Origin of the sequence: Paenarthrobacter sp. NCHU4564, assembly GCF_052156435.1 — a bacterium.
Taxonomy (GTDB): Bacteria; Actinomycetota; Actinomycetes; order Actinomycetales; family Micrococcaceae; genus Arthrobacter.
On record NZ_JBQLIS010000001.1, the window covers coordinates 229,963 to 286,318 of the forward strand.

A 56,356-nucleotide genomic window follows, 5' to 3' on the forward strand; every position below is an offset into this window, starting at 1 on the left:
AGAACGGGCGCTCCGCCGCGGGCAGGCATTACCTCGCCCTTGGCGATCAACCGGGTGCCCAAAGGATCCCCTGCTATCGACCACCAACCCGACACGGGGCAATAATGCCCCGTGCGTGAGGTCTCCGCACGTACAACATGCGTCCCCGCCGCAGGCCTTTTCTTCATGACTTACCCTTCTTCTCCGGACTCAGGGAGCCCTGCTTACTGATGTCAGTTCAGCATAGCAATTGTCAACAATTGACGATAGACATGAAAGGAAAGAAGAAGCACGACGGCGGGTTCCCGGCACGTGCAGGCCGGGAACCCGCCGTCGTGCAAACGGCGCTAGTGCCCCTTGAACGCCTCAGCCAGCCACCAGGAACCGCCGTCCGAGGCAATCCGCGCATCGATGACCAGCGGCACATCCCGCGATCCGGCCAACCAGGCCTCCACCGCTCCAAGGTCTGCCACATTCTTCACCGTCACTGCGGCGGCTCCGTAGCCCCGTGCAATGGCGGCGATATCGGTGGCGGGAAAGCGGACGATCTCCAGTTCCTCGTCGCTGACGTCGAAGTGGTGCACCTCCGCGCCGTAGCTGGAATCGTTGTACACGATTGCGACGAGCGGGATCCGTTCACGCACCAGCGTTTCGAGCTCAGCAATTGACATAAGGAATCCACCGTCGCCGGCACCAAGGACCGGAAGCCGGTCCGGCCTGGCTTTGGCGGCACCGATGGCCGTGTACAAGCCCAGGCCAATCGACTGGAATGCCTGCGTGAAGCAAAAACCGAACTCATCCGGAACGGAAAGATAGGCGCTGGGGTACCCCATGAAGTTTCCCGAGTCGATGGAAACAATACGTTCCGCGGGCAAAATGCGGTCGAGTTCGCGGCTCAGCACTCTCGGATCGATGGCTTGGGCGGTGGAAAGATCCTCAGTTTGCTCACTGTTCCAGCGGGCATGCTTTGCGATCTCGGCTGCGAATTCTGGCGTGCGGAGTCCAGTGGCCCCGTGCCCCCATTCCTGCAGGAGCGCCTGAACGGCTTTGGCGGTTTCGGCACTGTCACCGAGGACCCCAAGGTCGATCGGCCGGTTGGCCCCCAGGGCTGCGTCCTCCACATCCACCTGGACCACCTTGGCGTCGGCGCCGATCAAAGATCCATGGCGCATGGTCCACATGTTCAGCGCGCAGCCCCAACCGACGATCAAATCTGCCTCGGAGATCGTTTTGGCCGTGAAGGGGGACGAAAAGCCTCCGGAGATTCCGAGGCTGAACGGATCACCTTGGAACAGCCCGTGCGCGACGGCGGAGGTCGCCACCAAGGCGCCCGCCGTCCCGGCCAAGGCGGCAATCTCCGCTCCGGCGCCCCTGCCGCCGCGGCCTGCAACAAAAACCGGCCGTTCGGCGTTGCGGATGAGATCGGCCAACGCTGCCACGGCCGCCGGCGCGGGAGCAAACCTCTGGGAAGCGGCAAGTGACGCGGGTGGAACTGCACTGCCGGCGACCGGCGCGGCCTGGATGTCGGTGGGCAATGAAAGCACCACGGTCCGGCGCTCGTTGACGGCCTTGCGGTACGCCCGCACGGTATCGGCGACGGCACTTGCGGACGAATGGATTCGTTCAGCCACCGCCCCTACGCTGCGGGCCAGCGCATCCTGGTCAATCTTGAAGTTTGACCCAACAGCGGCGGCGGCCGTATCCGCTGTCACCACGATCATGGGCGTCCGGCTTTTGGCGGCTTCGCCGATTCCCGTGATGGCATTGGTCAGCCCACAGCCCTGGTGTGTGGACACAACCCCTACCGTGCCCGACATCCGGCCAAAGGCGTCGGCCATGGTGGCAGCTCCTCCCTCATGGCGGGCGGCGGTATAGGGAACGCCCGCTTTGCGGAGCGCATTGGTCACGGCGAAGTTCCCACTGCCGACCACCCCGAAAACGTGTCCTACGCCAAGGCGCGCGAGGGTGAATCCCACAAGTTCACTGACGTTGCGGGGCTCCAGTGCGGAGAGGTCCCCCGCCGGCTGGCCGGAGGCCGTAAGCCTGTTGGTGGTCACGGTCATGGGTTTTCTCCTTCTAACAGGCTGGGAAAGGCAGGGACGCACGGGCGCCGTGCGTCTGTGCCGTCGCTGAATGATATTGACTTCTTTTTGCGATCGTCAATGGATCGAGATATTAAGACGGCGGGCGGCCTTGCCAGGAGTCGACAAGATCCTGTTTGATCTCAGCCCCTACTTCCTGCAGCTTTTGGGCCAGCAGTTGGGCACTGAGGGCGATGGGCCGGTCCGCATGGAACATCAGTCCTACCTGTTGTGCCAGCCCTGGCAGCCGGAGGTCCAGCATCCGCAGGCCCTCCTCGGCTGCGGCCATGGACTCCGGCATCAGGGCGAGGAAACCCGCTTCCGCCACCAGCGTCCGCAGGGTGGCCGGTGTGGATGATTCCACTCGCTGGTAGGGAGTATCGAGCCCGGCATTCCGGAAGTTCTCCTCCAACTCGTCCCTCAAGGGCGTATTGGCAAGTGGCAGGACCCAGGGGTAGCCCACCAGGTCCTGCAAGGCAGGGTCCTGCAGCGCATGCGCCGGATGGGAGGGTGCAGCCACCACCCGGAAGTCCTCCCGGTAGAGGGGCACAAGCCGCAGCCGCGAAGTACTGGGGTGGTCAGTCACACGACCCACCAACAGGTCCAGGTCCCCGTTGCCGATTTCCTGGATGAGGGTCTCGGGCGGTGCTTCCCGCAACCGGACCTCCACCTTCGGCCTTTCCACGGTGAACCGGGCTATGGCCCGGGGAATCAGGAGGTTCGCCCCGGTGACATGTGCCCCTATCCGCACCAGGCCGACATTGGGATCGGTGAGTTCATCCACCCTGCGGCGAAGCGTCTCAAGGTGGCCCACCACGGCTTGCGCATGGTCAAGGTAGGCCAGACCGGCGGGCGTCGGCACCATCCGCCGCCCGGTCCGCTCGAACAAGGCAGCCCCAATAGCCCGCTCAGCTTCCCCGAGTGCGCGGCTGAGTGCCGGCTGGGTGAGGAACAGCTCTTCGGCGGCCCGCACCAGGCTGCCGTGTTCGGCGATGGCAAGCACGATCACCAGATGACGCAACTTCACGTGTGTGGTCAACAGCCCCCGAAGGTCCATCCACTCATCCTAGGTGCGGGCTCCCGCTGCGGTCTTGTGGCGCGGAAGGGCGACATCGCGGTCCCAGTCGGCGGCTTCCCGACCTGCTGCTTTGAGGACGTGTTTACGTACCTTGCCATTCTCTGTTTGCGGAAGCTCCTGCATTACCCGCACGAAGCGGGGTATCGCAAAGGACGCCAGACGCGGACGGCAAAACTCGGTCAGCTCGGCAAAATCCAGCGGCGAGCGCAGGGTAAGGGCCGCCATCACTTCATCTTCACCCAACTCCGAATCCACGGCGTAGACGGCTGCTTCCTGAACGGCTGGATGTTGGCGCAGGACGTGCTCCACTTCCATGGAGGAGATATTCTCGCCGCGGCGGCGGATGACGTCCTTGATCCGGTCCACGAACCGCACCCATCCGTCATCGTCGATCACTACCCGGTCCCCGCTGTGGAACCAGAGGTCCTGCCAGGCGTTGGTGGTGGCGTCGGGCATCGCATGATAGCCCGTCGCTACAGCATGGGGCTGGTCGCTCCTGATGAGCAGTTCCCCCGCCACGCCAGGCGGAACCGGAACTCCGTCCGTGTCGACCACCCGGATTGTGAAACCCGGGCGGACCTTGCCCATGTACCCCGCACGCCACTGGTCTGGTGTCGATCCAATGACGGAGTTTGTCTCGGTCGACCCATAACCATCCAGGAGCTGGACACCAAACCTGGTGTTGAAGGGCTCCACGAGCCGGGCGGGGGTGGCCGGGGACAGCGCCAAGCGGATCCTGTGACCACGGTCCCCGGGCGAGGGCTCCTTGCCTGCAAGAATTCCCACCATGGCACCCAGGAGATAGGTGACCGTCGCCCCGGCGGAGGCTGCATCCATCCAGAACCGGGAGGCTGAAAAGCGCGGACCAAGGACGTACTCCCCGCCACATTCAACGGCTTGCATGAAGGCGTTCAGGGCGTTGGTGTGGAACAGCGGCAAGCACGTATAGAGGACGTCGTCCGGGCGCAAGCCAAGTTGGTCAGTCATGTTGGCCGCCCACCAATAGAACTGCCCCTGCGGGCACAGGACACCCTTGGAAACCCCCGTAGTTCCAGAGGTGTAGAGAATGGCGGCGGTAGCCGCTGGAGCGGCATCCACCGGCTCCACGGGCTTCCCCGGCGCGGGAAGGGGTTGCACCTTGAAGGAGGCCCCGCGATCGATGCCGGGGCCATCAATGACCCAGGCCGTTTCCAAGGCTCCCGGAGCAACGGCAGCCAGGTGCGGCAGATACCCGGACTCCGTCACTACCAACCGGGCTTGCGAATTCTCCAGCACGTGCCGCAACTGTTCCCCTCGGCTTGCTGTGTTGACCGGAACGGCGACGGCACCGATCCAGGCGCATCCGAGGATCAGGTCAAGGAGTTCCGGCCTGTTGGAGGACATCAGCGCCACCGCCTGCCCCCGCTCGATGCCCGCATCGACCAGCATGCCGGCGGCTTCGGCGACAGCCTGCACCATCGTCTGGCTGTCGCGGGCCACGTCGCCGCATCGGAAAAGGGGGGCGTCCGGGGCATTCCGGGCCCGTTCCAGGAGCATCTCCGGGATGGTCAGCGGACGTTGCCGCCGCGTGGACATGGTGAAGGTCATCGGTGTTCCTCGTTAGCGTCAATGGTTGGTGGAATATACGCGTGGACGCCCGGTGTGGCATCACTGCTGTTGGTGAGCGGCACGGTCTGTCCAGGTGATACGCCGGAACCGGTGAGTCGGGCAATCAGCCGCGGGCCGCCGTCGGGACTTACTGTGGCAATCACGACGCCGTTGGACAGTGTGGTGGTTGTCTCCACCGTTGCTTTGGCTACTGCAACGTCGGAGAAGCTGTCGCCCCCGCATTCGGGACAGAACAACCGGTTCGGGAAGAGGCGGGCGGCACAACTGAGGCATTCCTGGATCACGGCGCTCACAGGGCACGCTCCAGGACGGTCATGGTGGCGCAGGCGCCGTGGCGGTACAGAACCATGCCGTAACCGCTGACCACCGCGTGGCGTGCTTGGACCTGACGGCGGCCTGCGGTGCCTCTGAGTTGCCTTGCCGCCTCCACGAGCCCGTGCATCCCGCCTGAAGCTCCGGCCTGCCCGGCAGAGAGCTGGCCACCGGAGGTATTGAGCGGGAGTTCGCGGGTAGCGATGCGGCGCTTGATGAAAGTGGAGGGGTCTTCATCCGCAGGAAGCACTCCGAGATCGGCCAGTTGGGCAACTACCATCGCGGGGTAATCGTCGTAGGCACTGACAAGGTCCACGTCCTCCGGCCCGATCCCCGACTCTTCCCAGCCCAGGGCAGCAATGCCCCGAAGTCCGGTGGACAGCCCGTCACCGGCCTGTTGATCGGAGTTGTAGGAAGCGCGCGCAGAGATGACTTTTGCGCGGGGCGTGCCGCCACCTGGATCGGCAACGAGGACCACTGCGTCGGCTCCCGTCACGGGCGGCACACAGTCGTAGCGTCCCAGCGGCTCAGCGACGAGCGGTGCGTTGAGGTAGTCGTCCATGGAGAGGACGCCCCTGTAAACGGCGCCCGGGTTGAGTCCGGCCCACTCGCGCTGGGCCACGGCGATGCGGCCATAGTCTTCCCGGGTGAGCCCCAGGGCCTCCATCTGCCGTGTGGTGAGCATGGCGAACAGGGCATTCGGACCGCTCATGGGCAGCGGCGACAAATGGTCCCGCGTCGCGCTGTTGTAGTTGGCAACCAGTTTGGAGAACGCCGGCCCGTCCATGAGGTCGCCGGCAGCGAGGACAATGACCCTGGCATCCCCTGCTTGGATCGCACGCACTGCGTGCTGGAGCAGTCCACCGGCGCTCGCGCCGCCGTTCGTATCCTGCATCAGCCAGGTCAGCCTGAGGCCCATCCTCCATGCCAGATCGACGGCGTGATCAGGACCGAGCGTGAAGCTGGCAACGCCAAAACCGTCAACGTCCGCCGGGGTGAGGCCCGCTTCCGCCAGGGCTTCCCGGACTGCGTTTGCGATGACCCGGGACGTCGTCGTCCCTGGTTGCGGATGGCGGGTATAGGTGGATTGACCCGTTCCGATGATGGAGACCGTCATATCGGTCCTTTCAAAGTGGATGGAAAGCCGAAGCCGGCTGCCTCTAGGAGACGCGCTCGGGCGTCGTACGGTCACTGTGGTTCCGGCCGACGGTTCCCCGCCGCGGCCCGCAGGCCAGGACCGCAACAAGGGTTACCGCCACCAGCCCGATGACATACAGGGAAACCGGGACGGACGAGCCGAAGTTCAGCAACAGCGCCGTTGCGATCAGGGGCGCGAGTCCGCCGGCGAAGACGGCTGCGACTTCATGCGCGATCGCCATCCCCGAGTAGCGGACTTCGGCGGAGAACAGTTCATGGAAGAACGCCGGCTGGGTACCAATCATGGCGCCATGGCAGACACCGTTGGCAAGGAGGAAGGCAAGGATCACCACAGCAGGAGTGTTGGCGTCGATCATGGCGAAGAACGGGAATGCCATCAGCCCCATCCCCACGGCGCCCATGGCGTACACGACGCGGCGTCCAATGAGGTCGGAGAGGTAGCCGAAGAAAATGTACGTTCCGAAGGAAGCCAGCATTGACACCGCAACGGCCAGCAGCAGGAGTCCCTTGTCCACTCCCACATGAACGCCGTAGACGATGGAGAAGGACAGGAAAATGTAGGACCCGCCGTTCTCGGCGACGCGTAGGCCCATGGCAATGAGGATCTCGCGGGGATGGGCACGCAAGGCCTGGATGGCTGCCAGCTTGTGCTGCGGATGGCTTTGGCGGGCTTCATTGAACTCCTGGGACTCCGGCAGTTTGAAGCGGATGTACGCACCAACGCCAAGCAGCAGGACACTGACCAGGAACGGCAGGCGCCAGCCCCACGCCAGGAACTCCGGTTCCGGCATCAGTTGGACCAGGAAGAAGGCCAGGGAGGACAAGACGAACCCCAAAGAGATCCCGCCTTGGCTGAAGGCCGAGAGCATGCCGCGCCGTGAGTCGTTGGAATTCTCACTGATCAACAGGACACCACCGCCCCATTCACCGCCTGCTGCTATGCCCTGCATGATCCGCAGGAGGATCAGGAGCGCCGGAGCGAGCAGCCCTACCTGGGCGTACGTGGGAAGCAGACCCATGAGCGCGGTGCTGACGCCCATGATCGACAAGGTCAGGACAAGGGAACGCCTGCGTCCGAGCCGGTCACCTATATGGCCAAAGATGACGCCACCCAGTGGCCGGGCGGCAAACCCCACGGCGAAGCCGGCGAACGCTGCCATGGTGCCCACCAGCGGGTCGGTGTCCGCCGGGAAGAACAGCCGCCCGAACACCACGGCCGACGCCGTGGCATACAGGAAAAAGTCGTACCACTCGAGTGCGTTCCCCACCAGGGAGGCAACAACGTAGCGGTGGACCCTGGGGCGCAATCCCTGGGGAGGGACGTGAAGATCGGACATTGTCTGCTCCTTGATGGCTGAAAACTGAAAGGGGTCCCGGGAAGGACCTGTGGCCGCGGACCGGACTGCTGTAAAAAGCGACGGTGCATTTCACGGTTGGCCGCCCGCTGTGATGCGGATTACGTCTTGTTCCTTCAGTCTCCCCCGCCTGGTCCAACGCCGTCGAATGCCTATACCGGCAGGGCCTATGCAGGTTCCGGTAAGGCAGTCACTTCTTCGGCGGAGACCGTTCCAGAGCGTGCGGCGCAGTGCTAACGTCGCGTCCATTGGTTTCGGCGCAGTTTCTCCGGGCACCAACCGGGCCACCCACTGCACCACCTATTTGGAGGAACTTCCATGAAATCCAGCAATGCCAACACCACAGCTACGGGCGCCGCGGCCCGGTTCATCGCTGACCTCGGCGCGGGCCGCATCTCGGTCATCGACCTCACGACCCCTCTGTCCGCAGATACCCCGACCCTGGAACTGCCCTCCCCTTTTGCCAACCTCATTGACTTCTCCCTGGAGGAAGTGTCCGCCTACAACGAACCGGGCCCGTATTGGAAGCACCACAACATCCATACCGGTGAGCACATCGGTACGCACTTGGATGCACCCATCCACTGGACAACAGGACGGGAAGGCAAAGATGTGTCCAGGATCGAACCGGCCCGGCTGGTGGGTCCTGCCGCGGTATTGGACATCACTGCTGAAGCCGGGGACGACAGCGATTTCCTGGTGGACATCAATCACCTTCACGCCTGGGAAGCCGAACACGGCGCACTGCCCCATGGGGGCTGGCTCCTGATCCGCAGCGGCTGGGAACACCGCTCGGGCACGCGGCAGGAATTCCTGAACAACGACGCCCAAGGACTGCCCCACTCCCCCGGGCTGACCGGGGAATGTGCCCGATGGATTGCTGAAGAGAGCGGCCTTTCCGGAATCGGGGTGGAGACCGTGGGCATTGACGCCGGCATCGCTGCGGGACAGCAGCCCCCGTTTCCCGCCCACCATTTCCTGCTGGGCAACGACAAGTACGGCATCACGTCCCTGCGGAACCTGGGAAAGCTTCCGCCCGTGGGCGCCGCTTTGATCGTGGCACCGTTACCGATTGTCGGCGGCACGGGAAGTCCCGCCCGCGTATTCGCAGTGCTTGACGTTCCCGCCCAGTAGCATGGGTCCCACCAACGGAAGGGGCCCCATGCTGATCTGTGCAACCTGTGCCGTGGAGCGGGACGAACCTCTGCCGGATCTTTGTCCGATCTGCACGGATGAACGCCAGTACGTTCCAGAGGATGGACAGCGGTGGCTCACCCTGGACGGGTTATCCGGCGAAGGCCACAAAGTCACCACGACAGAGAACGAGCCCGGGCTGTTCGGCCTCAGTACCGGGCCCAAAGTGGGGATCGGGCAAACCGCCCAACTGGTGGTAACGCCGGCCGGGTCGCTGCTCTGGGATCCGGTGGGGTTCGTTGACGATGCCGCCGTGGAAGCTGTTCTTGCGCAGGGGCCCGTGCTGGCGATCGCTGCCAGCCATCCCCACATGTTCGGTGTGCAGGTGGAGTGGTCACACCGCCTGGGGAACGTCCCCGTCCTCGTCTCCGAGGCAGACCGGCAGTGGTTGGGACGGCACGATCCTGCCATCCAGACCTGGTCCGGCAGCAAGACCATCACCGAAGGGCTCACCCTGCACCAAACCGGTGGCCACTTTCCCGGCAGCGCCGTGGCGCACTGGGCAGCCGGCGCAGAAGGCGAAGGGGTGCTGCTGACCGGCGACAGCGTGTTTCCGAACCCGGACCGCACTTCTGTTGCGTTCATGCGCAGCTATCCCAACCGTTTGCCGCTGTCCGGTGCCGTGGCGCTGCGGATCGCAGCCCAGCTTGGTACGTTGCAGTTCAACCGCATCTACGGCAACTTCAACAATGTCATCGCTGACAGAGCCAGGGACGTGCTGCAGGCCTCTGCTGAACGGCACGCCGCATGGTGCCGTGGAGACTTTGACCACTTGACGTAAGTCCCTGTGGGGCTGGCCGAAACCGGAGGTCTTATCCTGCCCCAAGCTGACGGAAGGGTACGACGGCGGGCGGCCACCCGCCGTCGTACCCTTCCGTTATGCGGGCCCGTCAGTGGTGCAGTTGCATGCGTTGCAGGACTGTGGCGGAAATTTCCTCCACGGACATGGAGGCGGAGTTTACGTACGGGATGTTGTTGGCCCGGTACATGTCCTCGGCATTGCGAAGCTCGAAGGTGCACTGGGCCATGGAGGCGTAGGCGCTTCCGGGACGGCGCTCCTGGCGGATCTGGCTCAGCCGTACCGGCTGGGAGGTGAGGCCGAAGCACTTTTTCGCGAACGGCAGCAACGGCTTGGGAAGCGTCATGCTCTCGAAATCTTCCTCGACCAAGGGAAAGTTCGCAGCCAGGATGCCGTGCTGGAGGGCCAGGTACATGGTGGTCGGGGTCTTGCCGCAGCGTGAGGGTGCGATCAGGATCAACTCGGCGCGTTCCAGCGCCCGGAGGGACTGGCCGTCATCGTGTTCGATCGCGTATTCGACCGCTGCCATGCGCGACTGGTACCGCACCTGGTCCCCCACACCGTGCGCTTGGCCCGGCAGGCCGTTGGCCGGGGAGCCGAGCGCCTGCTCCAGCTGGCCGATGTGGGCACCGAACAGGTCGAAGAAGTGCCCGGAGCTCTGGGCAAGAACGGCACGCACGTCCGGGCTGACGGTGGTGGAGAAGACCAGCGGCCGGGGCCCCGTGGCAGCCACCCGGTTGATGGCAGCCACAACATCGCGTGCCTGGTCGACCGTGGTGATGAACGGAATACTCCGGCGCTCCAGCCGGTGGGACGGGAACTGCGTCAGCAGGGTGTTGCCGAGGGTCTCAGCGGTGATGCCCGTGCTGTCGGAAAGGAAGAACACCGTGGGGGCCGGCTGGGCGCCCGCCCCCACGGCATGCCGGTCTGCCATTTAGACAGCCGCGCGGCTGCCGGACCGGGCCAACCGCAGCCAGGTTTCGGTCACGGCATCGGGATTCAGCGATATAGAGCTGATTCCCTGTGCCAGGAGCCATTCGGCAAAGTCCGGGTGGTCGCTGGGTCCCTGGCCGCAGATCCCGACGTACCGGCCCTTGGCCCGGCATGCGGAGATGGCCATCTCGAGCAGCTTGGTCACAGCGGGGTTCCGCTCGTCGAAACCGTCTGCAACCAGTGCGGAGTCGCGGTCCAGTCCCAGGGTCAGCTGGGTCAGGTCGTTGGAACCGATCGAGAAACCGTCAAAGTACTCCAGGAACTCGTCAGCGAGCAACGCATTGGCCGGGAGCTCGCACATCATCACAATTTCCAACCCGTTGTCGCCGCGACGCAGCCCATTCTCCGCCAGCAGGTCGATGACACCGCGTGCCTCGTCCAGGGTCCGCACAAACGGAACCATGAGCTTGATATTGGTCAGGCCCATCTCGTTGCGCACGTATTTCAGGGCTTCACATTCGAGTTCGAAGGCCTTCCGGAAGGACCCGGACAGGTACCTGGACGCACCCCGGTAGCCGATCATCGGGTTCTCTTCTTCAGGTTCGAACGCCGGGCCGCCGATCAGGTTGGCGTACTCGTTGGACTTGAAGTCGGACAACCGGATGATGACCGGCTCCGGCGCGAACGCGGCAGCGATCGTTGAGATGCCCTCAGCCAGCCGGCGGATGTAGTAATCGCGGGGACCGTCGTAGGCGGCGGTCTTCTCCCTGATCTGGCGCACCGTGAAGTCGTCCAGGCCGGCCGGACGCTCCACTTCACCGTTGACGGCCAGCAGCGCATTCGGGTGGATACCGATCTGGCGGTTGATGATGAACTCAAGCCGCGCCAGGCCCACACCATGGTGCGGGAGGCGGGCGAAGCTGAAAGCCTGCTCCGGAGTGCCGACGTTCATCATGATCTTTACCGGCGCTTCCGGCATGGTCTCGAGGCTGGTCTCCTGCAGCGTGTACTCCAGTAGTCCCTCGTACACGAGTCCGGCTTCACCCTCCGCGCAGGAGACCGTCACCGGGGTGCCGTCCTTGAGGATCTGAGACGCGTAGCCAGTGCCAACGACCGCAGGGATCCCCAGTTCCCGGGCAATGATCGCGGCGTGGCAGGTCCGTCCGCCACGGTCAGTGACGATCGCAGCGGCCTTCTTCATGATCGGTTCCCAGTCCGGGTCCGTCATGTTCGCCACCAGGACATCGCCCTCCTGGAAGGACGCCATCTGGTCAATCGAGGACAACACCCTCACCTGGCCGGCGCCGATCCGCTGGCCGATGGCACGGCCCTCAACCAGCACCGTGGAGCGCTCGGCGAGCTTGTAGCGCGAAACTGAACCGGCGGCCTTCCGGGACTCGACCGTTTCCGGGCGGGCCTGCAGGATGTACAGTTCCCCGTCCACCCCGTCCTTGCCCCATTCAATGTCCATGGGACGGCCATAGTGCGCCTCAATGGCCAGCGCATGCCGGGCCAACTGCTCCACTTCGGCATCGGACAAGCTGAAACGCTGCCGCAGTTCGGGGGCCACGGGGACGAAATCCACGGTCCGGCCCACTTCCTGGGAGTCGGTGTAAACCATCTGGATAGCCTTCTCGCCAAGGCCCCTCTTCAAGACGGCGGGACGCCCGGCGGCCAGGCCCGGCTTGTGGACATAGAACTCATCCGGGTTGACTGCCCCCTGGACCACGGCCTCGCCCAGTCCATAGGAAGAGGTAATGAACACAGCGTCCTGGAACCCCGTTTCGGTGTCCATCGTAAACATCACGCCTGAGGCGCCGATGTCCGAACGCACCATCCGCTGCACGCCAGCGGACAGGGCCACCTCGGAATGCGTGAAGCCGTGGTGCACGCGGTAGGCAATGGCACGGTCGTTGTAAAGCGAAGCAAAAACATCCTTGATCGCCACCAGGATGTTCTCGATTCCACGGATATTCAGGAACGTCTCCTGCTGCCCGGCGAACGAAGCGTCCGGCAGATCCTCGGCCGTGGCGCTGGAACGCACGGCCCACGAAACCTCCCCGCCATGTTCCTGCGTCAAGCGGGTGTACGCGGCGCGGATTTCTTCTTCGAAGCCGGCCGGGAACGGAGTTTCACGGATCGCGTCACGGATCTGCTGGCCAACCCGGGCCAAAGCGGCCACGTCGCCGCTGTCCAGGCCTTCCAGCATGGATTCGATCCGGCCGTCCAGACCGGACTCGCTCAGGAACCGCCGATACGCATCGGCCGTCGTCGCAAAACCGTCCGGAACCTTCACGCCCGCCGAGGCGAGGCTGCGGACCATTTCGCCGAGGGAAGCATTCTTGCCGCCAACCTGGTCAAGGTCGGACAGGCCAAGATCAGAAAACCAGAGAACGTCAGTCATAAATGGTGTCCTTCGTTGGGCACGCGCTGACAAGCGCTGAAAAATAGGGTGATGCAAGACTGGTCGTATCGGCCGGAAAGAAGCAAACAGATGTGACCAGCGCAACTTAACGCAGCCGTCATGTTGCGCCATGACTTGTTGAATGCCCCTGCGCCCCGTACAAGCACCCGGGAACAATCGCGCAACCGGCAAACCCTCGACACAGCGCGGTGGGTGACGATAGAGATTAACGATGGTAACCGTCGGCTTTCACGCATCGCATGAACAGATCAGTCCCGGCCAATTGCTCAAGGACGTCCAGCACGCCGAACGTGCCGGTTTCGACGCCGCCATGTGCTCGGACCACATCGAGCCGTGGTCCTCACGCCAAGGACACTCCGGTTTTGCCTGGTCCTGGCTGGGGGCGGCACTGGCTTCCACGGGCCTGCGGTTCGGGGTGGTAACCGCGCCCGGGCAGAGGTACCACCCCGCCATCATCGCGCACGCTTCCGCAACTCTGGCCAGCATGTTCCCCGGCCGCTTCTGGTTCGCACCCGGCAGCGGTGAAAATATGAACGAACACATTACGGGTGACCCATGGCCACCCAAGGACATCCGGCAAGCCAGGCTGGAAGAGTGCGTGGAGGTCATCCGCCGGCTCCACCGCGGAGAGGAAGTCACCCACCGGGGGCTGGTGTCCGTGGAGCAGGCAAGGATCTGGGATGTTCCCGACTCCCCGCCGCCGTTGATCGCACCCGCCATCAGCGTGGACACGGCCCGTAGGGCCGCCGCATGGGCGGACGGCCTGATCACCGTGAACCAGCCCGCTTCCAAGCTGCGGGAGATGCTGGCGGCGTACCGGGACAGCGGCGGCCAGGGGAAAGCGGTACTGCAGGTGCACCTGTCCTGGGCTCCAAAAGAGACGGAAGCAGCCGCACTCGCCCTCGACCAGTGGCGAACCAACACGTTCGCGCCGCCCATTCCGTGGGACCTCCCCACAGCGGCGCACTTCGACGGCACGGCAGAGCACGTGGGTGAAGAGCAGGTCCGCAGCGCGGTCAACGTCTCCGCGAGCCCAGGGCAACACGCGGAGTGGCTGGCCCGATACGTGGAGTTGGGCTTCGACGAACTGTACCTGCATTTCGTAGGCCAGGAGCAGGCGCCCTTCATCGAGGCGTTCGGCTCCGATGTCCTGCCGCAGCTGCGCGGCCGCGGAAGCGATACCGGCGCAACCGCCTCTGAACCGCAGCAGGCCACGGCAGCTGCCCAACCGGCGTCGGGCATTGAGCCATGAAGACTGCCCAAACGTCCGATCTGTGGTGGAAGAACGCCGTCATCTACTGCCTGGACGTGGAGACCTTCCATGACCACGACGGCGACGGCACCGGAGACTTCGCCGGTCTGGCGCAGCGGGTGGACTACCTCGCCGCGCTCGGTGTGACCTGCATCTGGCTGATGCCGTTCTACCCGTCCCCGGACCGCGACGACGGCTACGACGTCACCGATTTTTTCGGCGTCGACCCCCGGCTGGGCACGCTCGGGGACCTCGTGGAGTTCATCCGCGCGGCCAAGGACCGGGGCATGCGGGTCATTGCGGACTTTGTAGTGAACCACACCTCGGACCAACACCCCTGGTTCGTCGAGGCACGGAAGTCGGTTGACAACCCATACCGCGACTTCTATGTGTGGCGGCAGGACACTCCCCCGGACACGTCCTCGGAGGTCGTGTTCCCAGGGGAAGAGAACTCGCTGTGGACGCAGGATGAGGGCACCGGTGAGTGGTACCTCCACATGTTTGCCAAGCACCAGCCGGACCTTAACGTCACCAATCCGCGGGTCCGGGAGCAGATCGCGAAGGCGATGGGGCTGTGGCTGGAACTGGGCCTGGACGGTTTCCGGCTCGATGCCGTGCCCTTCTTCCTGGAGACACGGGGACAGCCCAAGGACGAAGCAGCGACCATCGATCCACATGGTTACCTGTCGGCACTCCGAAGCTTCGTCAGCAGGCGCAACGGCAGCGCCGTGCTGTTGGGAGAAGTGAACCTGCCCTACAAGGAACAACTTGAATACTTCGGCGGACCGGAGGGCAACGAGCTGAACATGCAGTTCGACTTCATGTCCATGCAGCACCTCTACCTGTCATTGGCCCGGCAGGATGCCCGTCCGCTGGCGGAGAACCTCAAGAGCCGGCCGGCCATCCATCCGGACAACCAGTGGGCGATGTTCGTCCGCAATCATGACGAACTCACCCTCGACAAACTCAGTGAGGGTGAGCGGCAGGAAGTCTTCCAGGCATTCGGGCCTCGGAAAAACATGCAGATCTACGGCCGGGGACTGCGCCGCCGGCTTCCGCCAATGCTCGGCGGTGACCAGGATCGGCTGCGGATGGTGTATTCGCTGATGTTCTCATTGCCCGGGACGCCCGTGCTTTTCTACGGCGAAGAGATCGGCATGGGAGAAGACCTGCGGCAAAGAAGCCGCGCCGCGGTGCGCACGCCGATGCAATGGAACAGCGAAAAGAACGGCGGATTCTCCACTGCCAAAAGCTCGGAGCTGGTGGCTCCGCCGGTGCGCGGCGAGTACGGACCGGACCGGGTCAATGCGGCCGCCGGCAAACGTGACCCTGATTCTCTATTCACATTCATGGCCGCGCTGATTGCACGTTACCGGGAGTCACCCGAACTGGGTTGGGGCCAGTTCGCAGTGATCGAACAAGACGAACCTTCCGTGCTCGCCCACTCGCTGACCGCCGACGGCGGAATGCTGGTCCTGCTGCACAACTTCGGTGAGGCTCCGGTGAAGGTACGTGGACGGATTGGGCCGGAGGACGGTCCGCGGCAGGCCTACCGGGGAGCTGTGCTGCTTGACCTGCTCGACGGCGGCAACGCGCCGTTGGATCCGGACGGCAGCTTCTCGGTTGACGTGGGAAGATACGGCTATAGCTGGTTCCGGGTCCACCGCAGGGGCGACCGACTGGCGCCGTAGGACTGCCGCTGGTCTGAGGACGAGCTTGGCGATGATGCGATGACCGGAGGGCTCAGGTTCCCGGCAACAGCCGGCCCGCCGGGCAGGAAAGGAAACAGTGCAACCCGAACTTCCAGGCGACGCCGCGGCGCTGGCACAGCGGCTGCGCGAAGGAACCGCCTCCGGACATCGCCGGATCATTGGACTGGTGGGCCCTCCCGGCGCAGGAAAGTCCACCCTTGCCGGGCTTCTGAGCAAGGAGCTCGGTGACGCGAGTGCGGTGGTGCCCATGGATGGTTTCCACTTGGCGAATGCCATCATTGACGGCACACCGCTCCGGGAGAGGAAAGGGGCCATTGACACCTTTGATGCCGGAGGATACCTGTCGCTCCTGGATCGGCTCCGCCGCAACGACGAAGACGTCGTATACGCACCTGCGTACCGGCGGGGCCTCGAAGAGCCGGTAGCAGCCTCCATCCCGGTGTTTCGGAGCGTGACCCATGTCCTCACGGAAGGCAACTACCTCCTCGCTCGGGAAGGCCAGTGGAGCAGGATCCGGGGCTTGCTGGACGAAGTCTGGTTTGTTGAAACTCCCCCGGCCCTCCGCATCCCCCGCCTCATCCAGCGCCACATGGCCTCGGGGATGGAACAGGCCGCAGCCGAAGCCTGGGCACACGGTCCCGACGAAACCAACGCCCACTACGTCGAAGGCACCAAGGCCTTGGCGGACGTGGTCATCAAGTGGTCATGAACAGACCGGGGCACTGCCCCATCCCGTGACAAGACACGTCACGCCAGCCAGCGCCACCAGCGTGGCCGTTCCGGTTCCGGGGTTATGTCCGGCTCCGGCTCCTCACCCAGGGCAAGTGCGGCCTCGACGAGGTCAGTGGCCGTGAGGGTGGTGAGGGGCTCACGCTCGAGGGAATCGAGGCTTTGATCTTCATCCCGCGACAACCGCAACGCCTGGCGGTTGAGCGCCTGTTCGAACAGCGTCCGGGCGAATCGTGCGTTGCCGGAGTCTTCGCCTGCGTGGAGCCCTGCAAGGATGCGGCGCAGCATATGGTCAGCATCGGCATCCAGCGTGTACTCATGCTGGGCAAGCATCCGGTGGAAGATCGTTTGGAGTTCATCCACCGAGTAATCGGGGAAAGTGATCTCGCGGGAGAAACGCGAGCGCAGTCCAGGGTTGGAAAGCAGGAAGGCTTCCATCAGGCGCGGGTACCCCGCCACGATCACGACAAGCCGGTGCCGGTGGTCCTCCATCCGTTTGAGCAGGACTTCGATCGCCTCGGGACCGAAGTCCATCCTTCCGTCCTCCGGGGCCAATGCATAGGCCTCGTCGATAAACAGCACCCCGTCCAGCGCACGCCGGATGACCCTGTCGGTTTTGATGGCGGTCGCTCCGACGTACTGCCCCACCAGGCCTGAACGGTCGACCTCCACCAAGTGGCCTTTTTGCAGCAAACCGACTGCGCGGTACATCTCGGCCAGGAGCCGCGCAACGGTGGTCTTGCCTGTTCCCGGGTTTCCGAGGAACACCAGATGTTGGGATGTGGCTACTTCCGGGAGGCCATGTGCCTTGCGACGGGCCTGGACCTGGAGCAAAGCGACGAGCGCCCGCACCTGTTCCTTCACGGTCTCCAGGCCCACCAGGGCATCGAGCTCGGCCTGGACCTCGGACAACGGCCTGGCCGGCTGGGGCCTGGCACCAACGAGTTCACCGACCAGGTCGTCAACGCGTTCCGAACCTGGCAGCTTCAACTGGTTAGCCAGATGGCCTATGGTTTCACGCAGCTCATCAAGCGGATTGCGGCCGGCAGCCATGTATCAACTGTAGTACCCGCGTCCCGCCAATGACCGGAAACCGCCAGACACCCATGTTTAAGGCTGCGTGCGGCCTGGCCCGGGTTGGCGGGCTGCCTCTGTTTCGTCAGGATCGTCCACCGGCGACGCGGCCGCTTCCGGCGCATCGTGAACTTTCTTCGGGATCTTGCCCTCAACGTCCGCGGGAACCGGAGGGTCTTTTTCTTCGTCAGTCGACATGGACCAAGCCTAAACGCCGCAGGGGTTCACTAGTGTTGAGGAAACCCTGGAGGAGGGACCACTCATGCACAATGCCGCCAGCAGCGCCGCCGCGGACCGGCACTACGACCTGATCATCATCGGTGCCGGATCCGGGAACTCCCTTCCCGGGCCGGAGTTCGAAGACCGGTCGATAGCGATCATTGAAAAAGGCCCCTTCGGCGGCACGTGCCTCAATGCCGGCTGCATCCCGTCGAAAATGTACGTACACACTGCCGACACCGCACTCCAGACCCTTCGATCCGGGCGGCTGGGAATTCACGCAGAGGTCAAGTCCGTGGACTGGCCCGCACTGGTGGACCGCATCTTTGGCAACCGCATCGACCCGATCGCTGCTTCCGGGGAAGAATATCGCCGCGGGCCGCGGACTCCTAACATCGACGTCTACGACCAGCCCGCGGTCTTCGTTGGAGAACGTACCCTCAGCACCGGGCAGGGTTCCCACCGGACAACCATCTCCGCCGACCAGATCGTCATTGCCGCCGGCTCGCGGCCCTATATCCCGGCGGCCATCTGCTCATCCGGCGTGCGCTACCACACCAATGAGGACATCATGCGCCTGCCGCAGCTGCCACGGTCCATGGTGATCATCGGCGGAGGCTATATCGCCATGGAGTTCGCCCACGTTTTCGACGCCCTCGGCACCACGGTCACGATCATCGCCCGCTCAACGCTCCTGCGGAACCTGGACCAGGACCTGCACGACCGGTTCAACGAACTGGCCGCCGAACGCTTCACTGTCCGGTTCGGTCGCACCGTTGTTGGCGCCGACGCTACAGACACCGGCATAACTGTCCGGTTGGACGACGGCTCCTCCGCGAGCGGGGAAGTACTTCTGGTAGCCACCGGGCGTGTCCCGAACGGGGACCTGCTGGACCTGCCTTCCGGGGGAATCGAGATGACGGACTCCGGGCGGATCAAGGTCGATCAGTACGGCCGTTCGATCTCCGCCGCCGGCGTCTGGGCACTCGGCGATGTCTCCTCGCCTTACATGCTCAAACACGTCGCCAACGCCGAGATGCGCGCCGTCCGCCACAACCTGTTGAACCCGGAGAACCTCAAGAGCATGCCACACGACCATGTTCCTGCCGCCACCTTCACGCACCCCCAGATTGCAACTGTCGGAATGACCGAAGCCCAGGCCCGGGAGCAAGGACACAATGTGACCATCAAAGTCCAGGAGTACGGGGACGTCGCCTACGGATGGGCCCTGGAGGACACCACTGGAATCTGCAAGCTCATCGCCGACCGGGACAGCGGCAAACTTCTCGGCGCCCACTACATGGGCCCCCAGGCATCAACCCTGATCCAGCAGATGATTACCGCCCTGGCCTTCGACCTCGATCTGCGCCACTTCGCCGCCAAGCAATACTGGATCCACCCCGCCCTGCCCGAAGTCTCCGAAAACGCACTGCTGGGTCTCGAATAGAACGAGCCCGCCCACGCCGCCATGGATTCCGTACAGGCCGCTTCGTGAAAGACATCGTGCACCGCACCGGCCGATCACTGCCCGTTCGTCCAGCTTGAGCGCGCTATCGGGTCAAGCGCGCTCTCCAGCGGGTGGATAGGCTGGGTGCATGGCGACAGTTATTCTCGTACGGCACGGCCGCACCACAGCCAATGCCACCGGACTGCTGGCCGGGCGGGCCCTCGGCGTCAGCCTGGACGATACCGGTCGTGAACAAGCGGCCCGCACCGGAGAACGGCTCTCGGCTGTGCCTGTCGCGGGAGTGGTATCGAGCCCACTGGAGCGTTGCCTGCAAACCGCCCGGTTCATCCTTGACCGGCAGCCTGGCTCACCCTATGCACCCGTCGACCCCGACCTCACCGAGTGCGACTACGGCCAATGGCAGGGTCGCCCGCTCAGCGACCTCGCGGCCCAGGAATTATGGCCCCTTGTACAGTCGCACCCGTCCGCCGTCGTTTTTCCCGGCGGTGAATCCATGGCCGGTATGCAGGCCCGGGCAGTGGCAGCGGTCCGCCGGCATGATGCAGCCTTCGAAGCGGAATTCGGACCGGGGGCGGTGTGGGTGGCCGTGAGCCACGGTGACGTCATCAAGTCGATCCTCGCCGACGCCCTCGGGATGCACCTTGACCTGTTCCAGCGAATTAATGTTGGCCCCGCGTCCGTATCGATCGTCCATTACGGCGCTCAGCGGCCGAGCGTATATGCGACCAACACCGAGGCCGGCAACCTGTCGTGGCTGGCGAACGGCCTGCAATCCGGCGATGCTCCCGTTGGCGGCGGCGCAGGCCGGAAGACGCCGTAAACCGCATGTGCCTAGAATACTCACATGCCTACGCGTGTTCATGAGTTTGCCTGGCCTGACCGGGTGGTCATTGGCACCATCGGCCGTCCAGGAGAGCGAACGTTCTACCTGCAGGTCCGCGCAGGGAAGCAGATCGTGAGTGTTGGCCTCGAGAAGCAGCAGTCGGCACAGCTCGGTGAGAAGATCGACGAACTGCTCGACCAGCTCATAACCCTTGAGGACAACCCCTTCAGTGTTCCTACGGGCACTCCCGTGGAACTCGTCGACGATGACCCGCTCGAGGCTCCCCAGGAGCAGTTCCGCGCCGGCACAATGAGCCTTGGCTGGGACCCAACCACTGCCCAGATTGTGGTTGAGGCCTATCCCCTTCATGACGCCGACGATGTTGACGAAGCCGCTGAAGAGACAGAAATGCTGCTGGTGCGGATGCCTGTCGGTACAGCCCGGGCATTTGCCAAGCGTACGCGCGAGATCGTAGCCGCAGGGCGTCCAACGTGTCCGCTTTGCGGTTACCCCATGGACGCCGACGGGCACACCTGCGCCGTTCCAGAGGCCTGATGCCGGCACCGGACCTGGTTAACGACGAGCTGTCGCTCACCGGTCGCATCACGACAGCCTCGAACGCTACTTTCCTGGGCAGCATCGGCGACCTGCCTGTCGTCTACAAGCCGATAGCAGGCGAAAGCCCGCTGTGGGATTTTCCCCAGGGCACCCTGGCGGGCCGGGAAGTCGCCGCTTACCTGGTCTCGGAGGTTTTCGGTTGGGACATCGTGCCGCACACATGGCTGCGCGATGGTCCTTTGGGCCGGGGAATGGTGCAGCTCTGGAAGGACCAGGATCCCGGCCACAGCGCCGTGGACCTGGTGGACAGGGAGCATGTCCCCGCGACGGGCTGGAAACAAGTCCTCGAAGGCCAGGACGAGACCGGTCGAATGGTCGCCCTGGTTCACGAAGACACACCGGCCCTCCGGCGCATGGCGGTCTTCGACGTGATCGTCAACAACGCCGACCGCAAGGGCAATCATGTTCTCGCCATGTCTGATGGGCACCGGCACGGGGTGGATCATGGGCTCACCTTTCACAGCGATCACAAGCTTCGCACGGTCCTGTGGGGGTGGCTGGGTGACGCCCTGACCGCCGATGAACACGAAGGCGTTGAACGTGTCAGCGAAGGGCTCCGCGGTGGGCTGGGCCAGGATCTGGAGGGTTTGCTCAGCGCCGGCGAAATCGCTGCGCTCACGGCCCGCTGTGCGGTATTGCGCTCGTCCGGGCGGTTTCCGGCTCCGCACGGGCAGATGCCGGCGGTACCGTGGCCGTTGTTCTAGTGCTTTGCCTTTAAAGGCGGACGACGACACAGTGCGTGTCGTCGTCGGCGGTTCCGGCGTTCCACCAGAACATTCCGGGGGTTTAAGCTGCCGTCGAAAGCGTTACGTAGTTGCCGCCGACGGGTCCGGCGGTTACAGCGGGAGCGCCGGCTACCTTGACATAGCTGGCTGGGATGACAGGCGGGATGTTCCGGTTGCCGGGGACTGTGACATAGGAACCTTCAGAGCGGACCTGCGACGTTCCGGCGGGGAGAGTTACGTAGCTGCCCTTGCGCAGTGCAGGGGTAACGGCCGCGGTTTCGGTAGCGGAATGGGTTGTTACGGGGCGTTCAGCCAATACGGTCATGGGGGTCTCCTTGGGTTCAGGAACAGGGCGGTTCTGGTTCCGGCGCCGCACAAGCAGGAGGGCTTTGGGGTGTGTGCCGTAGCCCTGCCCGCCCGGGAATGTTCACCGGCGCGGTATTCGCGAGGGCTGCTCTGGCCTGTACACAAGTCTAGATCGTTATTTTGATCTACTCAAAATAAAGTGGGGAGATTCACGAATCACCAGGGTCAGGGGTATCCCGTACTCACGCAGATTGGCCGTGGTCAACCCGACTGGCCAAGGCTGACCATCAGGTTGATCGCCACCGCGACCACAAAGGTGCCGAAGAAATATGAGAGCAAAGCGTGCCCCAAAGCAATCCTGCGCGAGGGAGTGGATGACTCGCTGACATTGCTCGCGTTATATGACATGCCGATGGAAAATGCCGCATAGGCAAAGTCGCTGTACGACGGGTCCTCGTCCTGGTTGAAGCTGAAGCGGTGCTGGTCGTCGTGGTAGTACATCCTGGCGTACTTGAACGCATAGACAGTGTTGACGAGCGCCCACGCGAGTATCACGCCCAGAGCCGCCAGAACCGCCGCGGCTATGCCTATAAGGTCCTTCTGCTGGCTGCGGATCAACGCGAAGACGACCGCCACCAGGCTGACGAACGTCGCTGCCGTGATGAGGGAATCGACGAGACGTCGGGAACGGCCTTCCTGGCGGGCGAGTTCACCCGTGGCCTCAGGCCCCGCGGGCCAGGCCTTGGACCACGCCCAGACCAGGAAGACGCCGCCGGCTACAGCCCATCCAATCAGGGGCGCGAGTTCGGGGGCGCCGAGCAACGCTGGAACAATCGCTATGACCAGTCCAATGACAGCCGAAACCAGAGCCTTGCGATCAATGTGCGACATGACAGATATTGCCCTCCAGAGCCCCGGGGGTTCAGTGCCCCCATTCTACGCGGACACGCGCAGGTCCTTCATGGCTCATTTCAAGGGGACCGGATCAAGCCTTTCGAACGTCTCAGCCGGGAGCTGACGGCCCGGGATGGCCGAGATCAGAGCCCTCGTGTATTCCTCCACAGGGTTCACAAGGACGTCCAAGGCGTCGCCGATCTCCACGAGCCTGCCCGCTTTCATTACTGCCACGCGGTCAGAGATCTGCTGCACCACGGCGAGATCGTGCGAGATGAACAGATAGCTCAGCGACTCGTGTTCCTGCAGTTCCACCAGCAGGGACAGGATTTGGGCTTGAACCGACACGTCCAGCGCAGAAACTGCCTCATCGAGCACCACGAGCTCCGGTTTCAAAGCGAGTGCCCGGGCAATGGCCACGCGCTGTCGCTGACCACCGGAGAGCTCCGACGGCTTCCGGGAACCATAGTCGGAGGGCAGATGAACTTCCTCCAACAAGGAACGTACCCGGTCACGCCGCTCAGCAGACGAACCTTCAGAGAACGCCCGGAGCGGTTCGGCGATGATGTCCTCCACGGAAAACCGCGGATCCACTGAGGCGTAAGGGCTCTGGAACACCACCTGGAAGCGCCTCCGCAACTGGCGCAAGCGCTCACCCCTGACCGAGGCGAGGTCGACGCCGTCGAACACCACCGAACCGGAGGTCGGCTTCTCCAATCGCAGCAGCAAGCGGGCCACAGTGCTCTTTCCGGAACCGGACTCGCCCACCAAAGCCAGCGTCTCGCCACGGCGGATGTCCAGGGAAACGTCATCCACAGCGGTCAGTAAACGCGCGCCACCGGCAGTCCTTGGCAGGGAAAAGACCTTGCGCAGCACGTTTGCTTGCAGCAACACCTGACCAGCCGCCGTCGGGCCTTTCCCCGAAGCGCGCACGGGTGCGGCAGGTCGGAGCCGCCGCGGACTTAGCCCCGGAGCCGCGTCAATGAGCTGGCGTGTGTACTCGTGGCGTGGATTGCCCAGGACCTCGGCGGCCGGCCCCTCCTCCACTATGGCGCCCTGCTTCATGACGATGATCCGGTCCGCCCGGTCGGCAGCAACACCTAGGTCATGCGTGATCAGGAGGACGGCCGTGCCCCGTTCGGCGGTCAGGGCCGCGATGTTGTCCAGAATCTGGCGCTGCACCGTGACGTCCAAGGCGCTGGTGGGTTCGTCGGCGATCACGAGTTTGGGCTGGGCAGCCAAGGCTGTGGCGATCAGCACGCGCTGCCGCATGCCGCCCGAGAACTGGTGCGGGTATTGCCGTGCGCGGGTGGCGGCATCGCGGATGCCACTCTCCTGCAATAGCTCAACCGCCCGGCGTCGAGCCTCTTTCCGGGGTTGCAGGCGGTGAATGGTCAGGGCCTCCGCTACCTGCTCGCCCACCTTCTGCAGCGGGTCGAGCGATGCCGTCGGGTCCTGCGGAATCAGCCCGATTTCCCTGCCCCGCACGCCCTGCCACTCCTTGCGGGTCAGCGCGGTGAGGTCCGCGCCGTCGAAGCTAATGCTGCCGGAAGCGAACCGCGCATTTCCGGGAAGCAGGTTGATGATGGAGTGCGCGGTGGTGGTTTTGCCCGATCCCGACTCCCCCACGATCGCCACAACCTCGCCGGCATTGACCTCGAACGATACCCCTGAGACGGCAGTCTTCGGTTGGCCGTTGACCAGGTAATCGACACGTAACCCCTCGACCTTCAGCAGCGGACTCATTTCCGGTTCCTTTCAGCGTCCTGGAACGCGTGCGAAATGCGGTTGGTGGACAGCACGACGGCGGCAATCACCACGCCGGGCAAGGTCACCAGCCACCACGCAGCAACCAGGTAATCGCGGCCTCCGGCCACGAGCGAACCCCATTCAGCTGCGGGCGGCGGAGCACCGAAGCCGAGGAAGCTCAGCGACGAAATGGACAGCACAGCCATGCCGAACTCCAGCGCGGACAGCGCCAGGACCGGGCCGGCCGCATTGGGCAGGATGTGCCGGATCAGGATGCTGTGCCAGCGCACCCCGGCCGAACGGGCAGCCTCGACGTAGACGGCGGTGCTGACGCGGAGGGCCTCGGCGCGCATGATGCGGGCAAAGTTAGCCACGCTGGCCACACCCACGGCGACGGCAACGTTGATGGTGCCAAAGCCCAGGACCGTGATCAGGGCCAGCGAGAGCAGCAGGCTTGGGATGGCCAGGAGGACGTCCATGACGCGCATGATCGCATCGTCCACCCAGCCCCGCAGCGAGCCGGCGAGCAGCCCCAGCGCGGATCCGGCAACGAGTCCCACCGCAACGGCCACGGCAGTTGCAGCGAGGGACGTCGCCGAACCATGCACCACGCGGGAAAACAGGTCCCGGCCCAGGCTGTCCGTGCCGAACCAGTGCTCGGCGGACGGCGGTTTGAGCCGGGACGAGGGAACACCCGCGTCCGGTGGCCACGGCGTGAACGCTGTCGGGATCAATGCCCACAGGATCACGGTGGCCAGGACCAGCACGGACAGCACCAGCCCCGGCCGGACGGCGGCCCGGCGTGCCAGGGATCGCCAATCCAGGGCCTTCCGGACCCCCGGGAACAGCCCCGGCGCCGGGCGGTCTGCTTCCGTGGTGTCCTCCGGGAAGGTGGCCTGTTGCGGGAGCCCAATGACGGAGTGGGAATCCGCGGCAGTTCCCACGCGGGTATCAAGTTGCTGCGACATGCCGGCCTCCTAGGCTTTGGCCCCGCGCGCCGTATTGATGCGTGGGTCCACGAGTGGGTAGATGAGGTCAACGATCAGGCTGGTGATCACAAAGATCGCTGCTGCCAGGACTACGAGTGTCTGCACTACGGGGATGTCCCGGCTGTTCACTGCGGTGACGGTCAGCCGGCCGATCCCTGCCCTTGAGAACACGGTCTCGCTCACCACGGCGCCGGCCAGCAGGTTTCCCACGAGTATGCCCAGCATGGTCAGGGTGGGGATGGCCGCGTTCCTCAGCGCATGTCCAAAGTTGATCAGCGCTTCGCTGGCACCTTTGGCCCGGATCTGTTCGATGTACGGCTCCCCGAGTGTCTGGTGGAGGCTGCGGGTAAGCAACTGCGCGATCACGGCTGCGGTGGGTATCGCCAAAGTCAGCGCCGGCAGCACAAGGCTCTCGCCGCCGTCGTTCCCTATGGCCGGGAACAGACGCAACCGGAAGGAGAAGAACTGAAGCAACAGCAGACCGATCCAGAACGTGGGCACCGCGATCCCCAGCGGGGGCAGCGAGGAGAACGCCGTGCGGATCCAGCGGTTGCGGCTGAACGCCGCAACCACCGCCAACACGCTCCCCAGGACTACGGCCAGGGCGAACCCGGCAACGGCCAGTTTGATGGTTTCCGGCAGGACCTCGGCCACGGTTGCGGTGGCAGGAACTCCGTTCTTGATGGAAACGCCAAAGTCCAGTTGGAGGGCCTTGACCAGCGCAATGAAGTACTGCTCGTGGAGGGGCCTGTCCAGCCCGTACTCGCTGCGCAGCTTGGCCACGAGCGCGGGGTCCACGGCGTTCTGTTCGTCGCCGCTGGCCATAATGCTCACGGCGTCGCCGGGCAGCAAGTACAGGATCAGGAAGGACACGGTGTAGGCGGCCCAGAGGACAAACGCTCCCTGCAGCAACCGCCGGCCGATGTAGCGGATCATGGGGTGCCTACTTGCTCAGCCAGGCGTCGTAGAAGTCCAGGCGGCTGGAAGCTTCGAACTTGAGGTCGTGGACCTTCTCGCTGGCCGAAATCGTGGTGGACAGTTCGTACAGCGGGATGGAATGGGCGTCCTTGATCAGGGCTTCCTGGGCCTGGTCCACCAGCTTCTGGCGGGCGTCCTTGTCCAAAGCCGCAGCCTGCTCCCCCAAGGTGTCGTCGACGGGAAGTTTCTCGCGAAGATTGCTGCCGCCGCGGGCCGTGTTGGAGGCAAAGACCGTGCGCAGGACGTCCGGATCGCTTCGGGTCAGGTTGCCGTAGGAGAAGTCATAGGTCTTGTCCGCCTGGGCCGCGGTGACATCGGCAATCGTGGTGAACTTCAACTGCAGGTCCACGCCGATGGCTTTAAGTTGCTGCTGGACAAGCTCCAGGACTTCCTTGGGTGACTGCCAGTACGTGACCTTGAAGGAGAGCTTCTCCCCGTTCTTCTCGCGGATGCCATCGGCACCTGGCTTCCATCCGGCGTCGTCCAGGAGCTTCCTGGCCCCCTCCGGATCGTGGGCCAGCAACGAGCTGAAATCCTTGAAGTACGGGGTGGTGTGCGAGAGCACGCCCTTTGCCGGCTGGTCGGCCTCCGTCAAGAGGGTCTTGGTGATTTCCTCGCGGTTGATCGCCTTGGAGATCGCCTGGCGGACAGCTGTTTCCTTCAGCTTGGGGTTGGACTCGTTGGAGTACAGGTTATAGACCACGCCCGGGTTGGCACGGGTCTCGTTCCAGAAGCCGTTCCCGTTGAACAACTGGATGTCCGCGGCAGAGATCGCCGCCGTGGCATCGATCTGGCCGGACTGCAGGCTGCCCGTGCGGTTGCCCGCCTCCGGAATGATCTTGAACGTCACCGAGTCAAGGTAGGACTCGCCCTTGTTGCTGTTGGTGGAGGACGGCCAGCTGTAGCCGGCCCGACGCTCCAGGACCGCTTCCTTGTCCACGGTGTAACTCTTGACGTTGAAGGGGCCCGAACCCGAGAACTTGCCGGCGCAACGGTCCGCCTCAGACAACTGGGCCGAGGCGGGAGACAGGAGCCCCAGAGTGAAGGTGGAGGTGGCCTGCAGGAACTGGGCGTTGGGCTTGGAGAAGTCCACCACCACGGTTTTCGGATCCTTCACGGTAATGGCGCTGACGTCGCTCAGATACGTGGAGCCCAGTGTTGCCTTCGCACCGAGGGCCTTGATGGCTTCGAAGTTGGTCTTGACGGAAGCGGCATCAATCGCAGTTCCGTCCGCATAGGTGGCTCCCGTGCGCAGGGTGAACGTGAAGCTCGTGGCGTCCGCGTTGTTCTCGAATTTCTCTGCAAGCCAAGGAACGATTTCGCCGGTCTTCGGGTCCTGCGAGGTCAACGAGGCCACGGTCTGGCGGGCAATCGCGATCGCGTCGTTGTTGCCCACCTGCTGCGGGTCGATGCAGCCACGGTCAACGGAGACCGCGAAGTTCAGGTTCCCACCCGGCACGGGTGAGGCTGCCGCACTTTGCTGCGTACCGGCGTCGGCCCCTCCACCGCAGGCGGAGGCAAGGAGTGCGACGGCTCCAAGGACACCGACGACGGCGGCAGGCTTCTTTGTGCCGCGGGCTGCGGACAGTTTGGGGATTCTCATGCGACGTTTTCGCTTTCAGTGAGTTCGGGGCTGGTGAGTGAACCGCGACGGGTGAGGGGCTCACGGAGCCCGAGGTTTTCGCGGAGGGTGGAGCCTTCATATTCGGTGCGGTAGACGCCGCGGTCCTGGAGCCTGGGGACAAGTTCGTTGACGATCTCGTCCAGGCCGGTCGGGACAATCCAGGGCGTGATGTTGAAACCGTCCACGGCTCCCGCGTGGGCGTATTCGGCGAGCTTGTCCGCGACGTCGTCGTAGGAGCCCACCAGTCCACGGCCGTTCAGGCGGGAACGGGCAGCCACGAATTGCCGGATGGACTGGCCCTTGTCTTTGGCCTCATCACGCCACTGGGTTGCGAGCTCCTTGGCGCTCTTGCCGTGGAAGGCGTTGCCGCGCGTGGGGTTGGTGACGTCCACCACCGGGTCGATGTCCGGGAGCGGCCCGTCCGGGTCATACCCGGTGAGCGTCCGGCCCCAGAACTGCTCAAGGTACGCGATCGCGGTTTCCGGGCCAACCTGTTGTGAACGGACCCACTGGTGCTTCTCCTCGGCTTCGGCGGCTGTGGCGCCGAGGATGAATTCCTGGCCGGGGAAGATCTTCACGTCATCGGCAGGGCGGCCGGCTTTGAGGGTCCCGGCCACGATGTCCTCGCGGAACTTCTTCGCGTCCTCCAGCTCGGGGTGGGCCGAGAAGATGACGTCGGCGTTCCTCACCGCGAAGTCGCGGCCGTCCGGTGAATCGCCTGCCTGGAACAACACGGGGTGGTGCTGGCTGGAGCGGGGTAGGCGTCCGGTGATCTCGACGTCGAAGCTTTGATCCTTGCGCTGTACCGGACTGATGCTGCCCTCAGCGAGCCAGCGGGCCTCGTTCCGGGACCCGGCGATTGCGCCGTCAGCCCAGGAATCCCAGATGGCCTTGGCCGTCTGGACGAACGCTTCGGCCCGGACATAGCGGTCCTCGTGCTTGAGGAACCCGCCGCGCCTGAAGTTGGCACCGGTCCATGCATTGTCCGTCGTGACGATGTTCCACGCAGCCCGGCCACTCGACAACAGATCGAGGCTGGCGAGGCGGTGGGCAAGGTCCGCAGGGTCGTTGTACGTGGTGTTCTGCGTGGCCACCAATCCGATGTTGGTGGTGATGGCTGCCAGGGCGGCCAGGGCGGTCTGCGCGTCCGGCCGCCCTGCGACGTCCAGGTCGTGGATCCTGCCCAGGTGTTCGCGGAGGCGGAGGCCCTCGCCGAGGAAGAAGGCTGTAAAAAGGCCTCGTTCGGCTGTCTGTGCCACGCGGCGGAAGGATTCGAAGTCGGTCTGCGAGCCGCTGGCCGGGTCCTTCCACACCGTGGTGTGGTTGACGCCCTGGAAAAAGACACCGAACTGGATCCGGCCGTTGCCTGCGATGCGGTGATGCTTGGTCATGGTTCTGCTCTCTGCCTTGTTCTTGGCCTTGTTCAGGCTGCGGCGTAGCGGTTGGCGGGGCGTGGAAGGCGGAAAATTTCGCGCAGCGTCGTGCCTGGCTTTGGCGGCGTTACGAGCCCGGACTTGTGCAGTTCAGGCAGCACCTTGCGGGCAAGCTCCGGCAGGTCGATGTCCAGCACTGCGGGCTTGAGGCGCACGCCGTCTGCGGCTGCAAAGAGCGCCGTGAGGAGTTCCACGAGCCCATCGGGATCGCCCACGTAGCGCGCTCCGCCCTGCCACTTTTCGTGGGCATCAAGCTCCGCAAGCCGGCTGGCTGCGGTTTGCCCCCGGGCGTCCAGGATCACATCCAGTTCAACGACCGTCCGCTGCGCACCTGCCGCCGCTGCCTCTTGTGCTGCCTGGGCCAGGTCGTCGGCCGTGCCGGCGGAGACCAGGGCCACGTCAGCTTCGACGGCGGGAAGCAGGCTTGCGGGGGCGAACACCACCAGCTGGCCCTGGAGTGGACGCGGAATGATGGACGGGCCCTTCACGGCGAACCGCTCGCCTTCAAAATCGGCATAGTGCAGCTTTCCGCGGTCCAGGTAGCGGCCCGTGGCAACGTCGCGGATGACAGCGTCATCTTCCCAGGAGTCCCAGAGCCTGCGGTTGGCCTGGACAACATCGGCTGCCTCGCTGATCACTTCGTCCCCGGGAAGCGGCGTGCGGCCCACGGACCGGGCTTCCGCGGCAAAGTTGTCCGCGTTGACCAGCCAGCCGGCCCGGCCGTGCGAGGAGTAGTCGAGGCTGGCCAGCTGCGTGGCAAGGTGGAACGGCTCGGTGAAGAGCGTCCCTGCTTCCGGGACCAGTCCCAGGGAGCGGGTGACGGGCGCGGCAAAGGCTGCCCGCTGGATGGCATCGAGGCGCACGGGAATTCCGGTGGTTCCTTTGTCCACCACCCGGCTGTCCTTGAAGGTAGCCAAGTGGAAGCCGGCAATATCGGCGGCCTGGACAGTCTCCCGGATCCGCTGGCCCCCCAACAGTGCCTGCGGATCATGGAGGGCCTTGCGCCACGCAGCCGGGTGGGCCCCATCGCCGTCGAGCTCCAAAGCAACTACACGCGAACGGAAATCAGGATTGGAAGGCATGGTTCTCTCTTTTCAGAGGCCGCGGTGCGGCCGGTTGACATTCGCTTGCCGCTGTTGCGGCCAGGTCTGTTTCCGGAGCACCCCGCCACACAATGCCTGAGGGTTGCCGCAGCGCGAGCCGGTCCTTGGCGCGCTGACTCTTGACCTGGGATTGAATCTAGGAGCGTGTCCAAGGAATGTACAAACCGGCCCGACGCGGGAAGTCAACCCGGGAAACACCGCGTCAAAGGGCTGCCAAGTTCGTCATTTTTCACCGATCCGGGAGTCCTGTGTGACTTCCCGTTGCGTGGGATTGAGCCGGGTTGAGTCCCGTTGAGCGCGGTGACAGAACAGCTTTGGCCCGGCCTTGAGGCTCCGTAGTGTCGTGCCATGCCAAAGCCTCCCGGGACCCTTGTGCAGGTCCACGATCCCAGCCTGATGTCCGCCACCCAGAGCTCCATCCGCCCGTTGGTCCCATGACCGTCCACGAATCAGTCCTGGATGCCATTGGCGCCACTCCCCTGCTCCGCCTGAACAAGCTCGGCGGCGGGGTGCGTCCACGCATCTACGCCAAGCTCGAGTTCCAGAACATCGGCGGCAGCGTCAAGGACCGCGCCGCGCTGTCGATGATCCGTGCGGCTGAAGAGTCCGGACTCCTGGAGCCCGGCGGCACGGTCGTTGAGGGTACCAGCGGCAACACAGGTATCGGGTTGAGCCTTGTGGCCGCGCAGCTGGGCTACCGCTCGGTGATCTTCGCACCCGCCGCCACCGCCGCCGAGAAGATCAGTTTGCTCCGTGCCTACGGTTCGGAGGTGCACTTGGTGGCTGATTTCGTGCCACGCTCGGACCCGGCCCACCTCGCTAACCGGGCGGCGGCGTTCGCAGCCTCTACCCCGGGCGCATGGCTCGCACTGCAGTACGACAATCCCGCCAACCCCGCCGCCCATTTTGCGGGGACGGGACCCGAGATCTGGGCCGACACCGAAGGGGCCGTGACCCACTTCGTCGCAAGCGTCGGAACCGGCGGGACCATCAGCGGCACGGGACGGTACTTGAAGCAGGCCAGCGAGGGGGCGGTGCAGGTCATCGCCGCCGACCCGGAACACTCCCGCTACGGCGGAGGCAACGGATCCCTCAAATACACCGAAGGTGCCGGGCATCCCCTGCACCCGGACTCCGTTGAAGACCTCTGGCCCGAGGCCTTCGACACCGCCTTGGTGGACAAATACTTCAGCATCAGCGACCGGGACGCCATCTTCACTGCCCGCCGCGCTGCCCGCGAGGAAGGCTTGTTGATCGGCGCCACCGGCGGCACAGCCCTGGCTGCAGCACTGCAACTCGCCGAAACCCTGGACGGACACCACACGATCGTGGTGGTGGTGCCGGACTCCGGCCGGAACTACCTCTCCACCTATTTCGACGACGCCTGGCTCACCTCGCTCGGCTTCCTGGAACCCACGACGCCGGAAGGAACCGTTCGCTCGCTGCTCGCCACCGCGCCTGCCGGAGTCCAGCTCCTGGCGAGTACCCTGACAGCGGCGGAGGCCGCCGTCGTACTTCATGCCCGCCAGGTGGCTCCCGCCGAACCGGCATTCCTGGTTCTGGACCGCGGCGACACCTTCGGAACCGTCCACCCGCGCGAGGTAGCGGCAGTGGTGACGCTGGAGTCGTTGAGTGCTGTGGACGATGCTTCCCCGGCCGTTACCGCGGGACTCGGGTACCGCACACTGGCAGCGGGTCTGCCCGCCCGGGAAGCGGCAGGTTCCGGGGTCGTTGCAGTGCTGGTCGATGGCCGGATATCCGCTGCGTTCCGCGGGCAGGCACGCGCATGAACGCGCCTCCTGTAGCCAAGCGAACCACCGTCAGCCTCTTTCAGCCCATCACCCTGGGACGGCGGACGTTCGCCAACCGGCTGTGGCTTTCCCCGATGTGCCAGTACTCCGCAGCGGACGGCGTTCCGGGACGCTGGCACCTGGTCCATCTCGGGGCACGGGCGTCGGGCGGCTTCGGCCTGATCTTCGCCGAAGCCACGGCCGTTTCTCCGGAGGCACGGATCTCCCTGGGCGACGCAGGGCTGTGGAACGACCACCAGGAGCAGGCCTGGCAGGACATCGTCGATTTCGTCCACGAACGCGGGGCCAGGATCGGCATCCAGCTTTCCCACGCAGGCCGGAAAGCGTCCCTGCGCTTGCCTTGGGAGGCGGCACCGGGCGCCCTGCCCCTTGAAGACGGCGGTTGGACTCCGCTCTCTGCCTCCCCCTTGGCCTTCCCGGGATCGCCCGAACCAACGCAGGCCACTGAAGCGCAATTGCAAAGGATCGTGGACGACTTCGCCTCCAGCGCCGTCCGTGCCCGCGGTGCCGGGTTCGACGTCGTCGAAATCCAGGCCGGGCATGGTTTCCTGCTGCACTCCTTCCTCTCGCCGCTCTCCAATGAACGCACGGACCAATACGGCGGCCCGCTCCGAAACCGGGCGCGGTTGTTGCTGGCAGTTGTGGATGCTGTCCGGGATGTCCTGGGCAGCACGGGCCCCTCGCTCTTCGTCAGGCTTTCGGCAACGGACTGGCTTGAGGACGGCCTCACTGTCTACGACACCGCTGAGGTATCAGGTTGGTTGCGGGAACATGGCGTGGATTTGGTGGATGTTTCCAGCGGCGGCCTCCTCCCGGCCGAGATTCCGCTCGGTCCCGGATATCAAGTGCCCCTCGCCCAGCACATCGGTGCCAAAGCGGAAGTGCCGGTTGCCGCCGTCGGACTTATCACGTCGCCGCAGGAAGCGGAAGAGATTGTGGCCTCGGGTACTGCCGACGCGGTTTTCGTCGGGCGGGCGGGGCTGGCAGACCCGGGGTTCGGGCTGCGGGCCGCGCACGAACTCGGGCACCAGCCGGCGGAAGAGCTATGGCAGAAGCAATACGTACGCGCGATCTGGAAGTAGGGGATTTCCATGAGCAAGTTTGCACTCGGTATTGAATTGGACGGCGACGGAGCCCACCCGGCTGCCTGGCGCCACGCCAACCACCCGCCGACGGAACTGTTAACGCCACAGCGCATCGCCGCCGTCGCGTCGAAGACAGAAGCCGCCGGTTTCACGTTCGCCACGTTCCGTGAAGGCACACTGCACGGCAGCCCCAACGTCACGGGACGCCTGGACACCACGGGAGTTGCGGCGTTCGCAGCTGCCGCGACGGACCGGCTGGGTCTGGTTCCGGCCATCAACACGATCCACGCGGAACCCTTCCACCTGGCCAACCAGCTCGCCAGCCTGGACTGGGCAGCGCGCGGCCGCTCAGGCTGGCTGGCCGAGGCGTTGGAGTCGCCAGCGATCGCCGCGGGCTATGGTTCTGAACCGGTCCATGACCGCAACGCGGTCCAACGCGAGGCCGCGGAGGTAGTCGCGGCTGCACGTCGGCTATGGGACACCTGGGAGGACGGCGTCTTTATCGCCGACACCGCCAACAACCGCTTCCTGGACCTCGACAAGTTCCACTACGCGGACTTCGCAGGCGAGTTTTTCTCCATCAAGGGACCGTCCATCACACCCCGGCCACCGCAAGGCCGGCCGGTGGTGTTCGGTCGTCCCGGGCAGTTGGCTGCTGAGCTGCCGGACGTCGTAGTGGTCAGTGCCGCCACTGTCGCCGGTGTCGCCACTGCAGCGGCGGACCAACGACGGCGGGGCGTCCTTCGCGTTGTGGCTGACCTCGAGATAGTGCTCGACGCCGGCACTTTCCTGGCCGACGAACGTCTCCGCGCGCTGGACGCGGCTTCCCCGTGGCCGGCAGCGCCGGATGTATTGCGCTTTGTGGGGGACGCGGGAGGGTTACGCGTCCTGCTGACTGAGCTGTCCGGCGTCGTGGATGGCGTCAGGCTGCTGCCCGGCGTCCTGGACATCGAACTGGAAGTGCTCGCCGCCGAGGTAGTCCCGGGCCTCATCTCCAACGGGGTCTTTGTTCCACCGGCCGCAGGGAGCACGCTCCGTGAATCCCTGGGCCTGCCCGAGGCCGTGAACTCGTTCGCCACCAGCAAGGAGCCAGCATGAGCATCGATTATGTCCGTCCGAAGGCCCGTATCCATTTGGCGCTGTTCCAGCCCTTCAGCCCCAACTACGACTGGAGCAAAGCCGGGCGCCTGGAGGACTACTACGACTTCGACAAGTACGCCGAACTGGTCCAAAGCGCTGAGCGCGGATTGTTCTCCACCGTGTTCCTTGGGGAAAGCCTTCGGCTCCGGGAGCACCTCGGGAAACTGAACGACATCGCCATTACGGGCCGGCCGGATGCCCTGGTGTTATACGCATACCTGGCAGCGAAGACCAGCAATATCGGGCTCGTTGCCACACTCAATACCACCTATTCGGACCCGGTGGACCTGGCCCGCCGCCTGGCCACAGTGGACGTACTCACGGCCGGGCGGGCGGGCTGGAACATCGTCACCACGGACAACGCCTGGACCGGCGGGAATTTCCGTCGTGGCGGTTTCCTGCCCGACTCGGATCGCTATACCCACGCCGAGGATTACGTCGCTGCGGTGCAGGAACTCCGGGACGGCTTCCCGGCCGGCTCCATCGCGTCATCGCGGGAGGCAACTGCGTGGTCGCCCGAACCCCGGCACGTCCGGCGGGCAGGAAAGTTCAGCAGCATCGACACCACACCGCAGGTTCCGGGAAGCCCGCAAGGCCAGCCGGTCTACTTCCAGGCCGGGGATTCCGCCGAGGGCCGGGACTTCGCCGCACGTCGGGCCGAAGGAATCTTCACCCACCACATCGAATTCGACGACGCCGTGGCCTTCACCGCCGATATCCGGCGTCGCGCCCGCTCCTACGGCAGGCCTGGCGACGACATCAAGATTTTCCCCGGAGCCAACCTGGTGGTCGCCGAAACCGACGCCGAAGCCATCGAAAAGGCCGCCTACTATAAGGAACTCGCCCTCAACGACCGCGCCGTCCTTCAAGCGATCGAGAGCGTGTGGGGCACGGACCTTTCTGCGCTTGACCTGGATGGTCCCCTGCCCTCCTTCGACCCCGTGGCCTCCCGTCAAAGCCACACCCACGGCATTGTCCACACCGGCCATGAACCCACAGTGAAATCGCGGCAGTGGCGGGCGCTGGCCGAAGAGCGCAGTTTCAGCATCCGGCAGTTGGTCCATCACCTGTCCGAGCGGCGGGGGTTCGTTGGCTCGGCCTCCACGGTCGCGGACCAGTTGGCGCACTACGTCCGCTCGGATGCCTTTGACGGCCTCAACGTCACCCCGCATGCCTTCCCCGACGGGCTGGGCGACGTCGTGGATCTGCTGGTTCCCGCGTTGCAAGAGCGAGGCGTCTACCCCTCTGCGTATCCGGGAAGCACCCTGAGGGAAAACCTCGGCCTTCCCGAAACCGTCGCCCACCGTGTTCCCGAACTCTCCCGACCCGACCTGGAAGAAGCAGCCTCATGAGCAACCTCACGTCCATCAGCTTCCTTACGCCCGGAAACTATCCGGACAACGATCCCAGCCGCGGCCTTGAAGAAACCCTCCAACTCTTCGAACTCGGTGAGCGGCTCGGGTACAACGGCGGCTGGGTCCGTCAGCGGCACCTGGAACACGGCATCTCCTCGGCCACGGTCTTCCTTGCGGCAGCCTCGCAACGCACTTCACGCTTGGAACTGGGCACCGGCGTCATCCCGATCGGCTACGAGAGCCCGTTCCGGCTGGCTGAGGACATCTCCACAGCCGATGTCCTGTCCGGCGGTCGCCTTCAGATCGGCCTGAGCGCCGGCACACCGCCTCACGCGGAACTGCTGGGGGACAAAGTGTTCGACGGCGACTGGCGCACTTTCGACGTCTCGCACCGCCGGATCGAGCGCTTGTTGGAGAACCTCGAAGGCACTTTCCTGGGCGGTGTGGACACAGTCATCCATTCGCCGGGAAACGTCCAGCGACCCCGCCTTCAGCCCTACAGCCCCGGGTTGCGGAACAGGATCTGGTATGGCTCAGGCTCGGCGAAATCCACGGAGTGGGCCGCCGCGCAGGGGGTGAACCTGGTGGTGGGAAACATTGTTTCCGGGGAGTCCAGTGATGTGTTCGCCGAGGCGCAGGGCGCGAATATATCCCGCTACCTGGCCGGCTACCGCGGCACCCAGGCGCCGCGCGTCGTCGTCGGGCGGGTGGTGGTCCCGCTTGACGGCGCCAGCGTAGAAACCCGCTTACGCTACCGCGCCTATGGCGAGAGCCGGTTCGAACGAACCCTGCAACCCCACGGCGAGCGCCGCACACTGTTTGCGCCTGACCTTGTGGGCACCAGCGAGCAGATCGTCGAGGCGCTCCTGGCCGACCCGGTGGTCGCCGAAGCCACGGAGCTCCAAATCAACCTGCCCTACGAGTTCTCTGTTGAGGATTACGTGCAAATCCTGACGGACTTCGCCAACAGGATCGCCCCTGAACTGGGGTGGCTGCCGCAGGTCACGGCCCCGGCGGTGGAGGTCACGGCCTGAGGCTGGCCGCACCGCCGGTGACAACAGGAGGCCGACGGCGAGTGGTCGCCGTCGGGCGTGAGCACGACAATCCGTCCGGACGGGGTGGGTTGTTCCTTCCGTCCCGGGTCAAACTTTCTACCCGAATGGGATACTAAGCCATGGCCTATTCCTCGGGCAGTGAGACTCCTGGTGTGGTGGCAGTGGTGGGTGCGACCGGCCGGCAGGGCTCGGCCGTGGTCCGTCACCTCCTCAAGGACGGGTGGCACGTACGTGCCCTGACCCGAAACCCATCCAGCGACGCTGCACACGCCCTACGCGCGCTCGGCGCTGAGGTCCAGCAGGCCAACACCGAGGATCCCGGCTCTCTAAGGACGCCATTCGAAGGGGCTCACGGGCTTTTCAACGTCCAGAACCCCATGACCAGTGGAATCGACAGCGAAATCCGGCAAGGCAACAACGTGGCGGCGGCCGCAGCTGAAGCGGGCATACGCCACGTGGTGTACGGGGCTGCAGGGGTCAGCGATCAGCCGACAGGCGTCGGCTCCTGGGACTCGAAGCTTGTCATCGCCCGGCGTTTTCGCGAATTGGGACTGCCACTCACCGTGCTCCGACCAATGGCCTTCATGGAACTGATGACGGACAGAGGTTTTTACCCACAGTTTTCCACTTGGCACCTGATGCCAAAGCTGATGGGCCCTGCCCGGCCCGTGGGCTGGCTGTGCGTTGACGATTTGGGCGCCATCGCCGCCAGGATGTTCGCCGACCCTGAACGGTGGAGGGGCGCGGTGCTGGGACTGGCATCGGACGTGCGGTCAATAGATGAGTGCCGCACCCTATGGCAGGAACAGACCGGGCGAAAGCCCCGCGGGCTGCCGATGCCGGAGAAACTGTTTGAACGGTTCGTTGGGAAAGACCTCACCACCATGTGGCGATGGCTGCGCACCGGGCAGTTCGATATGAGTACGCAGGCAACACGCGAGGTCCTGCCGGAAGCCCGGACCATTAAGGAATGGCTGATTCAGCGACCACAGTGAGCGGTGCTGAGCAGGGCCGGACCCCGAAGGTCTGGGGCCGCCACTGGGCCTGGAATCAGTCGAGCAGTGCTACGCCGAACTCAGCGACGACGGCCCGCAATTCCTGGAGGTAGCGCTGCGCTTGGTCGGTGAGCGGAATCGAGGCGTGGCCGATCCAACCGATCTCGATGCGTTCATCAACGTCAAGCGGGATGGCGACGATCTCCGGGTCGAGTTGGCCGCTGATAATACCCGTGGAGATCGTGTAGCCGTGGAGCCCGATCATGAGGTTGAAGATCGTGGCACGGTCAGAGACCCGGATCTCCTGCTTGCTGGACAGGGTGGAGAGAATCTCCTCGGCGAAGTAGAAAGAGTTATTCGCACCTTGATCAAAAGTCAGCCGCGGCAAGCCGGCGAGATCGGCGAGGGTCGCACGCTCTTTTGAGGCGAGCGGGTTGTTCCGTGAAATGAAAATGTGAGGATCGGCGAGGAAAAGCGGTGTGAACGCGAGCCCGGAATCCCGGAGCAGCTTGTCGATGACCTTCCGGTTGAAATCGTTCCGGTAGAGGATGCCTATCTCGCTGCGGAGCGTCCGGACATCCTCGATGATGTCCCAGGTGCGGGACTCACGCAGCGAGAACTCGTATTCGGCTACCTCCGCGGCCTTGACCATCCTGACGAAGGCATCCACCGCGAACGAGTAGTGCTGCGTAGACACCCCGAGCAGACGTCGCGTTGGTGGCCTGCCAAGGTAGCGCTGCTCGAGGAGGGCGAACTGCTCGACGACCTGCCTCGCATAGCCGAGGAACTCCACCCCGTCGGCGGTGAGGGTAACCCCGCGGGCGGAGCGAACCAGGAGCGCACGGCCTACCCTGGCCTCAAGGTCCTTCATCGCTGCGGACATTGTGGGCTGCGCTACGTAGAGAAGATCGGCAGCAGCGGAGATGGATCCCTCCGCTGCAACTTCTATGAAATAACGGAGCTGCTGCAGGGTCAGTCCGCTCGAAAGCTGTGGCATAGGAAAACTCTATATCAACTCATAGTGACGCCTAGTTACCCGATACCTCCGGAAGGGTTGCACCATGGATACATCCCCTTTTGAAAGGCCGTCTCCGGCCGATCATCGATAGATTGGCAGCACATGGCAGACGACTTCACCTTCAGCATCACCACGACCCGCTTCGACGAGGACTACACCCCGTCGGCAGACTCCCGGATTACGACGAACTTCGCCAACCTCGCTCGGGGCGAGCACCGCCAGGAGAATCTCCGCAACGCCTTGACCATGATGCGGCGCCGCTTCAACGATCTCGCAGACTGGGACAACCCTGACCGGGACCGCTACACCGTCGAGCTTGAGATCGTCTCCGTGCAGATAGAATTTACTGCGGAAGGCACGGATCAGCGGTTCCCACTGTTCGAGGTTCTCGACATCCAGATCGTCGACCTGCACAACGGGGTCCGCCACCAAGGGATCGTAGGGAACAACTTCTCCTCCTATGTCCGCGACTTCGACTTCAGCGTAGTACTGCCAGCGGCAGCTGCGGACTCAGGCAAGCCCACCGTTCCCGAGGACTTCGGCGATCTTCACGGCAAACTGTTCCAGCACTTCCTCAACTCCCCGGAAGGCCAGGAACGCTTCCCGCAGCCGCCAGTGGTCTGCATCAGCGTCTCCACGAGCAAGACGTACCGGCGAACCGGGAACCATCACCCGGTCCTGGGCGTCGAGTACCAGCAGGACGAGTTCTCGCTGACGGACGCGTACTTCGCAAAGATGGGGCTGCAGGTCCGCTACTTCATGCCACGCGGCAGCGTTGCGCCGCTCGCCTTCTATTTCCGCGGCGACCTGCTCAACGACTACTCCAACCTGCAGCTCATCGGCACGATCAGCACCATGGAGACGTTCCAGAAGATCTACCGCCCGGAGGTCTACAACGCGAACTCCGCCGCCGCAGCCGTCTACCAGCCGAGCCTGGGAGAGCAGGATTACTCGCGGACCCAGATCGCTTACGACCGCGCCGAACGCAGTCAGCTCGCGGTCACGCAGGCGAAGTACACGGAGGAGCACTTCATCACGCCCCACAAGGACCTGTTGGACCAGTGGAACGCCCAATACCCCGCTCTCGTCAACTGACCCACGGAGAATCGTCAATCATGAACACACTTTTGCCTACCACCGTTGTCGGAAGCCTGCCGAAACCATCGTGGCTTGCGCAGCCGGAGACGCTTTGGTCCCCTTGGAAGCTGGAGGGAGATGCGCTGCTCGAGGGCAAGCAGGATGCGTTGCGCATTGCCATCCACGAGCAGACCCGGCGCGGCATCGACATCGTCAGCGATGGCGAGCAAACCCGCCAGCACTTCGTCACGACCTTCATTGAGCATCTCAGCGGGGTCGACTTTGAACAGCGCAAGACCGTGCGTATCCGCGATCGCTACGATGCCAGCGTGCCGACCGTCGTCGGACCGGTTCGCCGCGAGCAACCGGTATTCGTCGAAGACGCAAAGTTCCTCCGCGCAACCACCGACCGGCCGATCAAATGGACTCTTCCGGGTCCCATGACGATGGTGGACACGCTCTACGATGACCACTACAAGAGCCGCGAGAAGCTGGCCTGGGAGTTCGCCGCGATCCTGAACGAGGAGGCCAAAGAACTGGAAGCGGCCGGCGTGGACATCATCCAGTTCGACGAGCCCGCGTTCAATGTCTTCCTCGATGAGGTCAAGGACTGGGGCGTGGCTGCGCTTGAGAGGGCAGCAGAAGGACTTCGCACCGAGACCGCCGTGCATATCTGCTACGGCTACGGGATCAAGGCGAATAATGACTGGAAGGCGACGCTCGGCTCACAGTGGCGCCAGTACGAGGAATCATTCCCGCTGCTGCAGAGCTCCAGCATCGACATCATCTCGCTGGAATGCCAGAACTCGCACGTGCCCATGGACCTCATCGAACTCCTCCGCGGCAAGAAAGTCATGCTTGGGGCCATCGACGTCGCAAGCGAGACCATCGAGACCCCGGAAGAGGTTGCCGACACCCTCCGCAAGGCCCTGCAGTTCGTCGATGCGGACAAGCTCATCCCCAGCTCCAACTGCGGCATGGCACCGTTCCCCCGGGACGTCGCACTGGCCAAGTTGAGTGCTCTCAGCGCAGGGACGAACATCATCCGTGAGGAACTCGCCGGCTCCTCCCCCAGGGTGTCCTAAGGATGTTTCACGCCTACCCCACTGACACGTGGCTCAACGGCCCACAGCAAAGCTTCCCGTCTTCCCTCTCGGCAGAAGACTTCAAAGCACTGTTCCGTGGCCACCCGGGCGGTGTCGCCGTCATCACGGCGGATGCCGGTGAAGGACCGGTGGCACTGACGGTATCGTCGGTGGTCTCGGTGAGTGCGGAACCTCCGTTGCTGATTTTCTCGGTCTCGGCATTGTCCTCTGCGTCCGAGGTGCTGTCGCGCGCGGAAACCGTCGTCGTGCACCTGCTGGACGCGCACGACGTCGACCTGGCGAAGTTCGGAGCGACGCCCGGCGCCGACCGCTTTGACCAGACGCACCGCTGGTCGTCTCTCCCAACCGGCGAAGCGGTGTATGACGATGTCCGCGCTTGGGTGCGCTGCGCCGTCGTCGATCGCATGGAGGTGGGAACGTCCACGATCATCGCCGTTCACGCCCTGGAGTCCCGCGTGATGCGTGACGTCCAAGTCGGCGAACCCGGCGATGCCTTGGTCTACCACAACCGTTCATGGCACCGCTTGGGCGAGCATTCCAAGCTTGCGGGCTGAGCGCCGGGCTTAGTCCGGGGCCGAAAGCCTATCGGTTCACGACGGCGGGAGGATACCTCCCGCCGTCGTCCTCGTTAACGTCGGAGCGGCCATCGACTTCCTGAATGGCCAGGAAGCAACTCTGACTGGCTTCAACGCTGGTCGCTGGCATCCAATTGTCACCACTCGGTGACACAATGATCGGGAAGGGAGTGCACCATGACATCCAGGACCAGCATCAGCTCACCGGCCTCAGCCGGAGCGATCATCCGTACCCGCCGCCAGGAACGCGGGTTCTCCCAAAAGGCCCTCGCCGACAAGGCAGGGGTGTCCCGAAAGTTCCTTATAGATCTCGAAGCCGGTCATGAACGCGCCGAACTCGGCAAAACACTCGCCGTCATGGCGGCCCTTGGCCTGTCACTGGAAGCCACCGACCCCATCCCCCGCGGCAGCGACCATGACCCCGCCCGCCGCGACTATGCCCAAACCTTCAACGAACTGATTGCAAGGCGCGACTTCGAATTCGCCATCAAGATGCTCGCCGACTACGCAACCGGCTCTCTCAGGGCCGGCAGACCGCTTCTTCAACGAAGCCCCCGGCTCAGGGACCCGCATTGGTCCGCCGCCCTCGCCGGCATCACCAACTACACTGCCCACCGGCTCGGCCAGACTGCACCGTCCTGGACCAAACGCATCAAACCCCTCGACGCGGCATGGATGCCAGCAGAGTCCTACCGGCACGTCCGCGAACCCATGAAGCAACTCACCATGTCCGAAACACCGGAAGAACTCGCCGCCATGAACGTCTTCATCCGCGAACGTAGCCTGGCCGCCGCATGAGCGCCGGAGAAATCAACGCAGCACAAATCCTCGCCCTCCTCCAAGAACTCGGCCGCCGCCTGCAACAGCGCGACATCCACGGCGACATCAAACTCGTCGGCGGCGCAGCCCTCATCCTCCAAGGAATCGACAACCGCCCCACCGCCGACATCGACGCCAGTTACGCCGACAAGACCGCTGTCGACGCCGTCGTCGCGGACATGGCCGCGGATTACGACCTCGCGCCCGGCTGGCTCAACTCCAACGCTACGGCTTTCCTCCCGGAGAACGCCGGCTGGGTCAAATTCGAACACCTCGACGGACTTGCCATCCAAGCAGCAGACCCTGAAACACTTCTGGCCATGAAGATCGCCGCCGAACGGGACAAGGACATCCTCGACATAGCCCGGCTCCTCCGCCGGCTCAACATCACCAACGCCAGCGACGCTGTCGACCTCGCCCACAACAAATACGGCGAGCACTCCATTCCCCTGTCCGCAGGCCGGGACAACGACCTCATCGTCGTCGACGACGCCCTCGATGCCGCCACCACCCTCGAGCCCGAAGCCGAGGAATGAATCATCGACCATGCAAGATCGGCGCTTGATGAATACGGAATGCCGTTTAGCTCAATAATGGGCGGAAATGGCGCACCTACGACCCTGGAGAGTGATGCATCCCTTCCTGACGGAGTGATAGCCATTAGGATAAACCGGTGAGCATTCTGCGCGCCGCTCTTGAGGCCCGCCGCCTCCAGGCGTCGGATCCCGCTTGGGCCATGCTCCGCGCGCGTAACGCTCCGGTCGCGATCGCGATCCTCGAAAAGCAACTCGGCGGTGACGTCTGGCGAGTCCCTGCTCCGGTCCTCTTCGAACGGATCGAGGACGACCTTGAAGAGCTTCGCTCCCACAGCTTCGAGCTGCCCCAAACAGCCCAGCAGTATTGCGCCGAATGGCGCTCGGCAGGGATCCTCATCCGTCGCGCGGCCGAGGACGCGCGAGAGGAGACGCTTGAGCTCTCCCAGGTGCGCTCAACGGGCGACCATCTTGGTCGTTGACATCGGTAGCGAAGCAGACCAACAGTTTGCCGCACTCGCAGCACTAAAGCGTGAAACTCCAAACGTACTCCTCATCAAAGGCACGTCCGATGCTGTTCCGGAACTACTCTCTGGTTTAAGTCACTGATTCCGAACCAGAAGGACCCAGAAGCTTTCCAAGTGTCATTCAGGGGATGGATTTCCCAGTTCAGTCCCAACGCCATGCAGTCACGGAGGACAGAGGCTGAGAGGCTGCTCGAACAGAACGATCCCGATGGAGCCCTGATATCCGCCGTCGCGCTTTTGGAAGCGGAGCCGACGCGGCGGCAGGGAAAGTTCAAGACTGCCGCGATTCCCCGATCCAACCCCAATGCAGTGCTCGTTGGTGCCGTCGAAGCACGGCTAATCGACAGCGCCAAGTATGGTGAGCTTGCCAATGCGCTCAGAGCACGCAACTAGGCTGTACACCGGAAAGCGTCGGTCCACATAAAAGAAGCAACCCGCTATGTCACTCTGATACTCGACGTAGTTAAATCGTTGCCAATGGCTGAGGACTCGGCTCAACGCGACTAGAACTCGGTCTCACCCTGCCATTCACTGGCATGTTCAAGCTGCTTATGGACAAGACAAAACATCTCAACTCCACCTCAACATCATTACGGATCTATGGTTCAGGGTTGATATGGCAAAGAAGTGTCGACTCTGTCAATATCCATTAGGGCATTTGTTAGCGGCCATGAAAAACTGCCCGTAGGCGGCCACGAAAGTGCCCACTGATGGCCAGTAGAACTGCCCAGCGGTGGCCATGAGATCTGCCCACTTCCTTACTTGTCCTGCCGCGTCTTAAGCGGCGGGGGCCTCTCCCCGGGATTTGATGACGGTGTCTAGTCGCATCAAAATTCGCCAGGAAGAGGCCCTGTATGAAGTCTGACGGAGAAATCATGGAAATACTCGCTGCCTACGATCTGACCGGATCGTTGCGGGCAACCGCGGAGCTGACGGGCTGCTCGCACCACACTGTCGCCAGGCATGTCGCCGCGAGGGACGCGGGCCGTCCCATCGCCGAACCCGCCGCCAGGGATCGTGTCACTGACGCGTTTCTGCCCAAGATCGAGGAATGGGTCGAGGCTTCCAAGGGCCGGATCCGTGCTGACAAAGCCCACGAGAAACTCATCGCTCTGGGCTATGAGGGTTCGGAGCGGTCCACCCGTCGCGCCGTCGCACAGGTCAAGGCCGCCTGGCGGCTGGGTCATGTTCGTGTGCACCGGCCGTGGATCACGGAGCCGGGGATGTGGCTGCAGTACGACTTCGGCGACGGTCCCCGCATCGAGGGGATGAAGACCATCTTGTTCGTTGCCTGGTTGGCGTTCTCCAGGTTCCGGATCGTGATCCCGTTGCGGGACCGGACCGCGCCGAGCGTGTTCGCCGCCTTGGATCGGTGCTTCCGTATCGCCGGTGGGGCACCGACCTATGTGCTCACGGACAACGAGAAAACCCTCACCACCACCCACGTCGCCGGGGTTCCGGTGAGGAACCAGCAGACTTTGGACTTCGCGCGCCATTACGGGGTCACGGTACTGACGTGCCAGCCCGCGGACCCCGCAACAAAAGGCGGCGTCGAAGCATCAGTGAAGCTGGCCAAAGCCGACCTGGTCCCCACTGCTACGAATCTCCGGGCCGAATACTCCACGTTCGGTGAGCTTGAGGAGGCGTGCGCGGCGTTCATGGACGAAGTGAACAACCGCGAGCACCGGGTGACCCGCCGTAAACCGGCCGCGGCCCTGGCCGAGGAGGCCCCGCGTTTGCACCGGGTCCCCGAGACCGCGCACACGGTCGTGTTCGGGCTCTCCCGCACCGTCGCGGAGAACACCCCGATGGTCACGTTCGAGAACGCCCAGTATTCGGTCCCTGCGCAGCTGCTCGGGGCGAGGGTGTTCGTCCGCTCCCACGGCGCCGGAACCGATGAGCAGGTCATCATCGTCCACCACGGCCGGACCGGTCCGGTCGAGGTCGCCCGACATCACCGGGCCAGGCCCGGCAGCCCTGCCATCAACGATGAACACTTTCCCGGGACCAGGACCCGGGTCCCGGGTGATTATGCGGTGAAGGCCCGCACCGCTGACGAAGCAGAGTTCCTCGGTATCGGCGAGGGCGCCAGGACCTGGATCGTTGAAGCCGCCGCGGCAGGCACGGCCCGGATGAACGTGAAAATGGCCGAAGCGGTGACCCTGGCCAAAATCGCCGGCACCGCTGAAGTCGATAAAGCCCTCGGCAACGCAGCCTTCCACGGCCGGTTCGCTCACGGGGATCTGGCCTCGATCCTGAACGCCGGAAAGTCCCGCACCACCACCCACTCCGCGGACGAAACCCGCTCCCTGACCCAGGGCACCAGCGCCTGGGCACGTTTGGGCGTCACCGCCTCCACCACGCAGGAGGAACCGAACCGATGAGCCCGGTCACCACCACGAACACCACTGCACCGCCACTGCCGGCCGAGCTCGAAGCGCTGATGCGGCAACTGAAAATGCCCCACGCCCGGGCCCTCGCGCCTGAACTGATCGCGACCGCCCGCGCCCAACGCTGGGAACCGGCCGAGACAATCAAGGCACTCTTCGCCGAGGAAGCCGCCGGCCGGGCCCGGTCCATGCTCGCCACCCGCCGCAAAGCAGCAGGCTTCCCGACCGGGAAGACCTTCGACGCGTGGGACCCGGCCGTCTCCTCCATCCCAGGCCCAACCCAGCAGGCCCTGCGCACCCTGGAATGGATAACCCGACGCGAGAACCTGGTCGTCTGCGGGCCCTCCGGGACCGGGAAAACGTTCTTCCTCGAAGCCCTCGGCCAGCAAGCCGTCGAAGCCGGGATGCGCGTGGCCTGGTTCAGGCTCGAAGACCTCGGAGCCCTCATCCGCGCCCACCGCACCGATGACAGCGTCACCCGCGCCGTGACCAGAATCCTGCGCGCCGAACTCGTGGTCATTGACGATATCGGGCTCCTGCCGGTAGCCACCGACGCCGCCGAAGGACTCTACCGGGTCGTGGACGCAGCCTACGAAAAACGCTCCGTCGCGATCTCCTCGAACCTGCACCCGGCCGGCTTCGATGAACTCATGCCCAAAACCCTCGCAACAGCCACAGTGGACCGGCTCTTGCACCACGCGCACGTCTGCCAGACCAGCGGCGACTCCATCCGCCTCACCCAAGCCCTCGCCGGGAAAGGAGTCACCCAACTGAACTAACAAGCCCCGACGATGGCCAATCCCGCCGAAACCGATCAGTGGGCAGATCTATTGGCCATCACCGGGCAGTTTTACTGGCCACCAGCGGGAACTTTAACTGGCCGCCGGTGGGCAGAAACTAGTGGCCATTGACAGGCATTGTGAATGCCGCGGGGCCCGACTCCCATAAAACCGTCCGACGTGCCGCAGCCATCTTATGAGTGATAACGAATCTGAACCAGCAAGCTAGGCATTGCGGCCCGTAGTTCTAAGGCAGGTGCCTGGAACGCGCAACTGGGATCATGCCGCTTCGCAGCTTGACACATGCTTCCAACCAGCGCGCCAGGATCTTCCGGGTGCGCCTGTCGTTCGGCCTCATGCAACGGTTGCGATTTTCGACGCCGGGATGAAGCGGCCCTGCAGCTCAAATATCCGCGCCACGCATCATGGTCCCGGACGCATGTCCGCCCATGAATGAGCACACCTAGATCGTCAGACGAAGTCGGTCATGAATACGCTCACCACAAAGACCCCGCCGACCTGCTCAGCTTCATCGGCCACACCCTCGGGTTCTGGCCACCAGAAAGCCTCGTCTGCATCACCCTCGACAAAAGCAAAGTCGGCGCCACGCTACGCATCGACCTCCCCAAACAACCAGGCCAGGAGATCCACTTCGCCCGCATCGTCACCGCCTACCTCGAGCAAATCCTCTTCGCCCAAACGGACTCAACACCGAACTGGTCACGCATCGAATGGGCCAAGGACTTGCTCCTTCACGTGTACACCAGGACCAGCCCGGAACACGCGGCACCCATCCTCACCACTATCAGTTACATCAACTGGTGGGAAGGCAGAGGATCCAAAGCCCACCAACACCTCCAACTCGCCCTCGACACCGACCTCGGCGACCGATTCGCACGCCTCACCGACCACACGCTCGGAGCCGGCATCATGGCAGACTGGAACAGCAACAAAAACACCGCCGAAAGTATCCACCTTGAGATGCCCTGACCTGGAGGTGTCTGGCTAACGCGGAGCCGTCGGCTTGCGCCTTTTTACTGGGGCACAAACGAGTGACGTTACAGCTCGACGGAAATGCCTATATCGGTGCTGAGCTCGTCGATGCCGTGACCGCGAGAGAGCTCGGCTTGTCCAGGCTCGTCTGAACAGATGGAGCCATTCGCCTCAGGACTGAAAGCGCCACGACTGCGAACGACACGACAAGTTGTGGGAACGACAATGCAGAAAATGTGCCCGCAACCCATCGGCTGCTGACCGGACCTGATGAAGATTGCCAACGACAGCGGCGGACGACCTTCCTTCAGCCACGTCTTGCTCTTCCGCGTCAAAGGCCCAGATGCTGGCAAAGCCAGCTTTCCAAAGTCTCCGGTCAGTCCGGCTTCGCTGACCCCGATTCCGGTTCGCCCAGCCGCAGAAGGTCATCACCGGCAGCCATCAGATCTTCATCGTGTGTGGCTACAACTACCGTGGCACCGCGCCGGGCCTCTTCCTTGAGGAAATTGATCACAAGCTCACGATTTCTGCGATCCAACGACGCTGTCGGTTCATCGGCAAGGACGATATCAGCCGCGCGAAACATTGCCCGCGCCAGTCCAACACGTTGCTTCTCGCCCCCGCTCAACCGCGCCGTTTGCTCCTTGCCACGACCGGACAAGAGAACATGCTTGAGGACATGTTCCAGTCGTTCACGGTCGGACTGAGGTAACCCGAATACACCCCGGCGCCCAACTGTCACGTTGTAGCCGACACTGGCTTCTTCAATGAGCCCATAATCCTGGAAAACGAAGGCAACGTGATTTCTCCAGAACCGGCGCCGTTTGGAATCATTCCATTTCTTGGTCTCTTGGTCGCCGACGACCACGCGACCACTCTCGGCCCGGCTCAATAGCCCGAGAACGTTCAACAGCGTTGTCTTGCCACTTCCGCTGCTGCCGGCAAGAACAAGCATGCGCCCTGGTTTGGCTTCCACAGAAACCGAGTTCAAAACGGACTTCCCATCAATGACCACAGAAACACTGTCAGCCAGCAATTGCATCTGTTCTATCCCCTTCGTGCGAGCGTCGTACGGAAAGTAGTCGTAGCCGCCCACTGATGCATGGACCAGGCAACAGCGAAGTAGGCCAGCGGCGCAAACGCGGAAATCCACATGCTGGAGGGATCCTGCATGTCGAATGACAAGGCCATGACAACTCCGAACAACGTCGCTGCGATCGACTCCCATAGAAGCCTTGGCAGGAGTATGGAGCTCCACGAGTTCCCGGCCACGCGTTGGACGAACCAACGGCGCCGCCGTAGGAGTGCGAAGATCCAGGCAGTTACTGCCACACACATCACGAGCGCCAGCGCGGCCAAGGCGACCGCCGATGCTCCCAATTGGGCGTTCCTTTGCTTGGATTGCGCATCGTAAAGGCCCAAGTCGGCTATTCGATCAATCGAGAGGATGGCTGCCGTCATGTGCCGTTCCTTCACGAGCTGAGAAACTCGTTCAGGATCCGTGAACACCACATTGCCACGGCTCACCGCCGACGCCAGGAAAAAGTTGTCGAACTGGGCAACGTCTCTAACCGCCAGAATAAGCGGGTGCTTACCTACCGCGAGCGTCCCTGCCATGCTTCCTGACACCACAATGTCCACGTCGCTGGTGTTTTCGTAGATTTGAACGTCCGGTCCCTGACGGTTCAAAGTCCAGAGCCTCAGAGTTGGGGCCAATTTGCCCTTGACGGATTCCGGCAGGTCGTCGAGTGATTGCACAGCGGTGACGGGACCCCACGATGCACCTCTGGCCCCATTGACGGTGTCAAGGTACCGAAGATCGGTGAGGATAAGACTGTCGTATCCCATAGTCTTCAAATCCCCGAGGGCAGCCTCATCGACAAGATTGACTGTATTGGAACTCAGGGACATCGAAAACAGGGCGGCACCGTTGCCTACCATGTCCCTTGTCAATCCTGCGAACGCTACCTCTTCGGCTTCGCTTGGACGGTTCGCGATGCGGAGGGTCACGCCATCCCCCATGGATCCCCATGTCGCTCCTAGCGAACTGGCTGCTGATGCATTTGTCACAATGCCGGATACAGTGGGCAAAATCGCAGCCACGATCATCACGGCCACTACTTTCAGCAACTCGCTGAAAGCCCATGAACCCCTCTCAGACGGCCGACGCGCCGCGATGTCACGGACAGCGGGAAGAGTGAGCAGTCCCAGGAGCAGAGCCACAACGGCTGTGAACGCCGCCAGAACACCCGTAAACAGCGCCAAGGTGGAGATGAAGTACGCGAGCCGCCCAAAGCCTGCCGCCAACACCACGACCACAGCAATCAAATAGGCGCCTAAAGCCGGCAGTGCCAACGCCCCAAACAACGAACGTAGGTCTGCGAATACAACATGCGATAACCGCATGCCAGCCATGATGCGCAGCTCCCGACCTCGGGCTCGCAGCACGTACCACGACAATATCGTCGCCCCCAACAACAAAATGGCCGCAGACATCGGGACCCATGCCCCGACAGTGAGCAGCGCGTAGGCCAGCAACCCAAGAGATGTCTTCTCGGTAAGTACAACATCGGCTTTCAATTCGTTGCTCATCCAAGTCCGGAATGACGCAGCCTGTATAGGGCTTGCGGAAAGACCGTAGACGCCATTAAGTGACGTGATGCCGAGATCGCTGGATTTGCTCATCGAACCACTCATCGTTGGTGAGAACCAGTCAATGTTGGTGTTCTGGATCTTCTCTGACCCGAAGGAAAAAACAACGCGCTTGTTGAGGAAATCATCTGGCGCACTTGCCACACGTACGATGCCTACTCCAGTTGCATCGGCGTAGGAGTCCAGCTTGGTAACTATTTGATCTCTGGACAGCGGGCTTCCGTCGTAACGAACTGAAGCAACAAAATCAGAATCCGGCAGTCCATCAAGATCCGCTGCAGCTGTATAGACACCAGCGACCAGCGCAATCAGCGCCGCGATCGCCGCAGCCGCAAACCGGACCAAAATCTTCAACATCATTGCACCCTACGGCCGGTGCTGCAACGCACCTGCCTGCGCTGCAGCACCAACCCCTCTTCAGCAGCCGTTGATACCGTAGTAGGCGCGATTGTTCTGGAAAATCGTCGTCGGCTGGGAGTTGTTTGACCACGTACCTGCAAGGGCGTTCGGCGATGACGAATAGCCCCAATCGTTCTGGGTCGACGAACTATGGCACAGGTTTTGCTGGAAGTTAGTCTGAATACAGATGCACGCCGCTGGTGACGCCGTAATTCCAAACTCCTCCTTCGGCCGGATAGAAGGTGGAAGCTAGCGCAGCCCCACCTCCGGCTACTGAAAGACCAAGTGCCAATACACTACCTGCAATGCTTCGACGAATACTCATGATGAATCACCCTCGTTAATATTTCTCGCTTGTCCCAACACAGCCCAAATTCTGCGCCGGCATCCATCGTTAGATCACAAAGAGTCCCTCCACCGCCAGTCCCTCGAGGCGTTACGCGACATCCCCAATGCCTGAAGGAACCGTAAATGCAGGTGAATGGAAAGATCAAGCCATACGAATCACATTTTTCTAATTGGCAGGAAAACACTTCAATTTGTGCACTTCCCGGCAAATTCGCATAAGTGGTGCAAGGACTGATTTCGTGACGGGATGCCCCAAAAGTTTCTTTATATTACCTAAAAGCCCGCCATCCACGCCCACGCCCGCCCCCATTAGCTGCACATACCAGACGCCCTATCCTGATCGCATGACCAGCCACGAGCGGCACCCATCGCCTTCACTGCGTCCGCGACTTGACGTGGTGCTGGCCACAGCCGTGCCCGCGCTGCCGGGCGAACGCTCTCCCGGGCGGCAGCTGATATGCCCCGAAGTTTGATGGCGACCGCTGGCTGATGGTCGCCGATGAAACTGTGACTCTTTGGCAAGTAACCTCACGATGACCTTTCCAGATCTGATGACCGCCAATGCGCACCAGTTCCCTGAAAGCTGCATCGTCGACGGCGAGCCCGTCACCGGGAACAACGACTAGCTGGACTTCGACGCCCTCCAACGAAGAATGGTCACAGCCAAAGCTGCCTTGGCCGCACTGATGTCCACGTGGCCTGCATCCTTCGCGGCCGCGGACGTGCTCGCTGTGGGCGGAAGGACACGGGGTCTGACCGTCATCGCCGCAATTTTGATCCAGAATGAGATCTCTGCTAACTGCCATCAAGGGCCAAGGACAAAGCTGCGCGCCGTTAAGCGGTCAGCTTCCTCGCGGAGCGGAGCAAAGCGCGCAGTTCATCTATGGCGATCGGCATTATTGCTTCCAACCCTGGGTCTGCGCCCAAAAGTATGGGTATCTCTTTGCACTCTTCAACTGCAGAGTCCCAGTCAGATTCGACAGGTGAAGTTCCCGATGGTCGGCAACTGCACGGCCCCGACACGGATTACGGGTGACATAGCCCAGCATCTCTGCCGTGTTCATCGAAGCTGAATTGAGGCCGCGCACATTCTTGATCGTCTTGGGCTACTGTCCCTTGGCCATCATCGACTTCACCCAGTACGCAATCATCCGGTAGTCCAGCTTGTCGACAGGCACGTGGCCGATGACCTTCTGCACATGAAGGTCCAACATGGTCTGGTACGTCTTCACGGTCCCTCTCGACGGTCGGACCAGCAGGTCCTTGTGCTCTTGGATCACTTCGCCGACAGTCGGAATTACCGCCCTGTTATCCAGAAGTGCTTGCTGCGCGATTTCGAAGGATTGGCCAATCGCATCAAGCAACCGTTTCAGAGTTTCGGCCTCGGACTCGGACTCGACGGTGATGCCCTGTTGCTTCCGGACCTTGGAGTCGCGCCAGACCACCATGAAGGACGAAGAGCCGTCCTTTTTGACGCGTTTCCGGATACTAGCCACAAAAAAATGCTAGTTCGGTAACAACAGATTTTGAGGTTTTGTCAGCAGTCAGGGGCAGATTGGCCCTGACCTGCGACAATACGGTGCCCGAGGTGGGACTCGAACGCGATTTCTTCCCTTGTTAGTGCTGGGAAGCGGCGGAAACATGCGGAATCCGGGCCAGTCCGGCCCAAGTGCGACCAGATCCGAAGCCCAGGGTGTGCACATTGTGCACACCCTTATTTCCTCACCTCGTCGTACGGGCAAGACGGCTACAGTCGCCGATCGCTCCCGTCGGTTCGTCAGGCGATCTGGATTCGTTCGTCGCCGAGTTCAACCTCGACGCGAAGCCGGCCGCCCAGCGCCTCGACATATTTCCGCAAGGTGTCGACCTGGGCACGATCAATGTCGCCGTGTTCGATGCGAGACACCCGGTTCTGGCTTACGTGCAAACGCCCAGCCAGCTCAACCTGCGTCAGCTCCGAGGCTTCGCGGAGTTCCCGAAGACGGTAGGCCCGGACTTCATCGAGCATGCGCTTCTTGTGGGCATCCACAGCAGTCCGATCAACAGGACGCTCTGCCAGTAGTTCCTCAATGGACTTCGCCACTATGCCTCTCCTTTCAGGATCCTCAGATGATCGTCGAATAGGTCATCCGCAATCGGAATGTTCGTCTTCTACCACTTGGTCCAGTTACCCGCCTTGTCCCCCGCCACTAGCAGGATCGCCCTCCGCTCCGGATCAAAGGCAAATAGGATTCGCAGTTCCGATCGCCCGCTTGATCCCGGCCGCAACTCTTTCATGTTCTTATGCCGTGAACGAACCACCGTGTCGACCAATGGACGATCAAGTTGAGGTCCGCGCTCGGCGAGAAGCTCTAACGCAGCAACTATCTGCTCATACGAGTTTTGGTCAACACCTAACAACCACGGCTCCAGGAGTCCCACGTCGACAGTCCACATCGAGTCCCATCGTACAACCTAGGCGTTCTACAACTCAAATGCTATATTGCGGTCCGTCACTTGTTGGATTTGGAGGATCGACGAGCCGTCATTGGCATGAGGGTTGTGTCCAGGCAGTGCGTCGCCGAGGATACGACCCGTTAGGCGATGATGTCGTCGTGCTCTGGGCGAGGATTCATGCATCCCCAAGGCGCTTCAGCAGCCCGGCGTCGTGGCCTAAGACAAAGTCCAGGCCCGCGCTGATTTCTTGCCTACGCCGGTGACGCGGGGCGTCCGAACCGGCAGCTTGACCAAGGGGTCAGACAACTACTCACCCACACGTACATACGAACCAGCCCCGAACACGCAACACCAATCCACACCACCATCGGCTACATCAACTGATGAGAAGGCAGAGGATCCAAAGCACACCCACACCCTCCTGTGGTTGAATGTGTCCCACTGAGAAGACCCATAGCTATTTCGTTAACTCTTTTCATATTTGTTCTGTGTTGGTAAGTCCCCTCACCACGGGTCAGCCCTGCTTTACGGGAAAGTCAAAGACGAGAATGCCGTTTGGCTGCAGGTGCGGACCAACGAACTGCTTGAACTCGTGGTGCGCTCGGTCATAGCAATCAGGATCGGTGATCAGTGGCTCGCCAAGATAATAGTTTCTATCTCCTTCTGAGCCGAACGTGACGATGAAACCCTGCTCGAGCCCGCGGTGAAGGCCTTCCGGGCTGTTCTGGGGGCCGGACTCGATACTGAGGATGTACGTCTGTCCGCCCCTGGTGGATGTCCGCAGGGCATGAAACCGGTCTTCGATCTCCTGACGCTGGGCCTGGGATGTTGTCTCACGGAACTGGAACAGGACGATGTGCTTGATCACGCCTGGCCGGTAATGGGGCGCAGTGATGACGGCGTCACGTGGGGCTTCCGGGGTTGATGCTTCTGTCAATGCATACCTACTTTGCTGTCAGTCCGCCGTCGATTGTAAAGATGCCACCGGTAGCGTAAGCGGAATCGTCGCTGGCCAGGTAGACCATGATGCCTTCGACGTCCGCGGCAGTGCCAGCCCGCGTCGAAAGGACCTCGCGAGTTGGCATTTGATGACAATGCCTGAGCCAAACATTGTCATCAAATGCCATCTCGCGGGGGGCGGGAAGGGGATTTACTGGGCGGCGTCGAAACCGGCAAGCAGGCGCCGCGAGGCAGTGACCATGTGCGAACGCATGCTCTTTGTCACGGCCTCAGCATCCCGGGCCTTCAGCGCCTGGTAAATCGCCGTGTGCTCCTTCAGGGCAGCTTCGGCGTGCCCTTCGTCGGTGAGGGCCCGGTCCACCCAGATCCGCAGCAGGGAACGGATGCTCTGGAGGAGCTCCTCCAGGACCGTATTTCCGGAGGCAGCGGCGATCTCCCGGTGAAAGGCTGCGTCGGCCTCGACGAAGGCCGCCAGGTTGTCCAGGTTCTTTTCCATGGCGTCCAAGTCGGCCCGCATCCGCTCCAGGGCTTCGTCGGTGATGCGAAGTGCCGCCAGTTCGACGGCCTGGATTTCCAAGCCGCTCCGAAGTTCCACGAGCTCCCGCGTCCTGGGCTCCCCCAGCATCAAACCCCAGCTAAGCGTCCGCGGCAAGAGCTCGGAGACGCCGTCGCGCAGATACGTTCCGGAACCCGGCCGGACGATAACGATGCCGAGGATCTCCAAGGCCGCCAGGGCTTCGCGGACTGCTGACCGCCCGACTCCCAGTGATGCCGACAGCTGGCGCTCCGCGGGAAGGCGGGTGCCGGGAGCGATGTCGCCGCTGGTGAAATACGCGAGCAATCGCTCGGCGACCTCGGACACCACGGAACCCTGCTCCATGGGGGCCAACGCTGCCGTCATATGGGCCGCTGCAGCGGCTGGATTTACAGACATCTTCACAGCGTAGCAACCGGATGACCAATCAATACTCATCAACCGGTTGACCAATTTAGCTTCGAGGCCTATGGTTTAAATCACAAGCTTCGCCAAGCCGCATCCCAGACGGCCGTCGCATGCGTCAGCCCCCGAATCCAACGCAGGAGCAGTGGGGATACCAATATCTAGGAGTCAATGTGGACACCACACAATCAGTGGTCGAGAAATCCGCCATCAGGAAGGTGGCGATCCGGCTGGTGCCGTTCGTTGCCTTGATGTTCTTCATCAATTACCTGGACCGGACTGCCATCTCGTTCGCCGGGCCCAACGGCATGAACAACGACCTGGCGCTGTCGGCGGCCCAGTTCGGCTTCGCATCCGGTGTCTTCTTCATCGGCTACATCCTGCTGGAAGTACCCAGCAACCTGGCCCTCCATAAGTTCGGTGCGCGCCGCTGGCTTGCCCGCATCATGGTCAGCTGGGGCATCGTTTCCCTGCTCTTCACCTGGGTCGGCAACGTTGAGCAGCTCTACATCCTGCGCTTCATCCTGGGTGTTGCCGAGGCAGGCTTTTTCCCCGGCGCCATTCTCTTCCTGAGCCTGTGGGTTCCCTCCAAGCACCGCAGCAAGATCCTGGCCCTCTTCTACTTGGCGCAGCCGCTGACCACCGTGATCGGTGCACCCCTTGCCGGTGCCCTCATCCAGCAGCACGGCGTGTTCTTCGGACTTGAAGGCTGGCGCTTCATGTTCTTCGGCGTGGCGGTGCCCGC

At 63.2% G+C, this 56,356-nt stretch carries 54 protein-coding genes and 1 riboswitch (1 of these 55 cut by a window edge); of the genes, 26 read left to right on the forward strand and 28 right to left on the reverse strand.

The window, feature by feature from the left end; all coding sequences use genetic code 11:
• Positions 1-326: 326 nt before the first annotated feature.
• From ACSVIE_RS01030 to ACSVIE_RS01055, 6 genes are all read right to left on the reverse strand, one after another.
• Positions 327-2,042, reverse strand: a complete 1,716-nt coding sequence (locus ACSVIE_RS01030; RefSeq protein WP_426007436.1) for a thiamine pyrophosphate-binding protein — start codon at positions 2,040-2,042, stop codon at positions 327-329.
• 112 nt (positions 2,043-2,154) lie between these two features.
• Positions 2,155-3,117 (reverse strand): LysR family transcriptional regulator, encoded by a 963-nt coding sequence (locus ACSVIE_RS01035; protein ID WP_426007434.1) that lies wholly within the window; start codon positions 3,115-3,117, stop codon positions 2,155-2,157.
• A 9-nt stretch (positions 3,118-3,126) separates the two neighbouring features.
• Positions 3,127-4,725: an ATP-dependent acyl-CoA ligase gene (locus tag ACSVIE_RS01040; RefSeq protein ID WP_442422746.1), complete on the reverse strand. Its 1,599-nt coding sequence runs from the start codon at positions 4,723-4,725 to the stop codon at positions 3,127-3,129.
• Positions 4,722-5,039 carry a Zn-ribbon domain-containing OB-fold protein gene (locus tag ACSVIE_RS01045; RefSeq protein WP_442422747.1) on the reverse strand — a complete coding sequence of 106 codons (318 nt, stop codon included), beginning with the start codon at positions 5,037-5,039 and terminating at the stop codon, positions 4,722-4,724. Before ACSVIE_RS01045 ends, ACSVIE_RS01040 begins: the two co-directional genes overlap by 4 nt.
• Positions 5,036-6,175 (reverse strand): thiolase family protein, encoded by a 1,140-nt coding sequence (locus tag ACSVIE_RS01050; RefSeq protein ID WP_426007430.1) that lies wholly within the window; start codon positions 6,173-6,175, stop codon positions 5,036-5,038. Before ACSVIE_RS01050 ends, ACSVIE_RS01045 begins: the two co-directional genes overlap by 4 nt.
• A 43-nt stretch (positions 6,176-6,218) precedes the next feature.
• Positions 6,219-7,553: an MFS transporter gene (locus tag ACSVIE_RS01055; protein WP_426007429.1), complete on the reverse strand. Its 1,335-nt coding sequence runs from the start codon at positions 7,551-7,553 to the stop codon at positions 6,219-6,221.
• Positions 7,554-7,889: 336 nt separating this feature from the next.
• On the opposite strand from ACSVIE_RS01055, the gene ACSVIE_RS01060 reads away from it, so the two are divergent.
• Both ACSVIE_RS01060 and ACSVIE_RS01065 read left to right on the forward strand, forming a co-directional pair.
• Positions 7,890-8,705 carry a cyclase family protein gene (locus tag ACSVIE_RS01060; RefSeq protein WP_442422748.1) on the forward strand — a complete coding sequence of 272 codons (816 nt, stop codon included), beginning with the start codon at positions 7,890-7,892 and terminating at the stop codon, positions 8,703-8,705.
• A 28-nt stretch (positions 8,706-8,733) separates the two neighbouring features.
• Positions 8,734-9,546, forward strand: a complete 813-nt coding sequence (locus ACSVIE_RS01065) for an MBL fold metallo-hydrolase (protein ID WP_442422749.1) — start codon at positions 8,734-8,736, stop codon at positions 9,544-9,546.
• A 109-nt stretch (positions 9,547-9,655) separates the two neighbouring features.
• Here ACSVIE_RS01065 and ACSVIE_RS01070 read toward each other — a convergent pair whose 3' ends face one another.
• Positions 9,656-10,498 (reverse strand): pyruvate, water dikinase regulatory protein, encoded by an 843-nt coding sequence (locus tag ACSVIE_RS01070; protein WP_426007427.1) that lies wholly within the window; start codon positions 10,496-10,498, stop codon positions 9,656-9,658.
• Positions 10,499-12,901 (reverse strand): phosphoenolpyruvate synthase, encoded by a 2,403-nt coding sequence (gene ppsA / locus ACSVIE_RS01075; RefSeq protein WP_442422750.1) that lies wholly within the window; start codon positions 12,899-12,901, stop codon positions 10,499-10,501.
• Positions 12,902-13,133: 232 nt separating this feature from the next.
• On the opposite strand from ppsA, the gene ACSVIE_RS01080 reads away from it, so the two are divergent.
• The 3 genes from ACSVIE_RS01080 (at position 13,134) to ACSVIE_RS01090 (ending at position 16,595) form a co-directional block, all read left to right on the forward strand.
• Positions 13,134-14,174, forward strand: a complete 1,041-nt coding sequence (locus ACSVIE_RS01080) for a TIGR03885 family FMN-dependent LLM class oxidoreductase (RefSeq protein ID WP_426007424.1) — start codon at positions 13,134-13,136, stop codon at positions 14,172-14,174.
• Positions 14,171-15,865, forward strand: coding sequence for an alpha-amylase family protein (locus ACSVIE_RS01085; protein ID WP_442422751.1), 1,695 nt, complete (start codon positions 14,171-14,173; stop codon positions 15,863-15,865). Before ACSVIE_RS01080 ends, ACSVIE_RS01085 begins: the two co-directional genes overlap by 4 nt.
• Positions 15,866-15,962: 97 nt before the next feature.
• A complete protein-coding gene (locus ACSVIE_RS01090) occupies positions 15,963-16,595 on the forward strand; it encodes a nucleoside/nucleotide kinase family protein (protein WP_442422752.1) in 633 nt (210 codons plus the stop codon).
• A gap of 38 nt (positions 16,596-16,633) precedes the next feature.
• Here the strand turns inward: ACSVIE_RS01090 and ACSVIE_RS01095 are convergent, their stop codons facing one another.
• Entirely contained in the window at positions 16,634-17,668 is a 1,035-nt protein-coding gene (locus tag ACSVIE_RS01095; protein WP_442422753.1) for an AAA family ATPase, read from the reverse strand.
• A 57-nt stretch (positions 17,669-17,725) separates the two neighbouring features.
• Positions 17,726-17,887: a hypothetical protein gene (locus ACSVIE_RS01100; RefSeq protein ID WP_442422754.1), complete on the reverse strand. Its 162-nt coding sequence runs from the start codon at positions 17,885-17,887 to the stop codon at positions 17,726-17,728.
• A gap of 64 nt (positions 17,888-17,951) precedes the next feature.
• On the opposite strand from ACSVIE_RS01100, the gene mtr reads away from it, so the two are divergent.
• The 4 genes from mtr (at position 17,952) to ACSVIE_RS01120 (ending at position 21,521) form a co-directional block, all read left to right on the forward strand.
• The gene (gene mtr / locus ACSVIE_RS01105) at positions 17,952-19,355 is read left to right on the forward strand and encodes a mycothione reductase (RefSeq protein WP_442422755.1); all 1,404 of its coding nucleotides are present in this window, start codon (positions 17,952-17,954) and stop codon (positions 19,353-19,355) included.
• Between the two features lie 148 nt (positions 19,356-19,503).
• Complete coding sequence (locus tag ACSVIE_RS01110) at positions 19,504-20,196, forward strand: histidine phosphatase family protein (protein ID WP_442422756.1); 693 nt, start codon at positions 19,504-19,506, stop codon at positions 20,194-20,196.
• A 24-nt stretch (positions 20,197-20,220) separates the two neighbouring features.
• The gene (locus ACSVIE_RS01115; protein ID WP_426007417.1) at positions 20,221-20,754 is read left to right on the forward strand and encodes a DUF3090 domain-containing protein; all 534 of its coding nucleotides are present in this window, start codon (positions 20,221-20,223) and stop codon (positions 20,752-20,754) included.
• Positions 20,754-21,521: an SCO1664 family protein gene (locus ACSVIE_RS01120; RefSeq protein WP_426007416.1), complete on the forward strand. Its 768-nt coding sequence runs from the start codon at positions 20,754-20,756 to the stop codon at positions 21,519-21,521. The genes ACSVIE_RS01115 and ACSVIE_RS01120 overlap by 1 nt, the downstream gene beginning before the upstream one ends.
• An 82-nt stretch (positions 21,522-21,603) precedes the next feature.
• On the opposite strand, the gene ACSVIE_RS01125 is transcribed toward ACSVIE_RS01120, so the two are convergent.
• The 8 genes from ACSVIE_RS01125 to ACSVIE_RS01160 form a co-directional block, all read right to left on the reverse strand.
• Positions 21,604-21,867: a hypothetical protein gene (locus tag ACSVIE_RS01125; protein ID WP_426007415.1), complete on the reverse strand. Its 264-nt coding sequence runs from the start codon at positions 21,865-21,867 to the stop codon at positions 21,604-21,606.
• Between the two features lie 242 nt (positions 21,868-22,109).
• Positions 22,110-22,739: a DUF1345 domain-containing protein gene (locus ACSVIE_RS01130; RefSeq protein WP_426007414.1), complete on the reverse strand. Its 630-nt coding sequence runs from the start codon at positions 22,737-22,739 to the stop codon at positions 22,110-22,112.
• Between the two features lie 75 nt (positions 22,740-22,814).
• On the reverse strand, positions 22,815-24,488 hold the full coding sequence (locus ACSVIE_RS01135) for a dipeptide ABC transporter ATP-binding protein (RefSeq protein WP_442422757.1): 1,674 nt from the start codon (positions 24,486-24,488) through the stop codon (positions 22,815-22,817).
• A complete protein-coding gene (locus ACSVIE_RS01140) occupies positions 24,485-25,459 on the reverse strand; it encodes an ABC transporter permease (RefSeq protein WP_442422758.1) in 975 nt (324 codons plus the stop codon). The genes ACSVIE_RS01135 and ACSVIE_RS01140 overlap by 4 nt, the downstream gene beginning before the upstream one ends.
• Positions 25,460-25,468: 9 nt before the next feature.
• Positions 25,469-26,416 (reverse strand): ABC transporter permease, encoded by a 948-nt coding sequence (locus ACSVIE_RS01145; RefSeq protein ID WP_442422759.1) that lies wholly within the window; start codon positions 26,414-26,416, stop codon positions 25,469-25,471.
• A gap of 7 nt (positions 26,417-26,423) precedes the next feature.
• Complete coding sequence (locus tag ACSVIE_RS01150) at positions 26,424-28,061, reverse strand: ABC transporter substrate-binding protein (RefSeq protein WP_426007409.1); 1,638 nt, start codon at positions 28,059-28,061, stop codon at positions 26,424-26,426.
• A complete protein-coding gene (locus ACSVIE_RS01155) occupies positions 28,058-29,473 on the reverse strand; it encodes an NtaA/DmoA family FMN-dependent monooxygenase (protein ID WP_442422760.1) in 1,416 nt (471 codons plus the stop codon). The genes ACSVIE_RS01150 and ACSVIE_RS01155 overlap by 4 nt, the downstream gene beginning before the upstream one ends.
• A gap of 32 nt (positions 29,474-29,505) precedes the next feature.
• The gene (locus ACSVIE_RS01160) at positions 29,506-30,597 is read right to left on the reverse strand and encodes an LLM class flavin-dependent oxidoreductase (protein WP_426007407.1); all 1,092 of its coding nucleotides are present in this window, start codon (positions 30,595-30,597) and stop codon (positions 29,506-29,508) included.
• A 36-nt stretch (positions 30,598-30,633) separates the two neighbouring features.
• Positions 30,634-30,743: riboswitch (SAM riboswitch) on the reverse strand.
• A 309-nt stretch (positions 30,744-31,052) separates the two neighbouring features.
• Between ACSVIE_RS01160 and ACSVIE_RS01165 the strand changes: the two genes are divergently transcribed.
• The 6 genes from ACSVIE_RS01165 to ACSVIE_RS01190 all read left to right on the forward strand — a co-directional run bounded on the left by ACSVIE_RS01165 (position 31,053) and on the right by ACSVIE_RS01190 (position 38,059).
• Positions 31,053-32,408, forward strand: a complete 1,356-nt coding sequence (locus tag ACSVIE_RS01165) for a PLP-dependent cysteine synthase family protein (RefSeq protein ID WP_426007406.1) — start codon at positions 31,053-31,055, stop codon at positions 32,406-32,408.
• The gene (locus ACSVIE_RS01170; RefSeq protein ID WP_426007405.1) at positions 32,405-33,511 is read left to right on the forward strand and encodes an NADH:flavin oxidoreductase/NADH oxidase; all 1,107 of its coding nucleotides are present in this window, start codon (positions 32,405-32,407) and stop codon (positions 33,509-33,511) included. The genes ACSVIE_RS01165 and ACSVIE_RS01170 overlap by 4 nt, the downstream gene beginning before the upstream one ends.
• Positions 33,512-33,520: 9 nt before the next feature.
• Positions 33,521-34,612, forward strand: a complete 1,092-nt coding sequence (locus ACSVIE_RS01175) for an LLM class flavin-dependent oxidoreductase (RefSeq protein ID WP_442422761.1) — start codon at positions 33,521-33,523, stop codon at positions 34,610-34,612.
• Complete coding sequence (locus ACSVIE_RS01180; protein WP_442422762.1) at positions 34,609-36,006, forward strand: NtaA/DmoA family FMN-dependent monooxygenase; 1,398 nt, start codon at positions 34,609-34,611, stop codon at positions 36,004-36,006. The genes ACSVIE_RS01175 and ACSVIE_RS01180 overlap by 4 nt, the downstream gene beginning before the upstream one ends.
• Positions 36,003-37,043, forward strand: coding sequence for an LLM class flavin-dependent oxidoreductase (locus ACSVIE_RS01185; protein ID WP_442422763.1), 1,041 nt, complete (start codon positions 36,003-36,005; stop codon positions 37,041-37,043). The genes ACSVIE_RS01180 and ACSVIE_RS01185 overlap by 4 nt, the downstream gene beginning before the upstream one ends.
• Before the next feature lie 140 nt (positions 37,044-37,183).
• Complete coding sequence (locus ACSVIE_RS01190; RefSeq protein ID WP_426007400.1) at positions 37,184-38,059, forward strand: NmrA/HSCARG family protein; 876 nt, start codon at positions 37,184-37,186, stop codon at positions 38,057-38,059.
• A 55-nt stretch (positions 38,060-38,114) separates the two neighbouring features.
• Here the strand turns inward: ACSVIE_RS01190 and ACSVIE_RS01195 are convergent, their stop codons facing one another.
• Entirely contained in the window at positions 38,115-39,056 is a 942-nt protein-coding gene (locus ACSVIE_RS01195) for a LysR family transcriptional regulator (RefSeq protein WP_426007399.1), read from the reverse strand.
• A gap of 123 nt (positions 39,057-39,179) precedes the next feature.
• Between ACSVIE_RS01195 and ACSVIE_RS01200 the strand changes: the two genes are divergently transcribed.
• The 10 genes from ACSVIE_RS01200 to ACSVIE_RS01245 all read left to right on the forward strand — a co-directional run bounded on the left by ACSVIE_RS01200 (position 39,180) and on the right by ACSVIE_RS01245 (position 47,873).
• Positions 39,180-40,172 (forward strand): DUF1852 domain-containing protein, encoded by a 993-nt coding sequence (locus ACSVIE_RS01200; protein WP_426007398.1) that lies wholly within the window; start codon positions 39,180-39,182, stop codon positions 40,170-40,172.
• 20 nt (positions 40,173-40,192) lie between these two features.
• Entirely contained in the window at positions 40,193-41,239 is a 1,047-nt protein-coding gene (locus ACSVIE_RS01205; RefSeq protein ID WP_442422764.1) for a methionine synthase, read from the forward strand.
• A gap of 2 nt (positions 41,240-41,241) precedes the next feature.
• Complete coding sequence (locus tag ACSVIE_RS01210; RefSeq protein ID WP_442422765.1) at positions 41,242-41,814, forward strand: flavin reductase family protein; 573 nt, start codon at positions 41,242-41,244, stop codon at positions 41,812-41,814.
• Positions 41,815-42,012: 198 nt separating this feature from the next.
• Complete coding sequence (locus ACSVIE_RS01215; protein ID WP_442422766.1) at positions 42,013-42,633, forward strand: helix-turn-helix domain-containing protein; 621 nt, start codon at positions 42,013-42,015, stop codon at positions 42,631-42,633.
• Positions 42,630-43,190, forward strand: coding sequence for a DUF6036 family nucleotidyltransferase (locus ACSVIE_RS01220; protein WP_442422767.1), 561 nt, complete (start codon positions 42,630-42,632; stop codon positions 43,188-43,190). Before ACSVIE_RS01215 ends, ACSVIE_RS01220 begins: the two co-directional genes overlap by 4 nt.
• A gap of 137 nt (positions 43,191-43,327) precedes the next feature.
• Positions 43,328-43,669: a DUF3375 family protein gene (locus tag ACSVIE_RS01225; protein WP_442422768.1), complete on the forward strand. Its 342-nt coding sequence runs from the start codon at positions 43,328-43,330 to the stop codon at positions 43,667-43,669.
• Positions 43,670-43,828: 159 nt separating this feature from the next.
• Complete coding sequence (locus tag ACSVIE_RS01230) at positions 43,829-44,107, forward strand: hypothetical protein (protein ID WP_442422769.1); 279 nt, start codon at positions 43,829-43,831, stop codon at positions 44,105-44,107.
• A gap of 461 nt (positions 44,108-44,568) precedes the next feature.
• Positions 44,569-46,098: an IS21 family transposase gene (istA, locus tag ACSVIE_RS01235; protein WP_442422770.1), complete on the forward strand. Its 1,530-nt coding sequence runs from the start codon at positions 44,569-44,571 to the stop codon at positions 46,096-46,098.
• Complete coding sequence (gene istB, locus ACSVIE_RS01240) at positions 46,095-46,883, forward strand: IS21-like element helper ATPase IstB (protein WP_442422771.1); 789 nt, start codon at positions 46,095-46,097, stop codon at positions 46,881-46,883. Before istA ends, istB begins: the two co-directional genes overlap by 4 nt.
• Before the next feature lie 453 nt (positions 46,884-47,336).
• Positions 47,337-47,873: a DUF4192 family protein gene (locus ACSVIE_RS01245; RefSeq protein WP_442422772.1), complete on the forward strand. Its 537-nt coding sequence runs from the start codon at positions 47,337-47,339 to the stop codon at positions 47,871-47,873.
• Between the two features lie 379 nt (positions 47,874-48,252).
• Here the strand turns inward: ACSVIE_RS01245 and ACSVIE_RS01250 are convergent, their stop codons facing one another.
• The 9 genes from ACSVIE_RS01250 to ACSVIE_RS01290 form a co-directional block, all read right to left on the reverse strand.
• Complete coding sequence (locus ACSVIE_RS01250) at positions 48,253-48,972, reverse strand: ABC transporter ATP-binding protein (protein WP_442422773.1); 720 nt, start codon at positions 48,970-48,972, stop codon at positions 48,253-48,255.
• Positions 48,924-50,885, reverse strand: a complete 1,962-nt coding sequence (locus tag ACSVIE_RS01255) for a hypothetical protein (protein ID WP_442422774.1) — start codon at positions 50,883-50,885, stop codon at positions 48,924-48,926. Before ACSVIE_RS01255 ends, ACSVIE_RS01250 begins: the two co-directional genes overlap by 49 nt.
• A gap of 1,012 nt (positions 50,886-51,897) precedes the next feature.
• A complete protein-coding gene (locus ACSVIE_RS01260; protein WP_426007384.1) occupies positions 51,898-52,038 on the reverse strand; it encodes a hypothetical protein in 141 nt (46 codons plus the stop codon).
• A gap of 343 nt (positions 52,039-52,381) precedes the next feature.
• Positions 52,382-52,771 (reverse strand): hypothetical protein, encoded by a 390-nt coding sequence (locus ACSVIE_RS01265; RefSeq protein ID WP_442422775.1) that lies wholly within the window; start codon positions 52,769-52,771, stop codon positions 52,382-52,384.
• 281 nt (positions 52,772-53,052) lie between these two features.
• Positions 53,053-53,358, reverse strand: a complete 306-nt coding sequence (locus ACSVIE_RS01270) for a helix-turn-helix domain-containing protein (RefSeq protein WP_426007382.1) — start codon at positions 53,356-53,358, stop codon at positions 53,053-53,055.
• 68 nt (positions 53,359-53,426) lie between these two features.
• Positions 53,427-53,711 (reverse strand): type II toxin-antitoxin system RelE/ParE family toxin, encoded by a 285-nt coding sequence (locus ACSVIE_RS01275; RefSeq protein ID WP_442422776.1) that lies wholly within the window; start codon positions 53,709-53,711, stop codon positions 53,427-53,429.
• A 514-nt stretch (positions 53,712-54,225) separates the two neighbouring features.
• Positions 54,226-54,648, reverse strand: coding sequence for a Dabb family protein (locus tag ACSVIE_RS01280; protein ID WP_426007380.1), 423 nt, complete (start codon positions 54,646-54,648; stop codon positions 54,226-54,228).
• Between the two features lie 7 nt (positions 54,649-54,655).
• A complete protein-coding gene (locus tag ACSVIE_RS01285) occupies positions 54,656-54,796 on the reverse strand; it encodes an SDR family oxidoreductase (protein WP_442422777.1) in 141 nt (46 codons plus the stop codon).
• Positions 54,797-54,861: 65 nt separating this feature from the next.
• A complete protein-coding gene (locus tag ACSVIE_RS01290; protein ID WP_442422778.1) occupies positions 54,862-55,605 on the reverse strand; it encodes a FadR/GntR family transcriptional regulator in 744 nt (247 codons plus the stop codon).
• 179 nt (positions 55,606-55,784) lie between these two features.
• Here ACSVIE_RS01290 and ACSVIE_RS01295 point away from each other — a divergent pair, with 179 nt between their 5' ends.
• A protein-coding gene (locus ACSVIE_RS01295) for an MFS transporter (protein WP_442422779.1) crosses the window boundary here: on the forward strand, positions 55,785-56,356 show its 5' portion. Its footprint extends 796 nt past the window's final position; 572 of the gene's 1,368 nt are visible here — the first part of the coding sequence; it begins with the start codon at positions 55,785-55,787; its stop codon lies off the right edge, out of view.

Excerpts from the sequence above, each read along its gene's own strand:
- ACSVIE_RS01030 (WP_426007436.1), bottom strand. The coding sequence starts at position 2,042 with ATGACCGTGACCACCAACAGGCTTACGGCCTCCGGCCAGCCGGCGGGG.
- ACSVIE_RS01035 (WP_426007434.1), bottom strand. The coding sequence starts at position 3,117 with ATGGACCTTCGGGGGCTGTTGACCACACACGTGAAGTTGCGTCATCTG.
- ACSVIE_RS01040 (WP_442422746.1), bottom strand. The coding sequence starts at position 4,725 with ATGACCTTCACCATGTCCACGCGGCGGCAACGTCCGCTGACCATCCCG.
- ACSVIE_RS01050 (WP_426007430.1), bottom strand. The coding sequence starts at position 6,175 with ATGACGGTCTCCATCATCGGAACGGGTCAATCCACCTATACCCGCCAT.
- ACSVIE_RS01055 (WP_426007429.1), bottom strand. The coding sequence starts at position 7,553 with ATGTCCGATCTTCACGTCCCTCCCCAGGGATTGCGCCCCAGGGTCCAC.
- ACSVIE_RS01060 (WP_442422748.1), top strand. The coding sequence starts at position 7,890 with ATGAAATCCAGCAATGCCAACACCACAGCTACGGGCGCCGCGGCCCGG.
- ACSVIE_RS01065 (WP_442422749.1), top strand. The coding sequence starts at position 8,734 with ATGCTGATCTGTGCAACCTGTGCCGTGGAGCGGGACGAACCTCTGCCG.
- ACSVIE_RS01070 (WP_426007427.1), bottom strand. The coding sequence starts at position 10,498 with ATGGCAGACCGGCATGCCGTGGGGGCGGGCGCCCAGCCGGCCCCCACG.
- ppsA (WP_442422750.1), bottom strand. The coding sequence starts at position 12,901 with ATGACTGACGTTCTCTGGTTTTCTGATCTTGGCCTGTCCGACCTTGAC.
- ACSVIE_RS01080 (WP_426007424.1), top strand. The coding sequence starts at position 13,134 with ATGGTAACCGTCGGCTTTCACGCATCGCATGAACAGATCAGTCCCGGC.
- ACSVIE_RS01085 (WP_442422751.1), top strand. The coding sequence starts at position 14,171 with ATGAAGACTGCCCAAACGTCCGATCTGTGGTGGAAGAACGCCGTCATC.
- ACSVIE_RS01095 (WP_442422753.1), bottom strand. The coding sequence starts at position 17,668 with ATGGCTGCCGGCCGCAATCCGCTTGATGAGCTGCGTGAAACCATAGGC.
- ACSVIE_RS01100 (WP_442422754.1), bottom strand. The coding sequence starts at position 17,887 with ATGTCGACTGACGAAGAAAAAGACCCTCCGGTTCCCGCGGACGTTGAG.
- mtr (WP_442422755.1), top strand. The coding sequence starts at position 17,952 with ATGCACAATGCCGCCAGCAGCGCCGCCGCGGACCGGCACTACGACCTG.
- ACSVIE_RS01110 (WP_442422756.1), top strand. The coding sequence starts at position 19,504 with ATGGCGACAGTTATTCTCGTACGGCACGGCCGCACCACAGCCAATGCC.
- ACSVIE_RS01115 (WP_426007417.1), top strand. The coding sequence starts at position 20,221 with ATGCCTACGCGTGTTCATGAGTTTGCCTGGCCTGACCGGGTGGTCATT.
- ACSVIE_RS01120 (WP_426007416.1), top strand. The coding sequence starts at position 20,754 with ATGCCGGCACCGGACCTGGTTAACGACGAGCTGTCGCTCACCGGTCGC.
- ACSVIE_RS01125 (WP_426007415.1), bottom strand. The coding sequence starts at position 21,867 with ATGACCGTATTGGCTGAACGCCCCGTAACAACCCATTCCGCTACCGAA.
- ACSVIE_RS01130 (WP_426007414.1), bottom strand. The coding sequence starts at position 22,739 with ATGTCGCACATTGATCGCAAGGCTCTGGTTTCGGCTGTCATTGGACTG.
- ACSVIE_RS01135 (WP_442422757.1), bottom strand. The coding sequence starts at position 24,488 with ATGAGTCCGCTGCTGAAGGTCGAGGGGTTACGTGTCGATTACCTGGTC.
- ACSVIE_RS01140 (WP_442422758.1), bottom strand. The coding sequence starts at position 25,459 with ATGTCGCAGCAACTTGATACCCGCGTGGGAACTGCCGCGGATTCCCAC.
- ACSVIE_RS01145 (WP_442422759.1), bottom strand. The coding sequence starts at position 26,416 with ATGATCCGCTACATCGGCCGGCGGTTGCTGCAGGGAGCGTTTGTCCTC.
- ACSVIE_RS01150 (WP_426007409.1), bottom strand. The coding sequence starts at position 28,061 with ATGAGAATCCCCAAACTGTCCGCAGCCCGCGGCACAAAGAAGCCTGCC.
- ACSVIE_RS01155 (WP_442422760.1), bottom strand. The coding sequence starts at position 29,473 with ATGACCAAGCATCACCGCATCGCAGGCAACGGCCGGATCCAGTTCGGT.
- ACSVIE_RS01160 (WP_426007407.1), bottom strand. The coding sequence starts at position 30,597 with ATGCCTTCCAATCCTGATTTCCGTTCGCGTGTAGTTGCTTTGGAGCTC.
- ACSVIE_RS01165 (WP_426007406.1), top strand. The coding sequence starts at position 31,053 with ATGACCGTCCACGAATCAGTCCTGGATGCCATTGGCGCCACTCCCCTG.
- ACSVIE_RS01170 (WP_426007405.1), top strand. The coding sequence starts at position 32,405 with ATGAACGCGCCTCCTGTAGCCAAGCGAACCACCGTCAGCCTCTTTCAG.
- ACSVIE_RS01175 (WP_442422761.1), top strand. The coding sequence starts at position 33,521 with ATGAGCAAGTTTGCACTCGGTATTGAATTGGACGGCGACGGAGCCCAC.
- ACSVIE_RS01180 (WP_442422762.1), top strand. The coding sequence starts at position 34,609 with ATGAGCATCGATTATGTCCGTCCGAAGGCCCGTATCCATTTGGCGCTG.
- ACSVIE_RS01185 (WP_442422763.1), top strand. The coding sequence starts at position 36,003 with ATGAGCAACCTCACGTCCATCAGCTTCCTTACGCCCGGAAACTATCCG.
- ACSVIE_RS01190 (WP_426007400.1), top strand. The coding sequence starts at position 37,184 with ATGGCCTATTCCTCGGGCAGTGAGACTCCTGGTGTGGTGGCAGTGGTG.
- ACSVIE_RS01195 (WP_426007399.1), bottom strand. The coding sequence starts at position 39,056 with ATGCCACAGCTTTCGAGCGGACTGACCCTGCAGCAGCTCCGTTATTTC.
- ACSVIE_RS01200 (WP_426007398.1), top strand. The coding sequence starts at position 39,180 with ATGGCAGACGACTTCACCTTCAGCATCACCACGACCCGCTTCGACGAG.
- ACSVIE_RS01205 (WP_442422764.1), top strand. The coding sequence starts at position 40,193 with ATGAACACACTTTTGCCTACCACCGTTGTCGGAAGCCTGCCGAAACCA.
- ACSVIE_RS01210 (WP_442422765.1), top strand. The coding sequence starts at position 41,242 with ATGTTTCACGCCTACCCCACTGACACGTGGCTCAACGGCCCACAGCAA.
- ACSVIE_RS01215 (WP_442422766.1), top strand. The coding sequence starts at position 42,013 with ATGACATCCAGGACCAGCATCAGCTCACCGGCCTCAGCCGGAGCGATC.
- ACSVIE_RS01220 (WP_442422767.1), top strand. The coding sequence starts at position 42,630 with ATGAGCGCCGGAGAAATCAACGCAGCACAAATCCTCGCCCTCCTCCAA.
- istA (WP_442422770.1), top strand. The coding sequence starts at position 44,569 with ATGAAGTCTGACGGAGAAATCATGGAAATACTCGCTGCCTACGATCTG.
- istB (WP_442422771.1), top strand. The coding sequence starts at position 46,095 with ATGAGCCCGGTCACCACCACGAACACCACTGCACCGCCACTGCCGGCC.
- ACSVIE_RS01245 (WP_442422772.1), top strand. The coding sequence starts at position 47,337 with ATGAGCACACCTAGATCGTCAGACGAAGTCGGTCATGAATACGCTCAC.
- ACSVIE_RS01255 (WP_442422774.1), bottom strand. The coding sequence starts at position 50,885 with ATGTTGAAGATTTTGGTCCGGTTTGCGGCTGCGGCGATCGCGGCGCTG.
- ACSVIE_RS01260 (WP_426007384.1), bottom strand. The coding sequence starts at position 52,038 with ATGACGGTCAGACCCCGTGTCCTTCCGCCCACAGCGAGCACGTCCGCG.
- ACSVIE_RS01275 (WP_442422776.1), bottom strand. The coding sequence starts at position 53,711 with ATGTGGACTGTCGACGTGGGACTCCTGGAGCCGTGGTTGTTAGGTGTT.
- ACSVIE_RS01285 (WP_442422777.1), bottom strand. The coding sequence starts at position 54,796 with ATGCCAACTCGCGAGGTCCTTTCGACGCGGGCTGGCACTGCCGCGGAC.
- ACSVIE_RS01290 (WP_442422778.1), bottom strand. The coding sequence starts at position 55,605 with ATGTCTGTAAATCCAGCCGCTGCAGCGGCCCATATGACGGCAGCGTTG.